The sequence below is a fragment of the Streptomyces sp. P9-2 genome, assembly GCF_051903975.1.
Lineage (GTDB): Bacteria > Actinomycetota > Actinomycetes > Streptomycetales > Streptomycetaceae > Streptomyces > Streptomyces cellulosae.
In genome coordinates this window covers 450020-506159 of the sequence record NZ_CP192634.1, presented here as the reverse complement: position 1 = coordinate 506159, position 56140 = coordinate 450020, and the positions used below count along the sequence as shown (strand labels likewise).

Here is a 56140-nt window from a genome sequence, read left to right as displayed (position 1 = left end):
GCCGCGGCCGCGATACGGCGCCCGACCGGCGTACTGCCGGTGTAGTTGATCACGGCGACCTTGTCCGAGGAGACCAGGAACGGGGCCCCGGTGTTGCCGGACTCGGTGAACACGCTGACCACGCCCGCAGGGATCTCCGGGACCGAGGCCAGGACCTGCGCGAAAAGCTCATTGGTCAGCGCCGTCTGAGCCGGAAGCTTGACCACGACGGTGCAGCCGGCGGCCAGCGCCGGGCCCAGCGCCCGCACGGTCAGCATGACGGGGGAGTTCCAGGGAGAAATGATCCCGGCGACACCGAGCGGCTCGGGCACCGAGTGGGTGTACTGGCCGGGTGCCGTCTCGGCGGCGCGCCCGGCGTTCTGGGTACGTGCGGACGCCGCCGCGTACCGCAGCCACCCGACCGCGCCGCTGACCTCCCACGTGGTCTCGCCCAGCAGCTTGCCGTTCTCCCGGGACAGCATGGCCGCGACCTCGGGTGTCCGGGCCTTGAGGGCGTCGGCCAGCCGGCTGAGCGCGGTCGACCGAAGGGAGGGAGTGCGGGCCCACTCGGTGGTCTCGAACGCGGTGGCGGCGGCGTCCACGGCGGCCGAGGCCTCCGCCTCGCCACCGTCGTAGAACGAGCCGACGACGGTGCCGTCGGCCGGGTTGATCGACTGCAGAACCGAGCCGGAGCCGGTCCACCGTCCGTTGATCCAGTGCCGCGCGATGGTGGTCATGGTCCGCTCCTCGTGGTCTCGCCCGGGTACCGGGCGGTTTCGATGTCTCCACGAGAATGGCTCGGCCCCCGTACCGACAGCCTCCGTCACCTGACTGACATCCGCCCGCCGGCCTCCCAGCGTCAGTACTGACCCTGGGAGGGTGCCGGACGCGCTCAGCCCGAGCGCCCCGAAGAGGCGTGGGGAACTGCGCGCGCAACCCCCACGCACCCGCACGGACCGCGCCCCGGAGGCGCCCCATAGGGGCCCGGGGAACTGCGCGCGCACTCCCCACGCACCCGCACGGACGGACCGCGCCCACCTACGCCTGCGTATGCCGCACGCACTCCGTCACGACGTCCCGCAAACTCTCCGTCCGCTCCAGCAGCGCCCGCTGCACCATCGCCCCGTTCCCGTCCCGCAGCAGCCGCTCGCACCCCTCGCGGGCGCGATCCACGTCGCCATGGTCGGCAAGGGCATCGGCGACGTGGTCCAGCAGCGAACGGACGACCGCCTCGGCGGGCATCCTCCGCATCGTCTCCGGATGCAGCAGCTCCCCGGTCAGACCGGACCGCGCCGCCTGCCAGGCGGACAGCCGCAGCAGGGAGACGCCCGGGTCGACCGGCTCCCGGCCCTCCCGCCACTCCCGCGCCGCCGTCTCCACCAGCGCCCGCGTCAGCGTGGCGATCAGCCCCGCCGTCTCCGCGTGCAGCGCGACGTCCGAAACCCGTACCTCCACCGTCGGGTACCGCTCGGAAAGACGGGCGTCGAAGTAGATCATCCCCTCGTCGAGGATCGCCCCGGTCGACACCATGTCCGCGACCCGACGGTGGTACCGCTCCGGCGACTCGAACAGCTCGGTCGGCCCCGCCGAAGGCCACCGCTGCCACACCCGGCTGCGGTAGCTGGCGTACCCCGAGTCCTTGCCCTGCCAGAACGGCGAGTTCGCGCTCAGCGCGGTCAGCACCGCCAGCCACGGCCGCAGCCGGTCGAGGACGGCCACGCCCTCCTCGTCGGACTCCACCGACACGTGCACGTGACAGCCCATGACGAGCTGCTCACGCGTCGCGATCCCGTACTGCTTCTCCATCCACCGGTACCGCTCGTTGACGCCGACCGCCGGGCTGACCGGCAGCGGAGACGTGGCCAGCGCGGCGACCGTGCAGCCGATCTCCTCGGCGTGTCCCGCCGCCTCCTTGCGGCAGCGGGCTATCTCCGCGAGCAGGCGCTCCATCGACGACTCCGGATGAGTCGCGAACTCCACCATCTGCTCGTGCAGTTCCTTCTCGAAGACGTCCTGACCCGCGTCCTCCCGCTCGGCACGGGCGAGCACCGCCGCGGACATCGCCCGCGGTTCGCCTGTCTCCGGATCGACCAGGAGGAGTTCCTCCTCCACTCCCACGGTGCGCACCTGATGCTCGCCCTTCTGCCTGCCGCGTAGACGCCGAGCAGCCCTCGGCCGTACGACCCGCATGCCCCGCGCGGGACGCGGAACACCTGGTGTCGCCGGCTGAGGGCTGCCGAGCGCCGGAGCGCGGACGCTACAGCGGCGTGGGCGCCAGCCAGACCGTCGCGAGCGGGGGCAGGGTGAGCCGGACGTGCCCGTCCTCGGGCTTGACCGGGTCCGGGTTCACCACGTCGCCGCCGCCGTAGCGGGCGGCGTCGGTGTTGAGGATCTCCTCCCAGGCGACCACGTCGTCACCGACCGCGAGCCGGTAGTCGTGCCGGACCACGGGGGAGAAGTTCGACACCGCGAGCAGCGGCCGCCCCTCCGCGTCGTACCGCACGAACGCGAAGACGTTGTCGTCGGCCGCGTCCACCGCGACCCAGCGGAAGCCGGACGGGTCGGTGTCGCGCTGCCACAGCGACGGAAGCCGCCGGTAGTGCGCGTTGAGGTCGCGCACCAGGTCCTGCACCCCGCGGTGGTCGCCCGCCGAGTGGTAGTCCTCGTCCAGCAGCCACCACTCGGGGCCCGCCTCCTCGGACCACTCCGCGCCCTGCGCGAACTCCTGCCCCATGAAGAGCAGTTGTTTGCCGGGGTGGGCCCACATGAAGCCCAGGTACGCGCGGACGTCGGCCCGCCGCTGCCACCAGTCGCCCGGCATCTTCGACACCAGCGCCTGCTTGCCGTGGACCACCTCGTCGTGGGAGATCGGCAGCACGTAGTTCTCGCTGTAGGCGTACACCATCGCGAAGGTCATCTCGTGGTGGTGGTACTTGCGGTGCACCGGCTCGTGGGAGACGTACTCCAGCGAGTCGTGCATCCAGCCCATGTTCCACTTCAGCCCGAACCCGAGCCCGCCGGTGTCGGTGGGCCGGGTCACCCCGCCCCACGCCGTGGACTCCTCGGCGATGGTCACCACGCCGGGGCAGCGCCGGTACACGGTGGCGTTCATCTCCTGGAGGAACGCCATCGCGGCCAGGTCCTCCCGGCCGCCGTACATGTTCGGCTCCCAGCCGCCGTCCTCACGCGAGTAGTCGAGGTAGAGCATGGAGGCGACCGCGTCGACCCGCAGCCCGTCGATGTGGAACTCCTGGCACCAGTACACGGCGTTCGCGACCAGGAAGTTGCGCACCTCGGTGCGGGCGTAGTCGAAGGTGAACGTCCCCCAGTCCGGGTGGTCGGCGCGCCGCGAGTCGCCGGGCTCGTACAGCGGCTCCCCGTCGAACCGGGCCAGCGCCCAGTCGTCGCGCGGGAAGTGGGCCGGCACCCAGTCCATGATCACGCCGATGCCGGCCCGGTGCAGGGCGTCGACCAGGTACTTGAAGTCGTCCGGCGTGCCGAGCCGCGCGGTCGGCGCGTAGAAGCCGGTGACCTGGTAGCCCCAGGACGGCCCGTACGGGTGCTCGGCGACCGGCATCAGCTCGACATGGGTGAACCCCATGTCCGTGACGTACGCGGGCAGCACCTCCGCCAGCTCGCGGTAGCCGAGCCCCGGACGCCAGGACGGCAGGTGCACCTCGTACACCGAGAACGGCGCCTCGTGCACCGGCGTGTCCCCGCGCCGCGCCATCCACTCCGCGTCGCCCCACTCGTGGTGCGAGGCGGTGACCACCGACGCCGTGTTCGGCGGCGCCTCGGTGCGGCGGGCCATCGGGTCCGCCTTCAGGAACCGGTGGCCGTGGCGCGAGTGGATCTCGAACTTGTAGCGGGTGCCCTCGCCGACGCCCGGCAGGAACAGCTCCCACACCCCGGACGAACCGAGCGACCGCATCGGGAACGCCGTCCCGTCCCAGTACGTGAAGTCCGCGGCCAGCCGCACCCCGAGCGCGTTGGGCGCCCACACGGTGAAGCGGGTGCCGGCCACGCCCTGATGGGTCATGGGGTGCGCGCCGAGCGCCGTCCACAGCTCCTCGTGCCGGCCCTCGCGGATCAGGTGCAGGTCGAAGTCGCCGAGCGCGGGCAGGAACCGGTACGGGTCGTGCGTCTCCACCGGCGCGTCGTCCCCGTACGCCACCGCGAGGGTGTACTCGGGGATCCCGTCCAGCGGCAGGACGGAGGAGAACAGACCGTCGCCCTCGGACACCAGCGGGGTGCGGGCGCCGTCGACGACCACGCTCACCTCGCGGGCGAAGGGGCGCAGCGCCCGGAAGGCGACGCCCCCGGGCACCGGGTGGGCGCCGAGGAGGGCGTGCGGGTCGTGGTGGGCGCCCGCGAGCAGGCGTCCCCGGTCGTGCGGGTCGAGGGCGGGTGCGGCCGCCCCTTCGGCGGCGGCGGACGGGGCGGACCCGGCCGATCCGGGCAGCGGCGTTTCGTGCAGGGCCACGGCTTCAGTCTCCTCTCACGGCGAGGCGCTCGATCGCCGCCATCGGTACGGGCAGCCAGTCGGGTCGGTGCCGGGCCTCGTACAGCACCTCGTACACGGCCCGGTCCGTCTCATAGGCGCGGAGCAGGCCGTGCTTCTTGCGCGGGTCCCAGCCGGCACGGGCCGCGTAGCCCGCGCAGTAGGCCTCGCGGCAGCGCCGCGCCCACTCCGGGCGCCAGGGACGGCGCTGCCGGGCGGCATAGTCGAAGGAGCGCAGCATCCCGGCGATGTCCCGCACGGGGGAGTGGGCGCTGCGCCGTTCGGAGAGCGGCCGGGACGGCTCGCCTTCGAAGTCGATCACGAACCACTCGCGTCCCGCCCGCAGCACCTGGCCGAGGTGCAGGTCGCCGTGGATGCGCTGGGCGGGCGGTCCGGCGTCGCAGGTGGCGAGCGCGGCGAAGGCGCTCCGCAGCCCCGGCACGTACGGCTGGAGCGCGGGCACGGCGTGCGCGGCGGCGGTCAGCCGCTCGGTCATCGCCGCCGCCGTCCGCCCGTTCTCGCCGGGCTCGCCGACGGGGAACGCGGAGGACAGCGCCAGGTGCACGTCGGCCGTGGCGCGGCCCAGGGCGTGCGCCTGCGCGGTGAAGTCGTCCCCCGAGGCGAGCGCGTCGAGGGCCAGCGTCCAGCCGTCGGCGGCGTTGCGCAGATACGGCTGGAGCACGCCGAGCGTCGCCTTGAACGGGTGCGTGGTGCGCAGCCAGGCGACCGGCGCGGGCACCCGGTGGCAGCCCTGCCGGGCCAGCGCCCCGGGGACCTCCAGGTCGGGGTTGACGCCGGGCTGGATGCGCCGGAAGACCTTCAGGATGTACTCGTCGCCGTACACCAGCGAGGAGTTGGACTGCTCGGCGTTGAGCACGCGCGGCACCAGTCCCGCGGGGACCTCCTGGGCGGGGTCGCCCTCGAAGTGCAGCGGGCCGGCGGTGCCCGGCCGGCGCAGCCGTTCGAGCAGCAGCTGGGCGGCGCGCGGGTCCTGGAGGGCGTCGTAGACCGTCAGTCCGGCGAGCAGGCCGTCCCGTACGGTGCCGATGAGCGCCTTGCCCAGGCGGGGCGAGGGCCGCTCGCGTACCCCGAGCAGCAGCTGGTAGCAGTCGCCGGCGGGGGTGGTGCCCCCGGGCGCGGGCACCCCGCCGTGCGCGGCGTGCACCAGCACGTGCAGACAGCCCGGGAACAGCTCGGTCGTGGACAGCACACCGAGATCGGTGACGGGACGGTCCTTGCCCGCGAACCAGCGCTGCAACGGCAGCCACTCGCGCAGCAGCCCGGCGAGCGACTCCAGGGACTCGGCGGGCGCGCTCCGCGGGCGCAGGAATGCGGTCTTCGTCATCGTGACGCCTCCTCTCGCCGGCACACGCTCACAGTCGTCGGCCGATGCGGGATGCGACTCTGGTGAGCCGGAACCAGTAGAAGCCGTGGCCCCCGAGGGTCAGCAGGTACGGCAGTTCGCCGATGGCCGGGAAGCGCACCCCGCCGAACAGCTCCACCGGGTGCCGGCCGTCGAACTCGCGCAGGTCGAGCTCGGTGGGCTGGGAGAAGCGGGAGAAGTTGTTGACGCACAGGACCAGGTCGTCCTCGTACTCGCGGAGGAAGGCGAGGACTGCGGGGTTGGAGGAGGGAAGCTCGGTGTAGGAGCCGAGGCCGAACGCCGGGTTCTGCTTGCGGATCTCGATCATGCGCCGGGTCCAGTGGAGCAGCGACGACGGCGAGGCCATGGACGCTTCGACGTTGGTGACCTGGTAGCCGTAGACGGGGTCCATGATCGTGGGCAGGTAGAGGCGGCCGGGGTCGGCGGAGGAGAAGCCGGCGTTGCGGTCCGGGGTCCACTGCATGGGGGTGCGGACGGCGTCGCGGTCGCCGAGCCAGATGTTGTCGCCCATGCCGATCTCGTCGCCGTAGTAGATGATCGGCGACCCGGGGAGCGAGAGCAGCAGGGCGGTGAAGAGTTCGATCTGGTCGCGGTCGTTGTCGAGGAGGGGGGCGAGACGCCGCCGGATGCCGATGTTGGCGCGCATGCGGGGGTCCTTCGCGTACTCGGCCCACATGTAGTCGCGTTCCTCGTCGGTGACCATCTCCAGGGTCAGCTCGTCGTGGTTGCGCAGGAAGATGCCCCACTGACAGCCCGACGGGATGGCGGGGGTCTTGGCGAGGATCTCGGAGACCGGGTAGCGCGACTCGCGGCGCACCGCCATGAAGATGCGGGGCATGACCGGGAAGTGGAACGCCATGTGGCATTCGTCGCCGCCGGCGGCGTAGTCGCCGAAGTAGTCGACGACGTCCTCGGGCCACTGGTTGGCCTCGGCGAGGAGCACGGTGTCCGGGTACTGGGTGTCGATCTCCTTGCGGACCCGCTTCAGGAACGCGTGGGTCGCCGGGAGGTTCTCGCAGTTCGTCCCCTCGGCCGCGTACAGATAGGGGACGGCGTCCAGGCGGAAGCCGTCGATGCCCAGGTCGAGCCAGAAGCGCAGGGCCGCGAGGATCTCCTCCTGCACGCGCGGGTTCTCGTAGTTGAGGTCCGGCTGGTGCGAGAAGAACCGGTGGAAGTAGTACTGCTTCCGCACCGGGTCGTACGTCCAGTTGGACGCCTCGGTGTCGACGAAGATGATGCGCGCGTCCGGGTAGCCGGTGTCGTCGTCGGCCCACACGTAGAAGTCGCCGTAGGGGCCCTCCGGGTCCTTGCGGGACTCCTCGAACCACGGGTGCTGGTCGCTGGTGTGGTTCATGACGAAGTCGATGATCACGCGCATGCCGCGCTGATGGGCGGCGTCCACGAACTCCACGAAGTCGGCGAGGTCGCCGAACTCGGGAAGCACGGCGGTGTAGTCGGCGACGTCGTAACCGCCGTCCCTGAGCGGCGACTTGAAGAACGGGGGCAGCCACAGGCAGTCCACGCCGAGCCACTGCAGATAGTCCAGCTTGGAGGTCAGGCCCTTGAGATCGCCGATGCCGTCCCCGTTGCTGTCCTGGAAGGAGCGGACGAGCACCTCGTAGAACACGGCGCGTTTGAACCAGTCGGGGTCCCGGTCCCTGACCGGTGTGTCCTCGAACGTGTCCGGCACTGGCTCGTTCACGGTCATGGCGTTCCTGGCCCTCCGTTTCGCTGTGCGGCGGGCGGTCGCTGGACGTGCAGGACATGCGCTGGAGCCCGCCCCGGCTCCAGCCGCACGTAGTTGGTGCTGCCCCAGTGGTAGGTCTCGCCGGTGAGCTCGTCGCGCACCGGCACCGTCTCGTGCCGGTCCAGGCCGAGGTGCGGCATGTCCAGCGAGACCGTCGCCTCCTGGGTGTGCCGGGGATCGAGGTTGACGACCACGAGCACGACGTCGGAGCCCTGGCGCTTGCTGTACGCCAGGACGGAGTCGTTGTCGGTGCGGTGGAAGCGGAGATTGCGCAGCCGGTGCAGCGCGGGGTGGTCCCGCCGGATGGTGTTGAGGCGGGTGACGAGGGGGGCGATGGTGCGGCCCTCGCGTTCGGCGGTTTCCCAGTCGCGGGGTTTGAGCTGGTACTTCTCGCTGTCGAGGTATTCCTCGCCGCCCTCGCGCAGCGGGGTGTTCTCGCACAGTTCGTAGCCGCTGTAGATGCCCCACGTGGGGGAGAGGGTGGCGGCGAGGACGGCGCGGACCTCGAAGGCGGGCCGGCCGCCGTGCTGGAGGTAGGCGTGCAGGATGTCGGGGGTGTTGGCGAAGAAGTTGGGCCGCATGTAGGAGGCGGCCTCCCCCGTCAGTTCGGTGAGGTACTCCGTCAGCTCCTGCTTGGTGTTGCGCCAGGTGAAGTACGTGTAGGACTGCTGGAAGCCGATCTGGGCGAGGGTGTGCATCATCGCCGGGCGGGTGAAGGCCTCCGCCAGGAAGATGACGTCCGGGTCGGTGCCGTTGATGTCGGCGATGACGCGTTCCCAGAACACGACGGGCTTGGTGTGCGGGTTGTCGACGCGGAAGATCCGCACGCCGGTGTCCATCCAGTGCCGCAGGATCCGGCAGGTCTCGGCGACCAGGCCGTCCATGTCGGCGTCGAAGGCGATGGGGTAGATGTCCTGGTACTTCTTCGGCGGGTTCTCCGCATACGCGATGGAGCCGTCGGGGCGGTGGTGGAACCACTCCGGGTGCTTGTGCACCCAGGGGTGGTCCGGCGAGCACTGGAGGGCGAAGTCGAGGGCGACCTCCATGCCCAGGTCACGGGCGCGGGCCACGAACCGCCTGAAGTCCTCCAGCGTGCCCAGCCGCGGGTGCACGGCGTCGTGGCCGCCCTCGGGGGAGCCGATCGCCCACGGCACGCCCACGTCGTCCGGACCCGCGTCCAGGGAGTTGTTCGGGCCCTTGCGGAAGGTCGTGCCGATCGGGTGGATGGGCGGCAGGTAGACCACGTCGAAGCCCATCGCCGCGATCGCCGGGAGCCGGCGCGCGGCGGTGTCGAAGGTGCCGTGCGGCTGCTCGGGCGTGCCCTCCGAGCGGGGGAAGAACTCGTACCAGGAGCCGTACAGGGCGCGTTCGCGCTCGACGAGCAGGGGGAGCGGTTCGCTGCTGGTGACCAGCTCCCGCAGCGGATGCTTCGCCAGCACCGCGTCGACCTCCGGCGTCAGCGCCGCCGCCAGCCGGGTGGCGCAGGGGAGGGTGTCGTCGCGCAGGGTCGCGGCCGCCTCGAGGATCACCTTCTGTCCGGCGTCGCGCGGCACCCCGGCCGCGGCGCGCGCGAAGAGGTCGGCGCCCTCCTCCAGGACCAGCCCGGTGTCGATGCCCGCCGGGACCTTCACGCCGGCGACGTGCCGCCAGGTGGCCACCGGGTCGCCCCAGGCCTCGACGCGGTACGTCCAGTGGCCGGGCGCGTCCGCGACGACCTCCGCGCCCCACCGGTCGGAGCCCGGCGCCAGCTCCCGCATCGGGGTGAACGGACCCGGACGCCCCTCCGGGTCCTTCAGCACCACGTTGGCCGCCACCGCGTCGTGCCCCTCCCGGAACACCGTCGCCGTCACCTCGAACGCCTCGCCGACGACGGCTTTCGCCGGCCGCCTGCCGCCGTCGACGCACGGCCGGACGTCCCGTACCGGGACACGACCGATGGCCGGGGTCGTCTTCATGGGCCTGTGCACCTCCGCCGCTCGCGATGCCCGGGCCGGACGCCCGGGCGGGGGACCACATGGAGGCGGGAAGGTCATTGCCTTCCCGCCGGGGACCGCCGCTCGACGGCGGGCGGGCCGCGCCGGACCGTGGCGGCCGGACGGGGCCGGTCGTTCTGCTCCTGCAGATAGGTGACGAGCGTGGTGCGCAGGTACCGTTCCGCGGCGTCGGCCGCCTCCCGCGCGCAGCGCTTGCCCATCAGCACGCAGAGGGTGTAGCCGGAGTCCTCGAAGGTCGCCCGCACCGTGTGGTCGGCGGGGGCGGCCAGCATCACGCGTTCCCAGGCCCGGTAGCGACGCAACTGCCGGGCAACTTCGGCTTTTGCGGGTAGCAGCATGCGCCGTTCACCTTTCCGGGGCTCGATGGGTGCGCGTTGTCCCGACGGTCGGGGCGGAGCCGTGCGCACCGATGCACGGACCCGTAACGGCGATCGAGGTCTTCACTCATGGTGCACGGACAGTGACCCAACGTCTTGTTGGAATTTCAACCACCGGTCGGCGGCGGCTGCGCTGGTCAGAGGGTTCCGTCGCGCTCAGATGCGATCCCTTCCGTCTCACCCGTGCGCTCGTGTTGCACGAATGGACCAACCCCCTCAGTCTGAAGGTGACTCAGAAGCGACACCCGCTCACGTTCCGTGTTCGGGGGCCCGTCCGCCGGACGGGAGGAGCGCGAGCTTCGCGGTGAGGAGCCACAAGATGAAGACCGCAGTGCCCTGCTACTACCACCTCGACGTGGAAGTCAGCCCGGAGAGGGTGGGACAGGTCAGCCGGATACTGGCCGCTCACCTCCGGTTCTGGGACCTGGAGAACCTCATGGAGCCCGTCTGCGGCGGCACCGAGATGCTGCTCCGCGCCATCGACGAGCACGCCACCGACAAGAACACCTCCATCGAGATGTGGTGGAACGGGCAGCACCTCATCACGGCCATCGCGGACAACGACCGCGCCCTGCGCCCCGACCAGGAGCTGCGCGGCTGCCTCGAACACCTCGCCGCCAGCAGCGACGGATGGGGCTGCTGCGCCACCGAGACCGGCAGCAAGGTCATCTGGTTCTCGCAGCGCGCCCGCGCCGGCGAACGCGTGCCCCTCGTCCCCACCACGCCCGACCCGCGCGAGAGCGAAGGCCTGGACCTGCCCCGCGAGGTGACCGTCTCCACGGCCACCGCGCTGATCCGAACGCCCGGCGGCCTCCTGGAGGAGGTCCGGTGACCCGGCGACACAACCGGAAAGGGGCGCCCGCCTGGAGCGGGCGCCCCTACCCGCTGGGTGCCTCCTACGACGGGGAGGGCACCAACTTCGCGCTGTTCAGCGAGGTCGCCGAACGCGTCGACCTGGTCCTCGTGGACGACGGCGGCCGGCACCGCACGGTGCGGCTCACCGAGGTCGACGGCTTCGTCTGGCACGGCTACCTCCCCGGCGTAGGACCCGGCCAGCGCTACGGCTACCGCGTCCACGGCCCCTGGGCGCCCACCGCCGGCCACCGCTGCAACCCGGCGAAACTCCTCCTCGACCCCTACGCCACCGCGGTCGACGGCCAGATCGACAACCACCCCTCGCTGTACGAGCGGAACCCGCACGGGCCCGACCCCGCGGACAGCGCGGGCCACACCATGCTCGGCGTGGTGACCGACCCCGCCTTCGACTGGGGCGACGACACCCGCCCCTGCCGCCCGTACTCCGACACCGTGATCTACGAGACCCACGTCAAGGGGCTGACCCGCACCCACCCCGACGTCCCGCCCGAACTGCGCGGCACCTACGCCGGACTGGCCCACCCCTCGGTCGTCGGGCACCTCACCTCGCTCGGCGTCACCGCCGTGGAGCTCATGCCGGTGCACCAGTTCGTCCAGGACGGCGTGCTCCAGGGCCGGGGCCTCGCCAACTACTGGGGCTACAACACCATCGGCTTCTTCGCCCCGCACAACGCCTACTCCGCCCACGGCACCCGCGGCCAGCAGGTCACGGAATTCAAGGAGATGGTGAAGGCGCTGCACGCGGCCGGCCTCGAGGTGATCCTCGACGTCGTCTACAACCACACCGCCGAGGGCAACGAGAAGGGCCCCACCCTCTCCTTCCGGGGCATCGACAACTCCTCGTACTACCGCCTGGTGGACGGCGACTGGCGGCACTACTACGACACCACCGGCACCGGCAACAGCCTGCTGATGCGCCACCCCTACGTGCTGCAGCTCATCATGGACTCGCTGCGGTACTGGGTCACCGAGATGCACGTCGACGGGTTCCGCTTCGACCTCGCGGCCACGCTGGCGCGGCAGTTCCACGAGGTGGACCGGCTGTCGGCGTTCTTCGACCTGATCCAGCAGGACCCGGTGATCAGCCGCGTCAAACTCATCGCCGAACCCTGGGACGTCGGCGAAGGCGGCTACCAGGTCGGCAACTTCCCGCCCCTGTGGTCCGAGTGGAACGGCAAGTACCGTGACGCCGTACGGGACTTCTGGCGGGGCGAGGACCACACCCTCGGCGAGTTCGCCTCCCGGCTGACCGGCTCCTCCGACCTGTACGCCCACCACCGGCGCCGGCCGCGCGCGAGCGTCAACTTCGTCACCGCGCACGACGGTTTCACCCTGCGCGACCTGGTCTCGTACAACGACAAGCACAACGAGGCCAACGGCGAGGACAACCAGGACGGCGAGAACGACAACCGGTCCTGGAACTGCGGCGCGGAGGGCCCGACCCGCGACCCGGCCGTGCGGGAGCTGCGCGCCCGCCAGCAGCGCAACTTCCTGGCCACGCTGCTGCTGTCGCAGGGCATCCCGATGCTCTCCCACGGCGACGAGCTGGGCCGCACCCAGCGCGGCAACAACAACGCCTACTGCCAGGACAACGAGATCAGCTGGATCGACTGGGCGCTCGGCGACGAGCAGGAGGCGCTGCTCGGCTTCACCCGCCGGCTGATCGCCCTGCGCCGGGAACACCCCGTGCTGCGCCGGCGCCGTTTCTTCCGCGGCGACACCGCACGCCACCCCGGCCAGCCCCTGCCGGACCTGGTGTGGCTGGCGCCCGACGCGCGGGAGATGAGCGACGACGACTGGCTGCGCTCCGACGCGCACTCGGTGGGCGTGTTCCTCAACGGCGACGCCATCGCCGAACCGGACCCGCGCGGCCGGCCCGTCATCGACGACTCGTTCCTGCTGCTGCTCAACAGCCACTGGGAACCGGTCGGCTTCCGGCTGCCGGACGCCTCCTACGGCGAACGGTGGACGGCGCTGATCGACACCGCCGACCCGGACGGCACCCCCGACGAGGCGGAACGCAAGGCGGGCACCCGCCTCACCGTGGACGCCCGCAGCCTGGTGCTGCTGTCCCGCCCGGCCCGCACCGCGCGGTGACCGGACGGCCCCGGGGAGGGGTCAGTGCTCGCGGCGCGAGGTGACCGTGAACCGGGCGCCCTCGTTGTCGCTCAGCACCGCCTCCTCGGGGCCCAGGGACAGCACGCTGCCCCCGTGCGCCTCGGCGGCGCGGGCGCACGCCTCCACGTCCGTCACGGTGAAGTGGACCTGCCAGTGCGGCCGGATCCGCGGGTCGGGCGCCGAGCCCAGTGCCCCCGAGGTGATGCGCGCGACCACGTCCCCGTCGCTGCGCAGGACCACTTCCTCCCCCTCGTAGTGCACCTCGCAGCCGCCGGGACCGCCGGACGCCCAGTCGAAGACCTCGCCGTAGAAGATCGCCGCGTCGAAGGCGTCACGGGTGTGCAGCCGGATGAACGCCAGCTGCGCCCGGCGCCAGGTCGGCCAGTCGGAGAACAGCTCGCCCTCCCACACGCCGAACGTCGCCCCGTCCCGGTCCGCGAGCAGCGCCGCGCGCCCGGGCGGCAGCGAGATCGGGCCCACCGCGGCGGTCCCGCCGCGCTCCTGCACCCGCCCCGCCGCCTCGTCGGCGCTGCGCACCGCGAAGTACGGCGTCCAGGCCACCGCCATCTGCCACATGCCGGCCACGGCGGCGATCCCCGCCACCGGCCGGCCGGCCGCCAGGGCGACGCGGAAACGGTCGCCCAGCCGCATCGGCCGCCACTCCCAGCCCAGGACGGCGCTGTAGAACTCCTCGGTGGTCTGCAGGTCCCGGCTGGTCAGACTCACCCAGCAGGGCGCTCCGTACACGGCGTGCGTCGAGACGACGCCCGTCGAGCCGGCGGAGGAGGTCATGTCGTGATTCATAGCGCTCGTGTCCTGATCTTCGTCGGCCCGGCAGCCACCCGGATGACACCAGTGTCCGCGGGGCACCGCTCCGGGCGCCTGCCGAGTACCCCGGCCGCGGCCCCGAAACGGTGACCCCGGCCACCCGTGGTCCACCCCGGTGGCACAGGGCGGTCCGTGTGGCGACCATGGAGGGATCGGACACCGGGTGAAGGCACTCAAGCACTTGGCGAAGGCGCCGCGGCAGCGGCACACCGGAACCGGAGGTGACCATGCCCACGGACGGGGGCGCGGACCGCATCCTCCAGCTGGAGGAGGAAGTCCAGCAGCTGAAGGACGCGGTCGTCTCGCACGCGGTGGTGGACCAGGCGATAGGCATGATCGTCGCACTCGGGCGGGTCTCGCCCGACCAGGGGTGGACGGTGCTGAAGGAGGTGTCCCAGCGGACCAACATCAAGCTCCGCAGCATCGCCGACATGATCCTCGTCTGGGGCCGCACGGGCGCGCTGCCCGCCGAGGTCCGCACGGTCCTCGAGGAGACCCTCGACCGGCTCGGCCCCACCCGCCTCCCGGACGTCCCCGCGGACGGGCACCCGAAGCCCTGAGCGCTCAGCAGGCGTCGGCCGACGCCAGCTCCTCGCGCACCTGCGCGAAGCAGCTGCTCAGCAGGCGGGAGACATGCATCTGGGAGATGCCCAGCTGGTCGGCGATGCCGCTCTGCGTCATCCCCTTGAAGAAGCGCAGATAGAGGATGAGCCGCTCGCGCTCCGGCAGCGCCTCCAGACACGGCCGCACCGCCACCCGGTCCACGACCGCGTCGTACGCCGGGTCCGGGCCGCCGATCGAGTCGCCCAGGGCGTACCCGTCGGTGCCCGGCATCTCCGCCTCGAGGGAGAGCGCGGAGAAGCACTCCAGGGCCTCCATCCCGGTGCGCACCTCGTCCTCCGTCAGCCGGGCGTGCGCGGCGATCTCGGCGACCGTGGGCCGCCGCCCCGGCGTGGTCTGCGACAGTTCCTTCGCCGCGGTGCGCACCCGGTTGCGCAGGTCCTGCACCCGGCGCGGCACGTGCAGCGTCCACATGTGGTCGCGGAAGTGGCGTTTGATCTCACCGGTGACGGTCGGGACCGCGTACGCCTCGAAGGCGTTGCCGCGCGCCGGGTCGTAGTGGTCGACGGCCTTCACCAGACCCAGGGCCGCCACCTGGTACAGGTCCTCCAGTGCCTCTCCGCGGCCCCGGAACCGGACGGCGATGCGCTCGGCCATCGGCAGCCACGCCGTGACCAGCTCGTCGCGCAGCCTCCGGCGCTCCGGCCCGTCGGGCAGACCGGCCAGACGCTCGAAGTCACGCGTCGTCTCGGGGGCGTCGTCATGGGAGTGGGGCTTCCTGGGACTGACGGTACGCATCACGCGCGCACCTCCCTGAGCGGGTGCCGGATGGACAGAAACGGACGTGCCTCCTGTCCGAAGCACTGAGAATTCCTTTCCCTGTGCGCCGCGATTTCAAAACGGCTGCGGGAAATCCTTCACGGATCGCGTTCCGTTGAATTCCGGAAATACGCACGCTGTGGAATCGAAGGAATTCAGGGCGTGAAAAGCGGCAGGCCGGGGCGGGGGTGCGCGGCCGTGCCGGCGGCGGAGGGGCGCCGGGCGCCCCCGGTGCGCGGGCGGTCACCGTGCCGGACGTGATGTACGGCACGCCCCGGGGCGCGTCCCGTGGTCCGGTCGGGCGATTCCTCCTGCGCAGCGCTTGATCGGCGATCAGATCGGGCGAACTGGCTGACCACAGCGCATTCCGCTCATTTGACAGTGCGCTGAGCCCACAGATAGGAAGCAGCGGACAGAAGTCGAGAGGTGCACTGTGTACGAGCCGAACGTGGTCGGGGACTGGCAGGAGTACGACGAGCATGCCGGTCTGCGGGTCCGCGTCCACCGTCTGGAAGCGGGCGACCCGCCGCGCGGGCGGGACGACGCCGCCGAAGGGCTGACGTACTTCCGGTTCCGGGTGACCGTGGAAAACCGGGGCGAGCGCCCTGTGTGCATTCATCTCGAGGACGGTCAGATCGACGTGCGCACCGGCCCCGACGGCGAGAGCGCATTCATCGACTGGCGCAACTCGCAATTCATCGAGGGATTCGACGTCCATCCGCTGCGCCGCGCCACCGCCGTGCTCTACGCGGCCGCGCCCGAGGCGTCCCTGGCGCAGGTCGACGTCCAGGTGCAGCTGCGCGCCGACGAGGAGTGGGCGGGACGCCGGCTGTGGACGGGCGGCGTCGGCATCCTCGAACCCTCGCCGGGCGCGGGCGCCGGGGCGGCCCGGGAGAGCCTGGCCCAGCAGGTGATCCTGTTCCTCCAGGAGCAGGCGGAGGAGGGCACCGCCTGACCCGCCCGCCCCGCCGGTCTCAGTGCGGGATGCCGTCGATGACCTCGCGGGCGCCCTGACGCAGCAGCGCCACGGCGACCGACGTGCCGAGCGTCGCCGGGTCCAGCCGCCCCGCCCACTCGTGGGCGTTCAGCCGGGTCTTGCCGTCCGGGGTGAACACGCAGGCACGCAGGGACAGTTCACCGCTGCGGTCCACGCGGGCGAGTCCGGCGATCGGGCTGTTGCAGTGCCCCTGGAGGACGTGCAGCAGCATCCGCTCGGCGGTCGTCTCGCGGTGCGTGTCCGGGTGGTTGAGGACGGAGACCGCCTCGATCAGACCCGTGTCGCCCTCCCGGCACTGCAGGGCCAGGACGCCCGCGCCGACCGGCGGAAGCATCACATCGGGGGACAGCACCTCGCTGATCACGTCGGCCCGGCCGATCCGCTCCAGACCCGCGGCCGCGAGCAGCAGCGCGTCCACCTCGCCCTCCGCCAGCTTCGCCAGCCGCCGGTTGGCGTTCCCGCGCAGCGGCACGCACCGCAGCCGCGGATGGGTGGCGGCGAGCTGCGCGACCCGGCGCACCGACGACGTGCCGATCCGGGTGCCGGGCGGCAGCTCGTCCAGGGTGAGACCGTCCGGGTGGACCAGCGCGTCGCGGACGTCGTCCCGCTCCAGGAACGCCGCGAACACCGTGCCCGCCGGGAGCGGCCGGTCGGCGGGCACGTCCTTCACGCAGTGCACCGCGAGGTCCGCCCCGCCGGCCAGCAGCGCGGCGTCCACCTCCTTGGTGAACGCGCCCTTGCCCTCCACCTGCGACAGGTCGCCCAGCCACTTGTCCCCGGTGGTGCGCACCGGGACGACCTCGGTGCGCACCCCGGGACGGGCGGCGGTCAACTCGGCGCGGACGCGCTCCACCTGGGCGAGCGCCATGGGCGAGTCGCGGGAGACGATGCGGATCAGTTCCGGGACGGCCATGGCGTCACGATAGACCCCCGCCGCCCCCCGGCGCCGGGGACACGGCGTCGCCTCCCCGGGCGTCAACTCGCCCATGCGATTCATCCGTTCGGGTCGAAGGGGACGCCGGACGGCTTGGCGTTCGCGAGGTGCGAGGCGAAACTGCCGTCCTTCAGGCCGAAGTGGGCGCTGCCGAAGTCGTGCGCGACGAGCTTCTCGCGCAGCCCCGGCGGATAGCCGTTCCAGCCGACCAGCGGCGGGTACTGCCAGGTGCCCTTGTGGTTCTCCGGCGGTTCGTCGCCCGAGCCGGCCAGACGGAAGCAGTGGGTGCTGATCCCGTCCTTGTGGTAGACGACCTTCGGGTGCGTGCCCTCGAAGCGGACGGACGAGCGGGGGTGGATCGTGAACGAGCCGTGGTTGGACGTCGCCACGTACTGCACCGTGTCGTTCTGCACCCACACCACGACGTGCTCCCAGTCGTGGCGGTGCCCGCCGAGGCTGACGCCGGGGATGGCCTGGTCCTTCTCGAAGTAGAGCGCGTAGACGATGGCGCACCAGCCGTTGTCGCACTTGGCGCGCGCGTAGCTGTTGGTGTTGTCCAGGTCGGACGCGTCACGGCAGTTGCCGTTGAGGGCGCCGGTGGGGTTGAGCCCGGGGTTGACGGTGCCGTCGGGGCCGATCGCCGCGGAGGAGTAGCAGCCGTCGGTGTCGTAGTCGAAGGCCGGCTGATAGGTGCTTTCCAGCGCGTCGGCGTTGGCCGGGAGCGCGGGCGGGGGAGCGGCGAAGGCCGTGGCGGGGACGGCGACGACCAGGGCGGCCGCGCCGGCCAGTCCGGTCAGCCATCTCCTGGCGTGTGTACGGGGCTTGCTCGGCGACACTGCGTCCTCCTCGGGACAGGCGCAGCCCAACGGGTGTGGGGGGCTGGGGAGTTCACAGCATCCCGTCCGGGCGTGCCCATGCCAAGAGGGTGTCGGGGGAAAGATGCGGACCGGTCGGTACGGGACCGCCGTCAGGTCACGCGAGGTCGTCGGGGAGGTCGGCCGCCGCCTCCTCGGGGGTGAGGTCCGGCCTGAGGCGCAGCCAGGACGGCTGGCGCAGCATGCCCTCCCGGGTGCGGGTGCTGTAGCGCACCTCGCCCACCAGCCGGGGCACCACCCAGTGGGCGCCCGGCACGGAGGGCGGCGGGTCGAAGGGGCAGACGTCGGTCTCCGCCGCCTTCAGCAGCGCGGCCAGCTCGGCGCGCTCGGCCTCGCTCCAGCCGGTGCCCACACCGCCCACGTAGCGCAGCCGGCCCCCCGCCCGCTGCCCCACCAGCACGGCGCCCGGCAGTCCGGTCAGCCGGCCCTTGCCCGGCAGCCAGCCCCCGACCAGCACGTCCTCGGTACGCATGTTGCGGATCTTGATCCAGGCGCGGGAGCGGACCCCCGGCTCGTACACCGAGTCCAGCCGCTTGCACACCAGCCCCTCCAGGCCGTGCTCGGCCGTGGCCCGCAGCGCCTCCCGGCCGTGGCCCACGATCGCGGCCGGGACGGACCGGAACGGCCCGTCGAGCCCGAGGGCCAGCAGCTCCTCGCGGCGGCGGACGTACGGCTCGCGGAGCAGCGAGCGGCCGTCCAGGTGCATCACGTCGAACAGGATCAGATGCACCGGCACCGTCTCCGCCCGGCGGGCCGCGCGGGCGGGGGAGTGGGCCAGGCCCATCCGTGACTGGAGCAGCTGGAAGCTGGCCCGGCCCTCGGCGTCGAGCGCGAGGATCTCCCCGTCCAGCACGGCGGGCCGGGACCCGAGCGCGGTCGCCAGCGGACGCAGCTCGGGATACGCGCCGGTGATCTCCTGGCCGGACCGGGCGCGCAGCACGATGCTCCCGTCGCCCGGGAGGTAGACCACCGCCCGCTGCCCGTCCTGCTTGGTCTCGTACGCCCAGCGCGCGTCCGCCGAGGGGGGCGGGAGCCGGCCGGGCGTGGCGAGCATGGGCGGGATCAGCGGGAGGGTCACGGGTGAGGTGTGTACGCCGCCGCCCGGCCCCACGCGTCCGGCCTCGGTGTTTCGCCCGAACGGAGCGCGAACGGGGCGTGGGGCCTGAGTGGAGGGCTCCGTTCCGCGGCACCCCAATTGATTGAGTTACGCAATGAGATGGTAAAGTGCCGCCCATGTCCACACCCCCGCCTTCAGGCCCCTCCGTCTCCCCGGAGGTGGTCGAGATCGAGCGCGCGCTCTACCGCATCACGTATCTCAACTCGCGCGCCCGGCAGCACGAACGGCTGATGGCCGCGGCGGGCGTGCCGCTGGACCGGGCCGGGGCGGCGGTGCTGCGGAAGATGGCCGACGCGGAGCCCATGCGGCCGGGGGAGCTGGCGGCGCGGCTCGGTGTGGAGGCCTCGCACGTCACGCGCACCGTGCAGCACCTGGAGAAGTCGGGCCACGTCGTCCGCGTGCCCGACCCGGACGACCGCCGCGCCCAGCGCATCGAGCTCACCGACACCGGCCGCGAGGCGATCGCCCGCATCCGCGAGACCGGGGTGCGCGGCATGCAGGCCGCCCTGGCCCACTGGTCCGAGGAGGACCTGCGCACCCTGGCCACGCTGTTCCACCGTATGGTCGACGACTTCCTCGCCCACGCGGCCGCGACGGACACCGAGTCCCCGGCGGACTGAGCCCCGACCCTCCCGCGCCGCCGCTGCCTTACCGTCCGGTAACGTGCGCGGCAGTCACCGGAGGAGGAACCGTGTCACGGTCCGCACGCTCACCCCTGCTGCTCGCCGGCCTGCTGGCCGCCGCCGGCACCGCGCACTTCGCCGCGCCCCGCCAGTTCGACCACATCGTCCCGCGTTCCCTGCCCGGCTCGTCCCGCACCTGGACGTACGCCAGCGGCGTCGCCGAGCTGGCGCTGGCCGCCGGCGTGGCCCTGCCCCGCACCCGCAAGACCGCCGCCCTGGCCGCGGCCGCGTTCTTCGTCGGGGTGTTCCCCGCCAACGTGAAGATGGCCGTCGACTGGCGCCACCGCCCCGCCCCCCAGCGCGCCGCCGCCTTCGGCCGGCTGCCGCTGCAGGTGCCGCTCGTGCTGTGGGCGCGCGGCGTGGCCAAGAACGCGGAGAGGGCGGCATGAGCGCGCGCCTGGAGAAGGGCGACACGGTCGAGGACTTCGCCGCGCCCGACGGGACCGGCACCGTCCGCCGGCTGTCGGAGCTGCTCGCCGACGGCCCGGTGGTGCTGTTCTTCTACCCCGCCGCCCTGAGTCCCGGCTGCACCGCGCAGGCCTGCCGCTTCCGCGACCTCGCCGCCGAGTTCGCCGAGGTGGGCGCCCGCCCGGTCGGCGTCAGCGCGGACCCCGTGGAGCGCCAGGCCGAGTTCGCCGGCCGGCACACCCTCGGCATGCCGCTGCTGTCCGACGCCGACGGCGCGATCCGCGAGATGTTCGGCGTGAAGCGGGGCATCTCCGTGGCCCCGACCAAGCGGGCCACCTTCGTCATCGGCCAGGACCGGACCGTGCTGGAGGTCGTGCGCAGCGAGCTGCGCATGAACACGCACGCGGACAAGGCGCTCGCCGCGCTGCGCACCCACCGCGGCTGAGCCGGTCGCCGGCGGCCTCCGCCCGGAGCCGTCCCGCCCGCGATCGCGCTCGGCGGGGCCGGGCGCCCCGCCCCGCGCGCCCGTCGGGGGTGCGGCGGTCGGCCGCCGGGCGGCCTCCGGCCGACACCGTGCCCGCCCGCGAATCCGGCAGGGGGCCGGGTCCTCGCCCGCGAGGGTGAGGCCCGCGCTGCGTGTCCACCGGGGCTGAGGCGGCCGGTCGCCGGGCGGGGTGTCTCCGCTGTCCGGCTCTTCGGGAGGGCCGGGTCTTCGCCCGGGTGGGTGAGGCCCGCGCTGCGTGTCCACCGGGGCTGAGGCGGCCGGTCGCCGGGCGGGGTGTCTCCGCTGTCCGGCTCTTCGGGAGGGCCGGGTCTTCGCCCGGGTGGGTGAGGCCCGCGCTGCGTGTCCACCGGGGCTGAGGCGGCCGGTCGCCGGGCGGGGTGTCTCCGCTGTCCGGCTCTTCGGGAGGGCCGGGTCTTCGCCCGGGTGGGTGAGGGCCGCCGCGGTGACCGGGATGCGCGCGGCCCGCGCCGTCGGCAATCCGCGGCCGCCCCGGACGCAGCCGCCGCGGTTGAGAGGTGACGTCCGCGGGTCGATCCTGGACGAATGGACGACGCCTCCGCCGCGCTTGTTGTCGATGCCCGCGGTGTCGTGACGGGGTGGAGCGAGGGGGCCCGGCGGCTGACCGGGTTCTCCGCCGACGAGGCCGTGGGCCGTCCCGTGCGGGACCTGCTCGTCGAGGAGCCGGACGGCGGGGAGACCTCGCCGGGCGGTCCGCCCCTGCCCGTGGGAGCCGTCACGGCGCGTCACCGTGACGGCCACCCGCTCACGCTCCGGATCGGGCTGTCCCCGCTCGACGGGCCCGGGGACGAGACCGCCGGCTACGTGATCACCGCCGCGCCCGTCGACACGCAGGAGACGTCGTTGGGCGGCCGGGTCTTCGAGCAGTCGTCCCTGCCCATCTCCGTCTTCGACACCGAACACCGTTTCGTCCGGCTCAACGCCGCCGCCTGCGAGGCCATGGACGGCACCGAGGAGACCCTGCTCGGCCGGACCTTCCTCGATGTCGCGGGCCTGAGCGAGGGCACCCGCTCCATCGACCGGAACTTGCGCACGGTCGTCGAGACCGGCCGCCCGATGCGCGACGAGACCTACAGCCAGGCCGGCGCCGACCCGGACCAGCAGGCCTGGGACGTGGAGATGTGGCCGCTGCGCGACACCACCGGCCGGGTGATCGGCGCCGCGCTGGCCGGCCTGGACTCCACCGAACAGCACCGCTTCAGGCGCCGGCTGGCCCTGATCGACGAGGCCACCACCGCCCTGGGCACCACCCTCGACGTCGTCCGCACCGCCGAGGAGCTGGTGGCGCTGCTGGTGCCGGACTTCGCCGACTTCGCCGCCGTCGACCTGCTCGACTGGGTGCTCGACGCGGAGGCGCCCCCGCTGCGGGACGAGCCCGCCGTCGTGATGCGCCGCGTGGCGCACACCTCCGCGGGCCCGGACGCGCCCGCCACGGTCGTCCCCCTCGGCCGCACCGACGTCTACCCGGCCTACTCCCCGCCGGCGCGGGCCCTGCGCGAGGGCAGAGCCGTGCTCGCGCACGCGGGCGAGCCGGACTTCGACCGCTGGATGGCCGAGCGCGAGCCGCAGTCCCTGCGGACGGAGGCGGCACGCGCCCACCGCATCCACGCGGAACTGGCCGTGCCGCTGCTCGCCCGGGGCATCACCCTCGGCGTCGCGATCGCCCTGCGCAGCCTCCGCCCCGAGCGGTTCGCCGAGGACGACGCCGTCCTGGCCGAGGAGATCGCCGGCCGGGCCGCCGTGTGCGTGGACAACGCCCGCCGCTTCGCCCGCGAACGCGCCACCGCCATGACCCTCCAGAACAGCCTGCTGCCCAAGGTGCGGCCCGGGCAGGCGGCCGTCGAGATCGCCCACCGCTATCTGCCCACCGCGTCCGCCGCGGGCATCGGCGGCGACTGGTTCGACGTCATCCCGCTGTCCGGCACCCGGGTCGCCCTGGTCGTGGGCGACGTCGTCGGACACGGCATCCCCTCCACGGCCACCATGGGCCGGCTCTGCACGGCCGTGCGCACCCTCGCCGACGTCGACCTGCCGCCCGAGGAACTGCTCACCCACCTCGACGACCTGGTCACCCACCTCACCGCCGACGACCGCGTCGACGTCCCGGAGCTCGGCGCCACCTGCCTGTACGCCGTCTACGACCCCGTCGCCCGGCTGCTGACGGTGGCCGCCGCCGGACACCCGCCGCCCGCCCTGCTGCTGCCCGACGGCACCTGCCGGCTCGTCCCGCTGAACGCGGGACCGCCCCTGGGCGTCGGCGGCATGCCGTTCGAGGCGACCGAGCTGAAGCTGCCCGAGGGCTGCGTCGTCGCCTTCTACACCGACGGCCTCGTCGACGGACGCGGCCGCGACGTCGACCACGCCACCGAGGAGCTGTGCCGCGCCCTGACCGTGCCCACGGAGTCGCTGGACGCCCTGTGCGACGTCGTGCTGAAGCACGTGCTGCCCGAGGAGCCCGGCGACGACGTCGCCCTGCTGCTCGCCCGCACCCGAGCCCTGGGCGCCGGGCAGGTCGCCGCGCGGGACGTGGCCCAGGACCCCGAGGAGGTCGCCGCCGTCCGGAAGTGGGCGCTCGACCTGCTGTCCGCCTGGGGCCTGGAGGACATCGCCTTCGTCACCGAACTGGTGGTCAGCGAGCTGATCACCAACGCCATCCGTTACGGGGAGCCCCCGATCCGGGTGCGGCTGATCCGCGACCGCACCCTCATCTGCGAGGTGACCGACTCCAGCTCCACCTCGCCCCATCTGCGCCGGGCGCACGCCTTCGACGAGGGCGGCCGGGGTCTGCTGCTGGTCGCCCAGCTCACCCAGCGCTGGGGGAGTCGGCAGGCGGACGGCGGCAAGACCATCTGGGCGGAACAGGCCCTCCCACGCCGCTGATCTCCCGCGCCCGGGTGGTTCTGCCGTCCTCCCGGCTGATCTCCCGCGTCCGCTTCAGCCCAGCTCCCCGCTGATTCCGCGCGTCCGCGGTTCAACCCGCTCCCGGCTGATCTCCCGCGCCCGGGTGGTTCAGCCACTGCCGGCTGGCCTCCAGCGTCTGGTGGTTCAGCCGTCCTCCCGGCTGGCCTCCCGCCCCCGGCGGGTTCAGCCGCCCTCCCGCGCCACCTGCGTGAGCGTGCGGCCCGTACGGGCGGAGCGGGCCCGGCGCGGGTCGGGTGCGCCCCGGCCGCCGGAGCCGCCCTTCGCCGCCCGCACCAGCAGCCACGCCTCCTCGCCGTCGTCCCCGCCGCGGAAGCGGGTGAGGGCGTACTCGCCGCGCAGCTTCCGGCCGTGCAGCCGGAACGTGGCGTGCCCGCGCTCCAGCGACTCCGCGAAGTCCACGGGCCGGCCCCGGCGGTCGTGGCTCAGCGGCTCGTACGTGCCGTGGTCCCACACGATGACCGTGCCCCCGCCGTACTCACCGGGCGGGATGACGCCCTCGAACTCCTCGTACTCCAGCGGGTGGTCCTCCGTCGGCACGGCAAGCCGCTTGTCCCGCGGGTCGTCGGACGGGCCCTTCGGCACCGACCACGACTTCAGCACGTCGCCCACCTGGAGCCGGAAGTCGAAGTGCATCCGCCGGGCGTCGTGGATCTGCACCACGAACCGGGGCAGGGCGTCCCGCCCTTCCCGCGCCTCCCGGCCGTCGCCGCGCGGCTCCGCCGTCCGGTCGAAGTGCCGTTTGCCGTGATAGTCCCGCAGCCGGTCCGCTCCGCCCACCGCGCCGCTCCCTCCGCCGGGTCCGTCCGCCGGGTCCGTCCGCCTTCCGTACGGGCGTGCCCCGGGTACCCGGTCAGAACTCCTCGTGCACCTCCGGGTCCCCGCCGATCCGCCGGTGCGCCCGGTCCGACAGGGTTCGCATCTGGGCGTCGTCCAGCGCGAAGCCGAACACGTCCAGGTTGGCGCGCTGCCGCGCGGGGTCGGACGACTTCGGCACCGGCACCGCGCCCAGCTGGACGTGCCAGCGCAGCACCGCCTGCGCCGGGGTGACGCCGTGCGCGTCGGCGACGGCGGCCACCGCGAGGTCGTCCAGCAGCTGCGAACCGCGGCCCAGCGGGCTCCAGCTCTCGACGAGCACGCCCTTGTCCGCGTGGTGGGCGCGCAGCTCCTCCTGCGGGAAGAAGGGGTGCAGCTCGACCTGGTTGACCGAGGGCAGCACGCCGGTCTCCTTCTCCAGGCGTTCGATGTGCGCGGGCGTGAAGTTGGAGACGCCGATCGAGCGGACCAGGCCGTCCTCCCTGAGCTTGACCATGGCCTTCCAGGAGTCGACGTACTTGCCGACGCGGGGGAGCGGCCAGTGGATGAGGTACAGGTCGACGTACTCCAGGCCCAGCCGGGCGCGGGACTCCTCGAAGGAGGCGAGGGTCTCCTCGTAGCCGTGGTGGCGGCCGGGGAGCTTCGTCGTCACGACGATCTCCTCGCGCGGGACGCCGGCGCCGGCCACGGCCCGGCCCACGCCGGTCTCGTTGCGGTAGTTGGCGGCCGTGTCGATCAGGCGGTACCCGGCGTGCAGGGCCGTCGTCACCGCCCGTTCCGCCTCGGCGTCGTCCATTGGCCAGGTGCCCAGGCCGATGGCGGGGATCGTGGTGCCGTCGTTGAGGGTGTGCTGCGGGATGCTCGTCACGGGAGGGCCCTCCGGTCGCGGTGTCGTCCTCCCAGCGTCGGCCACGACGGGGGAGGTGATCAACCGCACGGGCCCGGCGCCCTGTCGCCAGGTCCCGCTTCCCCTGCCACGATCTTCCCGGGAGCCGGTCCGTCCGGGGCCGGCGGGGACGAGCGACGGAGTGGGACGCATGACGACGGACAGCCGCGTCGGGAAGGACCGGGAGCACACGGGGAAGGCCGAGGTGCGCCCCGCGGCCGGGCACATCGGGGCCGACATCACGGGCGTGGACCTCGCCGCGGACCTCGACGAGGGGACGGTCGCCGCGATCAGGGCGGCGGTGCTGCGCTGGAAGGTGGTCTTCTTCCGCGGCCAGCGCCTGGACCACGCCGGGCATGTCGCGCTGGCCCGCCGGTTCGGCGAGCCGGTCGTCCTGCCCCGCCGGGGCTCCGCCTCCCCGGCGGACCACCCCGAGATCGAGACCACCGCCGACCGCCTGGAACTGGGCGGACGCTACGGCATGGACCACGACGAGTGGCTGCGGCGGCGCCGCCACACCCTGCTGCGCGGCTGGCACTGCGACCACGGCGCCCGCGTCGACCCGCCCGCCGCGACCATCCTGCGCGCCGAGACCGTGCCCCCGTACGGCGGCGACACGACCTGGGCCAACCTGGCCGCCGCCTACGCCGGACTGTCCGCCCCGGTGCGGGAGTTCGCCGACCGGCTGCGCGCCGAGCACCGCCTCGACGTGGGCTACCAGCCCCGGCCGGGCGACGACGCCTACCTGCGCCGTCTCCTGGACCACCAGACCGCCAGCGAGCACCCACTGGTGCGCGTCCACCCCGAGACCGGGGAGCGCATCCTGTTCGTCAACGGCTACTACGTCGAACAGATCACCGGCCTGTCCCGCCCCGAGAGCCGGGCGGTCCTGGACATGCTGCTGGAGCAGGCCACCCGGCCCGAGTACACCGTGCGGCTGCGCTGGGAGCCGGGCACCGTGGCGTTCTGGGACAACCGCGCCACCATCCACCTCGCGCCCGCCGACACCGCCCACCTCGACCACCCGCGGATCATGCACCGCGTGATGCTCGCCGGGGACGTCCCCGTGGGCGTGGACGGCACGCCCTCCCGGCCCCTCACCGGCACCGCGCCGGGCCGCTGGTAGCCGCGCTCACGTCAGCGGGACGGTCACCTCGTCCTCCACGGGCGGGGCGACCTCCTGCGCCCGCTGCCCGGTCGCCGCGAAGCAGCGCAGCCGCAGTGCATCGGGCGTCACGTCGATCCGCAGGAAGGACTTGAAGAACGGCGGGCTGTACGTGGCCGAACCGGGCGAGAACAGCGACTGGTACGCCTTGCGCACCGGCAGCCGGAACCGCTTCCCCCGGTCCGGCCGGCGTCCGGTGCCGAGCAGCCCCGCGACCAGCCGCATCCGGCGGGTCACCCGGGCCGGCGCGCCCGGCGCGCGGGTCGGCCCGATGCCCAGGCGCTCGGCTATCACCGCGGCCGCCTCCGCCTCGGTCAGCGAGAAGAACCGGCGCAGCCGCGTCCGCCGCCCGTAGAGGCCGCTGTAGAAGGCGAGGGAGTCGCCGCGCAGCGGGTAGCAGCGGAAGTCCGCCTCCGTGACCCCGGCGACGTCCACCCGGGGGATGGTGTGGGTGGCGTGCGTGAACGCCCCACCGCCGCCCGCCACCACGTACTGCAGGGTGCGGCCGTCGTCCAGACGCACCGGGTAGCGCTGGTAGTTGTGGATGTCGCCGCCGATCGCGGCCACGTACCGGTGGGCGGGGTCGCGGACGACGTCGTCGACGGTGCCGCCGCCCTCGATCGGGCACGGGTGGTGCTCGCCGTCCACGTACAGCGGCGAGCCGGTCACCAGGATCTTCGGGCGCGGATCGCGCGACACCTCCCGCAGCCACGCGCCCTGTTCGGCGTCGAGCGTGCCGAGCAGCCCGGTGTCGACGCCGACGATCCGCAGCGGCCCGGCGTCGATCGCCCAGTACGGGCCCGGCTGCACCGCCCGCTGGGCGGGGGAGGAGCGCAGCTTCCGTGCCTCGTCGAGGTGTGCGCCGTCACCGGGGCGGGGCCGGTGCCACAGCAGGGACCGCAGCCAGGCGCGGGTGAGGGGGCGCGGCGCGGGTACGGGCGGCAGCGGCTCCGTCTCGTCGCAGAAGACCCGCATGAAGCCGGACAGGTCCTCGTACCAGTCGTGGTTGCCGGGTATCGCGTAGACCGGCGCCTGGTAGTCCTGGTACGGGCGGAAGAACTTGGGTCCGTAGTCGTCGGCGCTGCCCACCGGGTAGATGACGTCGCTGGCGAGCAGCGCGAACGAGGTGTCCCGGCCCTCCTTCAACAGGCCGGGCACCACCGCGTACTGGGGCTCTCCGCCCTCGCCGGTGTCGCCGATCACCAGGAACGAGAAGCGGTCCGGGTCGTCGCGACGGATCACGCGGTCGGCCGGCGCCCCGGACGCCGCCCGCCGGGCCGCCCAGCGCGACCTGACCTCCCCGGTGGGGTCGCCGAACCACGAGGCGAGGACGCCGTTGCGGGCGGCCCACAGATGTCTCGGGTTCAGCCAGGAGATCTTCTCGGCCTGGCGCGGTACCAGCCGCAGATACTCACCGCGTACGGAGGCGCCCCAGCCGGCGCCCTCGGCGGTGTCGCGTGAGGATTCGGACACGCGTGCACCGTAACAACGGTGTCCCGTACGGACGGTGGGCGGGGGCGCGTCAACCTGGGTGTGCCGTACCGGAGTTGCCGCGTCGGCTCAGAAGGTGCGCTCCAGCAGGTCCAGCAGCGGGAGCGGGACCGCGCCGGTGGAAGAGGTTCGGCACCAGCACGGTGTACCCGGCCCCCGCCAGCCGGTCGGCGGCCTCCCGCACCGCCGGGCGCAGCCCGAAGGCGTCGGTGAGGACCAGCACCGCCGGGTGGGGTGCGCCGTCCGCCGGGCACGCCGGATACGCGTCCGCCGTCCCGCCCTCCGTGGGGACACGCACCTCGGTCCCCCGCCCGTCCGTCATGTCGCGCCGTCCTCCGTCACTCGAACCTCCCGTCACTCGAAGCGCGAGACGTCGCCCGCGCCCACCCGTACGATCTCCGGCTCGCCGCCGGAGAAGTCGATCACCGTCGTCGGCTCGGTGCCGCAGTCGCCGGAGTCGAGGACCGCGTCCACCTCGTGGTCGAGCCGGTCCTTGATCTCCCAGCCCTGGGTCATCGGCTCGTCCTCGCCGGGCAGCAGCAGGGTGCTGGACAGCAGCGGCTCGCCCAGCTCCTCCAGCAGCGCCTGGGTGACCACATGGTCGGGGATGCGCACGCCGACGGTCTTCTTCTTGGGGTGCTGCAGCATGCGCGGCACCTCCTTGGTCGCGGGCAGGATGAACGTGTAGCGGCCCGGGGTGGACGCCTTCACCGCCCGGAAGACGTCGTTGTCGATCCGTACGAACTGGCCGAGCTGCGCGAAGTCGCGGCACACCAGGGTGAAGTGGTGCCGGTCGTCCAGCTTGCGGATGGTGCGGATCCGGTCGATGCCGGTGCGGCTGCCCAGACGGCAGCCGAGCGCGTAGCAGGAGTCCGTGGGGTACGCGATCAGCGCGTCGTCGCGGATGGCGGCGGCGATCTGGCCGATGGTGCGCGGCTGGGGGTTGTCGGGGTGCACGTCGAAGTACTTGGCCATTCACCGAGCTTATGCCGCCCGCGCCCCGCGCCGCGGCACACCGCCCCCGCGTCACCCGCAGGGGAGGGGAACGCCCCGTCGCGCCGGGGTGAGACCCGACGGACCGTGGGGTAACGTCCCCGGTCCGGGCCACAGGGCGAGAGACGAGGGGAAGGCCGAGGTGACGGGCGGAAAGGGGACGGCGCGGGGGACGGCGGCGGGGCGTCCGGGCTGGGCGCGTGAACTGCTGGAGCACCTGCGGCCGGCCGGGCGTGACGTCCGCCGGGTCGTGGACTGGCTGGCCGGCGCGGTGGGCGCGGAGGTGGCCCTCCGGGACGGCGCGGGCGACCTGCTCGCCGGGACGCCGCTGCCGCTGGACGAGGCGCTCGTCGCCGACCTGGCCTCCGGACGGATCGCGTCCGCCGCGTGGGACGGGGACGGACGCCATCTGCGGCTGGTGCGCATCGGGCACCCCACGGGCGCCTGCGTGCTGGCCGTCTCCCGCGGGACGCCGTTCGACCGGCACGCCTCGGACGTCGTCACGCACACCGCACAGGTGATCGAACTGCTGCTCACCGCGCACGAGACGCAGGCGGCCGGCGTCCGTCTGCGGCGGGCCACCGCCGACCTGCGGCTGGCGATCCTCCAGTTGCTGATGGTCGAGGACACCGTCTCCGCGCGCCGGGTCGCCGCCGGACTCTGGCCGGGCCTGCTGGACGCCGAGACCGCCTGCGTCTACGTCCTGGAGTCCGACCCCTCCGTCCGCGACCGGCTGGCCGCCGAGTGCATGGAACGCACCCGGGAGGAGGCGCTCGTGGTGCGCTGCCCGGCCGTCGACGGCCATGTGATCGGCCTCAGCCCGCGCGAGGCCACCGCCGCCGACCTGCGCTCCCTGGTGGAGCGTCACCCCGACACCTTCGTCGGCGGCAGCGTGTGGCAGAGCCTGGCGCGCACCGCCACCGCCTACGGACAGGCCGTCAGCGCGCTGGCCGTGGCCCGGTTCCGGCCGGACAAGACGGCGGTGTACGCCGAGCGCACCCACCCCGAGCGGCTGATGGACCCCGCGGCGCTGCGCACCTGGGCGGCGCGCGTGCTGCGCCCGCTCGACGCGCTGCCCCACCACACCCGCGCCGAACTGCTCGCCACCACCCGGCTCGGCCTGGAGTTCACCGCCGTCGCCACCGCCAAGATCCTCGGCGTCAGCCGCAACACCGTGCGCGCCCGCATGGACCGCGTCGAGTCCATGCTCGGCGTCGACTTCACCGACGTGACCGTGCGGGCCGTCGTGCACCTGGCGCTGCACACCCAGATCAACCTGCTGGACGGTCAGGGGCCCGCCGACTCCGCCGGGAGCGCGCGCCGCCTGACCGAGCTGCTGTCGGGACCAGCCGTCGCCCCCTGGGCGCAGCAGCTGCTGGGCCGCCTCGACGCCGACCCGCGCAACGTGCGCCGCACCCTGCGTACCTGGATCGCCGAGGGCGCCAACGCCGAACGGGCGGCGCAGACCCTCGGCGTGCACGCCCAGACCGTGCGCGAGCACGTCCGCAGCGCGGAACCGGTCCTGGAACGTCAACTCCTGGCCGCCGGGACCGATCTCTACGAGGTCGCCCTGGCCCACCTGGCGGTCGGCGAGCTGGAGCAGCCGCTCTTCGCGGGGGAGTGAACCGGGCGATTCGGACTCACCTGTGCACAGGTGAGTGCCGTGGACCCGTGCAGCGGGCATCGGCGCGGTACACAGACCAGCCTCGCCTTGCATAGTTTCGAGCCAGGGCGGGGGCACGACCGGAACGGGGGACCGGTCGCGCTCCCGCCCTCCGTCGTGTTCGGACGCGTTTTCCTCCGCCGCGCGCTGTCGCACGGGCCCGCCCGCCGTTACGCTACTGACCGGTAACGACAGGCTCCTGGAAGGCGAGGCCCTCATGGCGCGGTTCACGGTCGACGGCGCCGAACTGGCCTACGACGACGAAGGCCCCCGCGACGGCGGGGACACGCCGCTCGTCCTCATCCACGGGTGGACCGCCGACCGGCACCGCTGGGACCACCAGATCGCCCACTTCTCCCCGCGCCGCCGGGTGATCCGCCTCGACCTGCGCGGCCACGGCGAGAGCACCGGCGCGGGCGTCCCCGCCATCGACGCCCTCGCCGCGGACGTCGTCGCCCTCCTCGACCACCTCGGCGTCGACCGCTTCGTCCCCGTCGGCCACTCCATGGGCGGCATGACCGCCCAGACCCTCGCCCTCACCCACCCCGGGCGCGTGGAACGCCTGGTGCTGGTCAACTCCATCGGCCGCATGACGTACAGCAGGGCGCGCGGACTGCTGATGGGCGCCTCCACGCTGGTGCCGTTCAAGCTGTTCGTCGCCGCCAACATCCGGCGCGCCTTCGGGCCCGGCCACCCCCGTGAGGAGGTCGAGAAGTACATCCGCGCCTCGGCGTCCACGCCGCGCGAGGTGGTCATGACCCTGTACGCGGCGATGCGCGCCTTCGACGTCCTCGACCGGGCCGGCGAGATCCAGGCGCCGACCCTGATGGTGCACGGCTACCACGACGTCCAGCTGCCCGTACGGCAGATGCTGCGCCTCGCCAAGGGCTACCCGGACGCCGAGATCCGCGTCCTGGACGCCGGACACGAACTGCCCCTCGAGCGGCCCGCCGACCTCACCGCCGTCCTGGACCGCTTCCTCACCCGCCCGTAGCCGCCCTTCACGTTCCGTGTCGCTCCGGTCGCCGCGCGTGGCGATCGGGGGCAGCATGGGCCCCGTACGCACGCCGCCGACGGATGCGACCGCGGCCGGGCGCCCGCATGCCCGGCCTTCGCCGTGAACGGGCCGCGGACGCGTGCATGACGCCGCGGCTCCGGGTACCCGGGCCGCCCGCCAGAAACCGGCCGACGGCCCGGAGCCGCACGCCCCGGCGCCCGTCACCGGCCAGAAGCAGCAGCGCAAGGAGCCCAGCGAATCATGACGGACACCTCGAGTCAGGGCCCCGCTACCGGCGACGACCGCAAGGTACTCACCAACCGGCAGGGCCACCCGGTCTACGACAACCAGAACCAGCGCACCGTCGGCTCCCGCGGCCCGGCCACGCTGGAGAACTACCAGTTCCTGGAGAAGATCAGTCACTTCGACCGGGAGCGCATCCCCGAGCGCGTCGTGCATGCCCGAGGCGTCACCGCGTTCGGCTACTTCGAGGCCTACGGCAAGTGGGGCGACGAGCCGATCTCCCGCTACACGCGCGCCAAGCTGTTCCAGGAGGCCGGCAAGCGCACCGACCTCGCCGTCCGCTTCTCCACGGTCATCGGCGGACGCGACTCCTCCGAGGCCGCCCGCGACCCGCGCGGCTTCGCCGTGAAGTTCTACACCGAGGACGGCAACTGGGACCTCGTCGGCAACAACCTCGGCGTCTTCTTCATCCGCGACGCCATCAAGTTCCCCGACGTCATCCACGCCCTCAAGCCCGACCCGGTCACCTTCGAGCAGCAGCCGCGCCGGATCTTCGACTTCATGTCGCAGACGCCCGAGTCGATGCACATGCTGGTCAACCTGTTCAGCCCGCGCGGCATCCCGGCTGACTACCGCCACATGCAGGGCTTCGGCGTGAACACCTACAAGTGGGTCGACGCCGAGGGCAACACCAAGCTGGTCAAGTACCACTGGATGCCCAAGCAGGGCGTGCGCTCCATGACCGAGGAGGACGCCGCCAACGTCCAGGCGCAGGGTCTCGGCCACGCCACCAAGGACCTCTACGAGGCCGTGGAGCGCGGCGACCACCCCGAGTGGGAGCTGCTCGTCCAGATGATGGACGACCACGAGCACCCGGAGCTGGACTTCGACCCGCTCGACGACACCAAGACCTGGCCCGAGCAGGACTTCCCGCCGAAGCCGGTGGGCAAGATGGTGCTGAACCGGATGCCGGACAACTTCTTCGCGGAGAACGAGCAGATCTCCTTCGGCACCGGCGTCCTCGTCGACGGCCTGGACTTCTCCGACGACAAGATGCTCGTCGGCCGGACCTTCTCCTACAGCGACACCCAGCGCTACCGGGTCGGTCCCAACTACCTCCAGCTGCCGGTCAACCAGCCGAAGCACGCGGTGGTGCGCACCAACCAGCGCGACGGCCAGATGGCCTACCACGTGGACGGCGGGGACAACACCCACATCAACTACGAGCCGTCCGTCATGGGCGGTCTGCGGGAGGCCCACTACCCGACGCACGACGAGCAGGGGCCGGAGATCCGCGGCCGGCTCACCCGCAAGCGGATCGAGCGCACCAACGACTACCTCCAGGCAGGCCAGCGTTACATGCTGCTGGAGGACTGGGAGCGCGACGACCTGGTGAAGAACTTCACCGACCTGCTCTCGCAGTGCGACCGCCCGGTGCAGGAGCGCATGGTGTGGCACTTCCTGCTCGTCGAGAACGATCTCGGCCGCCGGGTCGGCGAGGGCCTCGGCATCATGCCGGAGGACGTCGCCCACCTGGAGCCGCTGGAGGGCCAGACCCTCACCGAGGAGGACCGCAAGCGGCTCGCCAACCTCGGCGACAACCCGCCGCGCGACGTGACGGGGCTCACCATGACCCACTGTGTGCCGGACGAGCGGCATGTGGTGACCCGCTGACGGGTCAGAGGGACAGGGCGGACCGGGCGGCGGCGAGCGCCTGCCCGGCGTAGCCCCGGCCGAACAGCACGGCGTGCACCAGCAGCGGGAACAGCTGGTGCACGCCGACGCGTTCCCCCCACCCCTCCGCGAGCGGCGCCACGTCCTGGTAGCCCCCCAGGACGGTGTCCAGCAGCGGGCAGCCGAACAGGGCCAGCATCGCCAGATCGGTCTCCCGGTGCCCGCCGTGCGCGGCCGGGTCGATCACATGGACCTTGCCGTCCGCGCCCCACAGCACGTTGCCGCTCCACAGGTCGCCGTGCAGCCGCGCGGGCGGCTCGGCGGGCCCCGCCAGCTCCGGCAGCCGCGTGCAGACCCGCTCGAGCACCGCCGCCTCGCCGGCGGTGATCGTGCCCGCGTCGACCGCCAGGCGCAGATACGGCAGCACGCGGTGCTCCGCGTACCAGGCCGGCCAGTCGTCGCCGGTCACGTTGCGCATCGGGGCGAGCCCGATGAACGCCTCCACCGGACCGCCCGGCGGCGGCGCCCCGAACGCGGCCGCCCCGGCCGCGTGCAGGCCGGCCAGCTCGCGCCCGAAACGCAGCGCGGCCTCCCTGTCCGGACGCCCCTCCGCCACCCGGTCGAGGACCAGCCACGCCCCCTCCCGGCCGTGCACCCGCGGCACCGGGGGCGCGCCCGCCTCCGCCAGCCAGCGGAGCCCGGCCTCCTCGGCACGCGCCGCCTCCGCCTCCTCGGCGCGCTTCACCACGACCGTGCGGCCGTCGTCCAATGCGGCCTCGGTGAGCGAGCCCGACAGCGGACGGACGCCGGTCACCGCCCGGCCGGTGAGGCGCGCGGCCACGGCGGCGGGGGTCTCGTCGCCGGACGCGGGGGACGACGGGGGCATCGGCGGCCTCCTCAGCAGGGGTGGGTGGTCGGCGGTTGGCGGTCGGCCCAGCGTACGAGCCCGGCGCGGGCGGGGCGGCGCTCACGCGGGACGGTGAAAAACCCGCTCCGTCCGATGCGGGCGCGTCACACCGTGGGACCACTCTGAACATGACCAGTTCATCGTTCCAGCGCACCCTCACCCTGCCCGCCACCCTCTGCGAACAGGCCGTCCAGTACCTGGAACAGGCCGCCCGGCGGACGGTCGACGGGGCGGGCGTCCCGCTGAAGGCGTTCCGCGCGGCCGCCGAGGGCGACTGCACCCTCCCCGTCTCGGTGGTCGAACAGGCGGCGGGCTGCCTGCTGGTCCTGGCCACCGAGACCGCCCAGAGCGTACGGCCCTCCGTGCTGCGCGCCACCATCGGCGTCGCCCTGTGCCTGCGTGACGCCGTCGAGGCGGTCCGCCAGCCCGCCCTCACCACCCGTTTCTGGTGACGGCCCCGCCGCCCGCCCCCGCCGCATGCTCCCCGCACCGCGGGGAACCCGGCGCACCGCACCCTCCACACTCCAGGAGAAGGACATGAGCCTGTTGCGCGTCCTCGGCCGGCCGATGCTGGCGTCGATCTTCATCGCGGGCGGACTGGACACCCTCCGCAACCCCCAACGTGTCGCGGGGCTGGCCGAGCCCGTGGTGAAGCCGGTCTCCGACCGCGTCCGCGCACTGCCGGACCGCACCGAGGACTCCGTGCGGCTGAACGGCGCCGTCCAGGTCGCCGCGGGACTGCTGCTGGCCACCGGACGGATGTCCCGCCCGGCCGCCCTCGCGATCGCCGCCACCCTCGTGCCCACCACGCTCGCCGCGCACCGCTTCTGGGAGGAGGAGGACTCCGGCGACAAGGCCCAGCACCGGATCCACTTCCTGAAGAACCTCGGCCTGCTCGGCGGGCTGCTGATCGCGGCGGACGACACCGGGGCCCGGCCCTCGGTGCTGTGGCGGAGCCGGCACGCCGCCCACGACCTGCGCCGCGAGGCCCACATCGCCCGGCGCGCCTTCAAGGCCGGCGCGGGGCCCGCCGCGGCGGCGGGGCGCGCCCGCGCCAAGCTGTCCCACTGACCAGTGACTACTGACCAGTGACTACTGACCGCTGACCGCTGACCGCTGACCGCTGACCGCTGACCGCTGACCGGGAGCGGGGCCGGGGGCCTTTCCCTCGGTTCCGTCCCGCAAACCCCCTGTGAGCAACCGCACTCGCGCGGCCAAGTGCCGTGCGGGTACGGGCCTTTGACCCCTGTGTCCGTCCACGGCGCCTGTGCGGTGGAAAGGACTCGGGGGTCCCTTCTGCCACGATGGTGCGCGCCCGATCCGGCGACGGGAAACGCCGCGCAGCGCAGCCGGCGTCCTCCTTCCCGCGCCCACTCAGCCGAGCCCCCCCGGGGCTCCTCCCCGAGTAGCGCACCGTGTCTTCCACACTCCCCTCCGCCCAGGCCGGGTCCCGGTCGCCCTGGCGTTCCCTCCGGCACCGCAGCATGCGCTGGTGGTCCGTCGCGAACTTCGTGTCCAACGCCGGTACGTGGATGCAGCTGACCGTGCAGAACCTGCTGGTCCTGCAGATCACCGGGTCCGCCGCGGCCACCGGCCTGTCCATGTCCGTCCAGGCGGCCCCGGCCCTGCTGATGAGCGTGCTCGGCGGCGCGGCCGTCGACCGCTGGCCGCGCAAGCTGACCGCCGCCGTCAGCCAGGCCCTGCTCGCCGTCATCGCCTTCACCACGGCCACCCTGGTGGCGATGGACCGGCTCGACATGACCACCCTGATGGTGCTGGCCGCCGTCACCGGCATGGTCGCCACCGTCGACAACCCGGCCTGCGCCCTGCTCGGCAACGACCTCGTCCCCGCCGAGGACGTGCCCTCCGCCATCGGCGTGGGCGCGCTCGTCTTCAACGCGGGGCGGCTCGCGGGCGCGGCCCTCGCCGGCGTCACCGTCGGCTTCCTCGGCACGGCGGCGGCCTACTTCGCCAACGGCTTCTCCTTCCTCTTCGTGACGGCGGTCATCCCGTTCCTCCGCCCGGCGGCGGGCGCGGTACGGCAGGTCACCGGGCGGGCGGCCCGGCGCTCCGAGTCCGACATGAGTGTGCGGGAGGGGCTGGCCTTCTTCGCCCGCCGGCCGCGGCTGCTCGCACTCGCGGGGGTGACCGGGATCAGCGCGGTCTTCGGCCGTAATTACGGCCTCACTCTCGCCGTCCTCGTCACCGGCCCGCTCGCGGGCGGCGCGGGCGCCTTCGGCACGGTGTCGACCGTCCTCGCGGCCGGCGGGATCATCGGCGCGGTGCTGGGCGCGCGGCTGCGGCGGCCCTCCGTACGGCTGGTCGGCGCGCTGGCCGCCGGCGGGGCGCTGCTGCAGATCGTGGCAGGGTTTTCGCCCTCGCTGGCGGTGCTGCTGGTCCTCGTCCTGCCCATGGCCGTGGTCGAGTCCGTCTCCGACACGGCGGGCACGGCGGTCCTGCAGACCGATCCGCCCGCGCATCTGCGGGGGCGTGTGCTGGGGGTGTGGGGGTCGATCGGCACGGTCTGGAGTCTGGGCGGTCCGCCGGCCCTCGGGCTCCTGATGGAGCTGGCGGGGCCCCGTGGCGCCCTGATCACAGGCGGCGTGATCATCGCGGCATCCATCGCCTCGGGCCACGTCCTGCACCGTCGCCGGACGGTGACGCCGGTCGCCTTCCCCACGAAGGAGACGGCCCCGCAGCCGGCCCTGCAAACGGCGGCGTAACCCCGTCCCGTACAGGGACACGGCGTAACCCCGTCCCGTACAGGGACACGGTTGGGAAACACCCCCCAGGGGCGCGGGGAACTGCGCAAACGTCAGCGCGGGAGACGGAGCCTCTGAAACACCCCTCAGGGGCGCGGGGAACTGCGCAAACCGCAGTCCAAGAGACGGAGCCTCTAGAACACGCGGACTGGTGTCGCCGCTTCGGGGGCTCCGCCCCCGAACCCCCGTTCGCGCAGTTCCCCGCGCCCCTATGGGGCATCACCACCCCGCGTCCGGAGTGCGCACCACCCGTGCCACTCCGCGTCTGGAGGGCGAACCACCCGCCACCCGCGCCCCCATAGGGCGCCTCCCACCCGCGCCCGTAAAGACGGCGCACGTACCCGAGCCGCCACCCAGGGACTACTCCACCGCCCCCGCAGCCCGCCGCGCCAGCGACGTCGTCGAATGACCGTCCAGGTACGGCAGTACCACCGCCTGCCCACCCCACGTACGCACAACCTCCGCCTCGGGCAGCTCCTGCACGGAGTAATCCCCACCCTTCACCCACACATCCGGCCGCAACCGTTCCAGCACCCTCTCCGGTGTGTCCTCCTCGAACACCACCACCGCGTCCACACTCCCCAGCGCGGCCAGCACCCTCGCCCGGTCCGTGGCCGGGGTCAGGGGGCGGCCCGGGCCCTTGCGGCGGGTGACGGACGCGTCGGAGTTCAGGCAGACGATCAGGCAGTCGCCGATCCGCCGGGCGCTCTCCAGGAGCCCCACGTGACCGGCGTGGACCAGGTCGAAGCAGCCGCCCGTGGCCACCACGGTGCCGCCCCGTGCCCGCACCACCCGCGCCAGTTCGAACGCGTCGGCGGCCGGGTCCTGGGCGGGGACCGGGGCGACCGGGGTGTGCCACAGGTCCGGGTTGCCCGCGCCGCCCGCCGCGACGAACGCGGCGGCCTCGGCGACCGCCCGCTGCAGGGCCTCCTCCGGCAGCAGCCCGTCCGCGAGACCGGCGACCGTCGTCGCGGCGAAGCAGTCGCCCGCGCCGCAGGTGTCGCCGTCCGCGTGGAACGGCGCAGGGATCAGCATCGGCGTGCCGTCGCCCGGCCGGGTCAGCAGGACGCCCCGCTCGCCGAGCGTCACGGCGACGCCCGCCGCCCGCCAGCGTTCGGCGAGTTCCGTGCCGCGTTCGGCGAAGGCGCCCAGCGAGTCGCCCGACACGCCGGGCGTGCCCGCGCACAGCGTGATCGCCTCGCCGGCGTTGGGCGTGACCAGCCGCGCCCCCGGCACCGGCGTCTCGCCGCGCGGGTGCGGGTCCCACACGAGGGGGGTGCGCCGGGCGGCCTCCTCCAGATGGGGGCGGACCGCGCCGGCGGTGTGGCGGCCGTAGTCGGCGACGAGGACGGCGTGCGCGCCGGCCAGCGCCTCCCGTACCGCCTCGTCCGGTTCGCCGGGCGTGCCGCCGCCCCGGTCGATGCGCACCAGCGGCCGCCCGCCGGCGAGGACGCGCGTCTTCACCGGCAGGGTGCCGTGCAGCGGCAGCTCCAGCAGCCGTACCCGCCCGCCGAGCTGCTGCCGTACGGCCTCGCTCGCGGGGTCGTCGCCGAGCGCGGTCACCAGGACCACGTCCCGGCCGCCGCGCGCGGCGAGCGCGGCGGCGAGACCGGCGCCGCCCGGGTGCCTGTGGTCACCGGTGACGTCGACGACCGGGGCGGGCGCGTCGGGGGCCAGCCGGGTGGCGACCCCCTCGATGTCCTCGTCGAGCAGGACGTCGCCCACCACCACCAGCGGTTCGGGACCGGTCATGTCAGCCTCCCGGGAACGGCCGCCACGGTCCGCGCCGGCGGCGCGGCCACGGCGGCGTCGAAGCATTCGCAGAGCAGGTGCACGGCGACCAGATGGACCTCCTGGACGGTCGCGGTGGAGGCCGCCGCCACGCACAGGCTCTCGTCGGCGGCCTCCATCAGCGGGTTGGGGCCGGGTCCGGTCAGCGCCCAGACCTCGAGCCCGGCCCGCCGGGCCGCGACCGAGGCGGCGATGAGGTTGGCGCTGCGTCCCGAGGTGGACAGCAGCATCAGCACGTCGCCGGGGCGTCCGTGTGCGGCGACCTGACGGGCGTAGACGTGGTCGAAGCCGTAGTCGTTGCCGATGGCGGTGACGCTGGAGGTCTCCGCGTGCAGGGCGAGCGCCGAGTAGGCGGGCCGCTCGCTGCGGTAGCGGCCGACGAGTTCGGCGGTGAGGTGCTGGGCCTGGGCTGCGCTGCCGCCGTTGCCGGCGGCCAGGAGCCGGCCGCCGCCGGTGAGGACGGCGGCGAGCCGGCCGCCCCAGTCGGCGATCCGGGGCAGGCCGTGCCGGCCGAGCCCGTCGAGGGCGTCCTGGAGGGACCGGCAGTGCAGACGGGCGGCGTCGAGCGCGGGGTGTTCGGTCATGGTGGGCCGGGCGCGCCGCCCTCCGGGGACGGCGACGGCGCCCGCACCTCCTTCCAACGTCGGACGTCTGCGGCCCGTGTGCGGGCCTGAGGGTCAGCCGGTCCTGGTCACGGCCGGCTCGGTGTCGAGGACCTCGCAGTACGCCGTCTCCGTGGCGGCGGCGATCCGCGCCCATCCGTAGCGGGCGAGCACCCGGCGGCGGCCGGCGACCCCGCAGGCCTCGCGGCCGGCCGGGTCGGCGAGCAGGCTCGCCACGGCGGCGGCCAGCGCCTCGGGGTCGCCGGGCGGCACGAGCCGTCCGGTGGCGGGGTCGGCGACGGTGTCGAGCTGGCCGCCGACCGCGCTGGCCACCACGGGCCGGCCGCAGGCCATGGCCTCCAGCGGGACGATGCCGAAGGGTTCGTAGTCGGCGGGGCAGAGCACCACGTCGGCGGAGCGCAGCAGCGCCGGAACGCGCTCGGCGTCCACCCCGCCCAGGAACCGCACCCGGTCGGCGACCCCCGCGTCCCGCGCGAGGGCGCGCAGCCGCCGCACCTCCGGGTCGTCGTCGAGCCGCTCGGACGGGGGACCGCCGGCCACCAGGAGCTCGGTGCCGGGCAGCAGGGCCAGCGCGGCCACCGACACGGCGGCCCCCTTGCGGGGCACCAGGCGCCCCAGCTGCACCAGCCGGTGGCGGTACGGGCCGCGCGCCCACCGCGGGCCCGCCGGTGTGAAGCGTCCGGTGTCCACGCCGCACGGCACGACGCCGATCCGGTCCGCGGGCACGCCCATCCGGACCAGTTCGGCGACCTCGTCGCGGCAGGTGGCGACGACCCGGTCGCAGCCGAGCCCCACCTCGATCTCGCAGCCGATCCGCTCCGGCGGGCTGGTGTCGGCGGCGCCCTGGTGGCGGCGCTTCACCGTGCCCAGCGCGTGGTAGGTGTGCAGCAGCGGCAGGCCCACCTGGCGGGCCGCGCCCAGCGAGGCCAGCCCGGACATCCAGTAATGGGAGTGCGCCACGTCCGGGGTGCGGGCCCGCCACTCCCGGACGAGCACGCGCGCGAAGGCGTCCATGTACGGCAGCAGCCGGTCCTTGGGCACCGGTTCGGGGGGGCCGGCGGTGACGTGGTGGACCTCCACGCGCTCGCCGATCCGCACCCGGTCCGGCAGATCGGGCGCGTCGCGGCGGGTGTGCACCGTGACGCGGTGTCCGCGGCCGGCGAGCGCCGCGGCCAGGGCGGCGACGTGGACGTTCTGGCCTCCGGAGTCCACCCCGCCGAGCGCGGCGAGGGGACTCGCGTGCTCCGAGACGAGCGCGATCGACAGCACGCCCGGGGGGACAGGGGCGAGGTCCGCGGTCATGGGCTCACCTCCGTGATCGGTCGCGGCCGGGGTGCGGACACCGCCGTCCGGGGATCGGGTACCGGCCGCGGCTGCGGCCGGGAGCGTGCGCGGGGCGCCCGCCGAGGCCCGTCGCGGGCCGGGGGCGGGCAGGTCCGCCGGTTCATGTCGGCATCCGTTCGCCGGCCGGCGCCGCCGCGGTCGGCGACGGGGGCTCGGCCCGGTGGCGGTGGGCGGGCGTGGCGCGGTGCCGCACCTGTCCGCGCAGCCAGTACCAGGCGGCGGCCGGCGGGACGAGCGCGCTGGTGAGGGCCATGGTGACGATCTCGTCCCGGGTACGCGGACCCGGGAGGATCCGGGCCAGGGCGAACTCGGCGGTCCCCGCGAGCCACCCGCAGGCGCAGACCGCCGCGGCTCGCGGGCGTCCGGTGAGCGCGCACACCGCCGCCGCGAGCCCGGCCGACGTCACCGCCAGGTGCAGCGGGAGACGGCCCCGGGGCGCGCCGGCCCGCCGCCACCAGTCCCGCCCGTGCAGCCGGGTCATCAGCACGTCGTCCGCGTTGCCCGCCTGGAGCCGCACGGAGACCCACCGGTCGGCGGGACGCACCGGGTGCGTGGTCGTGCGGCGCCCCTCCGCCAGCGTCCAGCCGGCGTCGAGCACACGCAGCGCCAGGTCCGCGTCCTCCCGGAAGGCCCGGCGGAACCGTTCGTCGAAGCCGCCGACGGCCTCCAGCGCCTTGCGCCGGTACGCCATGTCGGCGGTGATCCAGCGCGCCTCGGCCAGTCCCGCGACGTTGCGCTCCCAGTCGGTGGGCGCCCGGCCGGCGGGCAGCGGCACCTCGACGCGCGCGGTGATCCCGGCGGTCGCGACGCTCGCCCCGGCGAGGTCGAGTGCGAGGTCGTCGGCCCAGGTGGGCCCCGGCACCACGTCGTCGTCGAGGAACACGATCCACGGCGCGTCCCCGGCGGCGCGCCATCCGGCGTTGCGGGCGGCGGCCGGACCGTGCGCCCCGCCGCGCACCACGACGGTCCGGGACCGCAGGGAAGGGGGAACGGACGCGGTGAGCGGCACGGCCGGGTCCCGGCGGTCGTCCACCAGCACGACCCGCGCGGGGCGCGGCCCCTCCGACTCGGCCAGCGCCCGCAGGCACGCGGCGAGCGAGGGGCGGCCCAGGGTCGGCACCACCACGGCGTACTCCCCGGCGGGAGCGGCGGGCCCGGTCATCGCGCCACCTCCTCGCCGCCGTCACCGGTGCGGAACAGCGCGCCGCGCCGCACCGCGTACGGGCCGATGGCCAGCAGGTCCACCGGGGAGGAGCCGAAGCACTCCAGGGCGTCGCGCGGGTCGTCCACCATGGGGCGGCCGGCCGTGTTGAGGCTGGTGTTGACGACGACGGGCAGCCCGGTCAGCCGCTCGAACTCACGCAGCATCCGCGCCAGCAGCGGCTGACGCTCCGGGTCGACCGTCTGGATGCGGGCGGTGCCGTCGACGTGCACGACGGCGGGCACGCGGTCCCGCCAGGCGGGCGCCACGTCGTGCACGAACAGCATGTACGGGCTGGGCAGCGGCCCGTCGAAGATCTCCGCCGCCCGGTCGGCCAGCACCATCGGCGCGACCGGGCGGAACTGCTCGCGGCCCTTCACGTCGTTGAGCCGCTCCAGGTTCCCCGCGTGCCCGGGGTGGGCGAGCAGCGAACGGTGGCCGAGCGCCCGGGGGCCGTACTCGCTGCGTCCCTGGAACCAGGCCACGATGCCGTTGTCGGCGAGCGTCCGGGCCACGGTGACGGCGATGTCCTCGGGCTTCTCGCAGGGCACGGCGGCCGTCTTCAGCCACGCGCCCAGCTCCGCGTCGGACCAGTCCCGGCCCAGGTCGGCGCCGGTCATCGGCTCGGGCGCGTCCCCGGCCCCGGCGGACACCAGCAGCGCGCCGCCGAGCGCGGTCCCCGCGTCGCCGGCCGCGGGCTGCACCCACACCCGGGAGAACGGACCCTCCCGCGCGATACGGGAGTTGGCGACGCAGTTCAGCGCCACGCCCCCGGCGAGGGTGAGCACCGTGTCGTGGGTACGGCCGTGCAGCCAGCGCACCAGGTCCAGCAGCGTCTCCTCCAGCACGGCCTGCGCGCTCGCGGCGACGTCGGCGTGGTCCTGCGTCCACGGCTCGTCCGGGCCGCGCGGCGCGCACAGCTCCGCCCAGGGCACCCCGGCCGCGTGGAAGCCGCCGTCTCCGGTCGGATACACGTACCGGCGCAGCTCGGGCAGCATGCGCGGGGTGCCGTGGGAGGCGAGCGCCATCACCTTGAACTCGTCGGAGGAGCGCAGGAAGCCGAGGTGCTCGGTGAGCTCCTCGTAGACCAGGCCCAGCGAGTGGGGGAGGTCCTGGGCGCGCAGCGGCTCGAGGCGGTCGCCGGTGCGGCGCGCGGCCAGGTGGGAGGCGCGTTCGCCGCGGCCGTCCAGCACCAGCACGGAGCAGCTGTCGGCGTCGGGGGCGGCGTACGCGCCGGACGCGGCGTGCGCCATGTGGTGCGGGACGAACCGCACGGTCTCCGGGTCGAGACCGGGCAGCGCGGTCCTCAGGAAGTTCGGGGCCTCCCGCGCGTAGGTGAGGCGCAGATGGTCCCAGGGGTCGTCGAGGCCCATCGCGTCGGCGGGGCGGGCCAGCGCGGGGTCGAAGGAGTAGGCGACCGCGTCGAGGTCCTCGGGACGCAGCCCGGCCCGTTTCAGGCACCAGGCGGCGGCCTGCTCGGGCAGCTCCCAGGCGGAGAAGGGCAGCGGCCGTTTGCCGTGCTTGCGCCGGGAGAACCGCTCCTCCTCCGCGGCGGCGACGGTACGGCCGTCGATCACCAGGGCGGCCGCGGGGTCGTGGAACAGGGCGTTGATGCCGAGGATGCGCATGGCGGACGGACCTTTCGCGTGGGGGCGGCGGCCGGATCGGCCGCCCGGTCCTTCAGGCCGGCGGGGGCGGGCCGCTCAGCCGCGGGCCGCTTCGGCGCGGAACCAGTCGATCGTGCGGCGCAGGCCCTCCTCGGCGCCCACCCGCGGCTCCCAGCCGAGCTTGTCGCGGGCCAGGGTGATGTCGGGGCAGCGCACGGCCGGGTCGTCCACCGGGCGCTCGATGTAGCGCACCTCGGAGGAGGAGCCGGCGAGGGCCACCACCAGGCGGGCCAGCGCGAGCATGCTGATCTCGGAGGGGTTGCCGATGTTGACGGGGCCGCGCAGACCGTGGGCGGCCGCCGCGAGGATGCCGGCGACGGTGTCGTCGACGTAGCACAGCGAACGGGTCTGGCGGCCGTCGCCGGTCACGGTGAGCGGCTCACCGGCCAGCGCCTGTCGCACGAAGGTGGGCACGGCCCGGCCGTCGTGGCCGCGCATGCCGGGGCCGTACGTGTTGAACAGCCGCACGATGCAGGTGTCCGTGCCGTACGTCTCCGCGTGCGCGGTGGTCAGGGCCTCGCCGAACCGCTTGGCCTCGTCGTACACGCTGCGCGGGCCGACCGGGTTGACGTTGCCCCAGTACCGCTCGTCCTGCGGGTTCTGCTGCGGGTCGCCGTACACCTCGGACGTGGACGCCAGTACGAACCGCGCCTCGGAGTCGTGCGCGAGGGTCAGGGCGTTGCGGGTGCCGGCGCTGCCGGTGTCCATGGTGTGCAGCGGCAGCCGCAGATAGTCCGCGGGGGAGGCGGGGGAGGCGAAGTGCAGCACCAGGTCGGGCCGCCGCCGCACCGGCAGCTCCTCCGCCACGTTCGCCTGGACGAGGGTGAACCCCGGCCGGTCGAGCAGCGGGGCGACGTTCTCGGGCCGCCCGGTGCTGAGATCGTCCACGCAGGTCACGGCCGCGCCCGCGTCGAGCAGGGCCTTGCACAGATGGGAGCCGACGAATCCGGCGCCGCCGGTCACGACGGCGTGCTCCCACTTCCGGGATATGGGGCTACTCATGCCCCACACCCTCACCCGCACGGCGGCGGACGGCACGGTCGCTTGGTGCGGTCGGGTGAATCACGGAGCGTGAACGCGCCGGCACCTGCGATGCGCCGGTCCGCCCCGGCGGCGGAGCCGCCCAGGGCTCGCGGGAGCCGCGGCGGACGCGCGTCCGGTAGGCGGGGCCCGCCACGCCGGCCCGGCGGCGGTTGTGCGGCGGGTTCGCGGGGGTCGAGGCGGTGGTGCGTCCGGGACGTGCGTGGCACGGGCGGTGTTCGGGTGGGGCGTGCCGGAAGACGCCCGGCTCTTCGGCAGTGTGACGGTCCGGTGGGGGCCGGGCGGAGCTGGTGCGGTGGGTTCGCGGGCGCTCTGCCGCGTCACCGCGGCGGCGGTTGTGCGGCGGGTTCGCGGGGGCCGAGGCGGTGGTGCGTCCGGGACATGTGCGGCCCGGGCGGAAGTTGGAATGGGCCCGGGTAGGCGCCGTGCGTGTGTCGGGCGGCCGGCTCGCGGGCCCTCTGCCGCGTCCGCCCTGCGGTGGTCCGCCTAGCGCGTGCGACGGAGACCTTCCGCCACTCGGCGGAACGGCCGGACGACGTTCGGCCGGCGGCAGCCTGACGGGCCGGGAGGCGCCGCGCGCCTGCGGGGCGGTGGGTTCGAGGGCGCCGTACCGCGTCGGCCTGGTGGTGGTCCGCCACGCGCGCAGGCGTCGGAGGCCCTCGGTCTCGCGGGGGTCACCGAGCCCGGGCTCGGGCGATGCGGGGATCGTCCGAGCCGCGCTCAGGCCGCCGGCCTGGACTCGTGTCCCAGCCGCGCCAGCAGCGACTCGCGGTGGAGGTCGGCCACCGGGGTCGTCAGGTCCGGGTGGCGGAGGAGGGCCGCGGCCTTCGTGTCCGTCGGGTCGGGGGAGACGAGGCGGCGGTATTCGCCGTGGCCGGGGCCCAGCGCCTTCACCGCTCGGGCGGCCAGGGCCGCGTCCGACAGCAGGCAGGCCGCCCAGCTCGCCACGACCTCGTCGACCCAGGTGCGCCACGGCTCCGAGCCGAGACCCTCCGCCCCGGTGATCTCGTCGAGCCGGGCCGAACCTCCGGGGCCGGCCAGTCCGACCAGTTCCGCGTCCATGGCCGTGGGGTGGCGGAGCCGGGCCGCGACGGCGACCGCCTGGCGGGCCTGGATCTCGCAGAGCGCGGCGGACAGGGGGCCGCCGGACGCGGGGAAGGAGCGGGTCAGCCACTGAGCGGTGGCCGCTGTCACGGTGGGGAGGTGGCCTGGCACGGGATCTCCGTCCGCATTCGGGGGAGGAGGACGCCAGCACCGTAGACGCCGCCCCGCCGCCCCCGGCGTGACCCGCGTCTCGATCCGCGCGTGGTCTGCGCCACGCCCGTTCCGCCGAGTGTCCGGGGAGACACCGAGGGCACCCGCCCGGCATGGACGTACTCAGCCGCCCTCTCGTCGACCGCACCCTGCCGCTCCTCGCCGAGGGCTACGCCTGGCTGCCCAACCGGATGCGCGACGCGTCCGGCTCCGTGGTCCGCACCCGGATCATGGGCCGCCCCGCCCTCGCCCTGCGCGGACCGGAGGCGGTCCGCTTCTTCTACGACGAACGGAACGTGCACCGGCACCGCGCCATCCCCGAGCCGATTCTCGGCACCCTCTTCGGCCACGGCGCGGTGCACACCCTGGACGGCGCCGCCCACCGCGCCCGCAAGGAGCTGTTCCTGCCGCTGCTGGACCCCACCGCCGTGGCGGGACTCGCCGAGCGCGTCTCGGACGCCTGGGACGAGGCCGTACCGGAGTGGGGCCGCCGCGGCTCGATCGTGCTGTTCGACGAGGCGGCCACCGTGCTCACACGGGGCGTCCACCGCTGGGCGGGCGTGCCGCTGGACGACGCCGAGGCGGGGGCGGCCGCACGGGACATGACGGCGATGGTGGACGGCTTCGCCTCCGCCGGACCGCGCCATCTGCGGGCCCGCCGCGCCCGCGGCCGCCAGGAGGAGCGACTGGCCCGCCTGGTCCGCGACGTGCGCACCGGAACGGTCACCGCGCCCGCCGGCTCGGTGCTGGAGCGGGTGTGCGCGCACACCGACGCGGGCGGCGAGCCGCTGGACGAGAAGACGGCCGCCGTCGAACTGCTCAACGTGCTGCGCCCGACCACCGCCCTCGCCTGGTTCGTCGCCTTCGCCGCGCACGCCCTGCACCGTTGGCCGGAGAACCGGGCCCCGCTGGCGAAGGGCGACGTGGCGTTCCAGACGGCCTTCGCCCACGAGGTGCGCCGCTTCTACCCGTTCGTGCCGTTCCTCGGCGGACTCGCCGCCCGCGACCTGTTCTGGCGGGGCGCGTGGGTCCCCGAAGGCGGCCTGGTGGTGCTCGACGTGTACGGCCAGAACCACGACGAGACGCTGTGGGGCGACCCCTACGCCTTCCGGCCGCGCCGCTTCCTCGAACGGTCCGTCGGACGCGACGAGCTGATCCCGCAGGGCGGCGGCGACCCGGCGACCGGTCACCGCTGCCCCGGAGAGGGCCTCACCGTCGGCGTGTTGGAGACGCTGGCCGCACAACTGGCCCGAATGGAGTACGCGGTTCCGGACCAGAACCTGGCCATCTCCCTGCACCGCGTCCCCACCCTCCCGCACAGCGGTGTCGTCCTTACGGGCGTTGGGCGTTCGACCGTCCCGTAGTTCCTCGCCCTGCGCCCGTGCCTCTGACGCATGTTGAAGAAGTGACGAAAGTAAGTCGGATCAAAGTGGACTGATTTGTCCGATTCGGGTGATTCTGACAGTGGAAGGTACTTCGCTACGCCTCAGGGAGATGGTGTTATGCGTACCGACGAGAAGGTCCTCGAGGAAGTCACCGGAATCGAGGCCGCCGACATCGAGGCGGCACTCGACCCCGCCGAGGCCGACGGTGTCTACCGCGACAGCCGGCAGTGCGCCGCCCTGGCGCTGAACTCCGGTTCCACCTCGCTGCTGCTGTCGCCGCCGACCCCGCGCCCGAAGAAGGGCTGAACGGATCGACGGGAGTAGTCGAATGGAGCAGTCACGCACCTCGACCCGCTTGCAGGCCGCGGTGCAGGACCTGGCTTCCGGTGTGGTCTCCGCCCTTCGGGGCGGGGGCCACGCCCACGTCGTCCCCCCGGTGGGGACCGACGGGGAAGCCGGGGACCTGGCACTCGCCGCCGTACGCGTCCTGGGAGCGGACGCGCTGCTGCCGGGCCTTCTGTCGCGCACCGCGCCCGACCCGGCGGAACTGGCCGTCTTCCGCAAGGCGGTCGAGGCGTACCCGCCCCGCGCGGACGCCGCGCCCACCGTGCGCTGGAGCCACTGGGCGATGGCCCGCACGCTGCGCCGCGCCGACCCCTCCTCCGCGGAACCCCCGGACGAGCCGGACACCGCGTGGCTGGACGGCGCGACCTGGCAGGTCCTCACCCACCAACTCGCCGTCCTGGCGCCCCTCGCGCTGCCGGGGGAGGACTGCGCCGTGAGCCGCCTCGCGGCCGGCCGGCCCGTCGACGTCGCCCGCGGCTTCGTCCGCGCGGTGCGCCGCAGGGACTGGCGGCAGGCCGCCGGAGCGGGCCGCTGGCTGACGCTGCTGCCCGGCGTGCCGGACACCGTCGGCCTGGAATCAGGCCTGGACTTCGTGGAGTTGATGGGCGGACAGGACCCGCTCGTCGCCCTCCAGGTGCAGGCGGCCCGCCGGATGAGGACCGGAGCAGGAATGTGACCGCGCCCGCCGACGCCCACCGCACCGCCGACGCCCACCGCACCGCCGACGCCCACCGCACCGACGGCGCCCACCGCACCGCCGACGCCCTGCGCACCGCCGCCGGGGACGCCCTCGCCTGGGTGGACTCCCGGCGCGCCGACTTCGCCCTGGGCGAGGACGCGCTGGCCGCCGACGGCGAGGTCGACCGCAGCTGGAAACCCCTCGGCGAACTCGCCCAGGTCTGCGCGACCGTCACCCGGCTCACCGAGCCCGCCGACCCGCTGCACGCCCGCGCCCGCGAACTGCTGGACTTCGCCTGGCAGGAGACGCGCGAGGGCGAGCTGTTCCCGCGCCTCCAGCGCCTGGAGCCGTTCGCCACCTACCCGTTGGAGGTGTACGCCGCCTTCGCCGCGGCCGGACTGCGCCACCCCGCCTTCGAGCAGGCGGCGGCCGTCGTCGCCCGCACCCGCGGCTGGCGGCTCACCGAACAGGACCCCACGCGGCGGCTCGGCGTGCTGCGCGCCGAGGAGCGCTGCGGCATCCACCGTTTCGCGCAGGCGCCGCCGGAGCTGCCGCAGACCTGGCTCGGCGGACTGCCCGAGCCGTGGACCTTCGGCCGCGACGCCGGATACGCCCTCACCCACGTCGTGTTCCACCTCGGCGACTGGGGACGCGACGCGTCCGCCCTGCCGCCGGACCTCGTCGCCTACCTCGGCGACTGGCTGCCGCCCTGGCTCGACACCTGCCTGGAGGCCGGGTTGTGGGACCTCGGCGCCGAACTCCTCGCCGTGGCCGCGACCGTGGCCCGCACAACCGGCGAGGACGCCCCCGCCGGCGACTGGCGACGGCTGCTCGCGGCGCGCGGCCCGTCCGGTGAACTCCCGCTGGACGACCGGGACCTGGACGAGATCGCCGCGGGCCCCGGCTCGGACGGCGACCGCTACTTCCTGCACCACTACCACTCCACCCTCATGGCCGCCTTCGCGGCGGTGCTGGACGCGGCCCGCCCGGCCGGGCGGCCCGAGCCGGCCGCGGCGGGACGACGGCCCGGCGGACAAGGAGCGCCGTCATGACCGACACCCGTCTCGTCCACACCGTCGGCGTCGGCGCCATGGAATGGCTGTGGGCGCACCGCGACGGCTTCCGCCTCGAGACCGACGTCGACCCCGAGGTGGGCTTCCTGGAGCGCTTCAAGCCGATCGGCGAACTCGCCCTGGTCTGCAAGGTGCTGTTCCGCGAGGGCGTCGCGGGATCACGGCAGGCCGAGCTGGCCCGCCGCCTCCTCGACCACGTCTGGCGGGAGACCCTGGACGGCGGCGCCATGCTGGTCCGCGGCCAGCGCACCGAACCGGCCTCCCCGATCCCCTTCGAGGTGTACCTGCCGTTCCGCGAACTCGGCCACAGCCGGCCGGAGATCGAGCGCCACGCCGAGCTGAACACCCGCCTCGACAGCTGGTACGCCCTCGAGACCACCCCCACCCGGCGGCTCGGACTGTCCGCGTTCCAGCGCCGCTTCGGCCTCACCCCCCGCCCCCCGGAGGCCGAGGCCCTGCGCTCCACCTGGCTGGCCCGTACCCCCGAACCCTGGACCGTCGAGGGCCACATCGCCTACGACGTCACCCACTGCGTGTTCCATCTGACCGACTGGGGCGAGAACCCCGACGGGCTGCCCCCGGACATCGCCGACTACCTGGCGACCTGGCTGCCCGCCTGGATCGACGACTGGCTGGACCTGCGCCGCTGGGACCTGCTCGGCGAACTCCTCGTCGTGGACGCCTGCCTGCCCCGCCCCACCCTCGACGAGACGGCCTGGCGCGCCTTCGCCGCCGCCCAGCAGCCCGACGGCGCCATGCCGGCCATCCGGGACATGCCCGAGGGCGACGAGGAGACCGTCTTCGACGTCGTCTACCACTCCACCCTGGTCGCCGCGTTCGCCTCGGTCCTCGCCACCTCCCGCGCCCTGACCGAACTGGCGGGCGCCCCCTCATGACGACCGGGTGCGGCACCTCCTGGCCCGGCCCGCCGACCGGCCCGGAGGACGAGCCCTCCCCGAACACCGTGGACGACCAAGGCGGTTGGGCGGAGCGACTGGCCGAGGCCGTCACCGCCGCCGACGCCCCCGACACCGTCTTCGCGCTCTCCCGCCACGGCCGCCGCACCGTGGTCACCGGCGGGACCGGCCCCTCGCCGGGCCGCCCCCGCGACCGGCTGCGCTACGAGATCGGCTCGGCCACCAAGGCGTACACCGGACTGCTCCTCGCCCACCTGGTGGACAGCGGCCGGCTCACCGGGGGCGAACCCGCCGCCGCCCTCCTCGGCGGCCGCCGCCCGCCAGGACCCACGCCCGTCACGCTCGCCCACCTCGTGACCCACACGGCCGGACTGCCCCCGCTCCCCGCCGACTTCTACCCCCGCGCCCTGCCCGCCTGGCGCACCAACCCCTACGGCCGCTACCCGGACGCCCGCGTCGTCGACGCCTTCCTGCGCCATCGCCCCCGCCCCCGCCCCGGCACCCGCTGGCGCTACTCCAACTTCGGCGTCGCCGTCCTCGGCCACGCCCTCCGCGCGGCCACCGGCACCGACTGGCACGACCTGCTCGCCGACCATCTGCTCGATCCCCTCGACCTCCAGGACACCGCCTCGCACCCCGCCGACGCCGACGGGCTCGACGCCGTCGGCCACGGCAAGGACGGCACGGGCACGCTGCCCGCCTTCGACGCGGGCGGTTTCCGGTCGGCCGGCGCGGTCCGCGCCACCCCGCACGACCTGCTCACCTTCCTCGAGGCCCACCTCGACCCCGACCGCTGCCCGCCGCTCACGGGCGCCCTCCGCGCCGTCCGCACCCCCGTGCTGCGCCGCGGGTTCGGGCACCGGCACGTGCACACGGTCGCCTGGTTCCGGCACCCCACGGACGGTGGCCCGCTGTACTTCCACAGCGGGGCCACCCTCGGCCAGCAGGCGTTCCTCGGCTTCCGGCCCGACACGGGCACCGCGCTCGCCGCCGTCTGCACCCGCCGCTTCCGCGCCGGCGACCCGTTCGTCTCCACCGCCTACGCGCTGCTCGCCGAACAGCACTGACACCACGCAACGGCGCCGGCGGCGGTCCGAGGACCGCCGCCGGCACCGTTGTGCGAGGGATGCGTCAGACCTTCCGCCAGAGCGCCGGCGTTCCCGCGGGGGCCCACGCGCCCTGCGCCTGGTGGGTCTGCAGGCACTGGTACGTCACGCCGTCACGGGTGACGGTGGCGCCCGCCTCGTAGACCCGGCCGGCGGTCCACGCCTGGGCGCCGCCCTCCTGGTCCGCGGGCGCGGTCTGCGCGGTCGCCGTGGTCAGGGTCAGCCCGTACTGGGAGAGGATCGGGTTGACCGGCTGGTAGTACGTGGTGCCGCCGCTGGTGCAGTTCCCGGAGCCGCCGGAGGTGACGCCCTGCGCCTGCGCGCCCGCGACGTACGAGCCGCCGGAGTCGCCCGGCTCCGCGCACACCGTCGTCCGGGTCAGCCCGTTGACCGTGCCCTCCGGGTAGCGGACGCTCGCGTTGTGCTGCTCGATCACCCCGCAGTGCCAGCCCGTCGTGGAGCCCGAGCGGCACACGGACGCACCGACGAGCGCCTGCGCCGAGCCGGTGACCTGGACCTCCTGGCCGTCCGCCGCCTTCACGTCGGGCGTCGGCGTCCAGTTGTCCTGGGCGGCCACCCACGCCATGTCCCGGCCGGGGAACTCGGACGCCTGGAAGGTGCCCTGCGCCGTGCGGTCGTAGCCGGTGGTGGTCGCACCCGCCCGGCCGCAGTGGCCGGCCGTCACGAAGCCGCCCTGACTGCCCTGGGTGACGGAGAAGCCGACGGAGCAGCGGGCCGAGTCGTTGATGTAGTACGCGTCGCCGCCGGTGATGTCCTGCAGCAGCCGCGGCCGGTCGGGCGCCAGGCGGATGCCGACGTCCTCGCCCGCCACGCCCGCGGCCTCCACGAAAGCGGTGCCCGCGGCCTGGTCGACGGCCTGCACCACGACCTGGTTCTTCACCACGTCGACGTACCAGACGGGTGTGTCGGCCGTGGAGACGCGTCCGGCCGCCGCGTCCAGCTTCTCCTTCGCCGCCTGGAGCGCCGCCAGGGGCCGCTCGACGACCTGTGCGGTCGCGCCCTCGGCCTCGATGGCCGCCACGTCCTTGGCGTCGGTGGTGGCCACCGTCAGCTCGTCGGCGGTCGTGCCCCGTAGCCAGGCGCCCGCGTACCGCTCGCCCAGGGAGTTGCGCAGCAGGCCGGCGCGGGTGCCCGCCTCGGCCTCGTTGACCAGGCGCTTCGACGCCTGCTCCTCGTTCAGTTTCAGGTCACGCTGGAGGGCGCCGAGCAGGTGCGGGGAGGGACGGTCGGCGCCTAGGGTCTGGGCCGCCCCGGGCGCGGGACCCGCGGCGGGTGAGCCGTCGGCCGCCGCGGTGTACGGGAGTCCGGCCAGGACGAGGGCGCCGAGCGCGGCGAGCGCCGAGCGGCGCGCGGCCCGGGCATGTCTGAGGACCATTCGGTACGTCTCCATTCGTTGGGGCGGCGTAGCTGTCGCGAGACCGTTTCCTTGCCCGGCACACCGGACGGAATGTCAGGACACGCCGGAATTCGCACGTTCGATAGGGAGACGGGCCCCGTGTGCAGTACGCGGAAGGAGCGGACGGGTGACGGGGGAGGGGTGACGTCAGACCGGCGTCAGGCCGGGCGCGCCCGCCTCCGTGACGAAGGAGGCCGCGGTGGACGCGGCCGCGCCCGGTGTGGTCACGGCGGGCACGGTGAGGAAGTCGGCGCGGGCGCTCTCCCGGTTCAGCTCCACGCGCAGACAGCCGCGCCGCCCGTCGTAGAACCGCAGATGCGGGTTGGCCTTCATGTACGTGTCCCAGTTGGCCGGGCGCTGCGTGCCGTCGCGGCCGCTGGTGACGGAGGTGCAGGTCAGTTCCGTGCCGATGGTCGCGGAGGCGGGGTCGTCGAAGTCGTCCTTGATGTCGAAGGCGTACGCCACGTGGACGTCGCCGGTGAGCACCAGCCAGTTGTCGACGCCGGCCTGCTTCGCCCCGGCGACGAGCCGGCCGCGGCCGGCTCGGTAGCCGTCCCAGGCGTCCATGGACAGCTTGGCCTCCGCGTTGAGGTCCAGCCGGCGCTGGGAGAAGCACACCTGCTGGGGCATCACGTTCCACAGCGCGTCGGAGGACGCCCATCCGTCGAGCAGCCAGCGCTCCTGGGCGTCCCCGGTGAGGGTGCGCGCCGGGTCGTCCGACTCCGGCCCCGGCACGTGCGGGACGTCGTCGTAGGCCTGGTCGGAGCGGTACTGGCGGGTGTCGAGGACGTCGAACTGGGCGAGCGTGCCCCAGTGCAGCCTGCGGTACAGGCGGGCGTCCGGCCCGTCGGGGAGCTGCCCCGCGCGCAGCGGCTGGTTCTCCCAGTAGGCGCGGTAGGCGGCGGCCCGCCGGGCCAGGAACAGCGCGGGGTCGCTGCCGTTCTCGTCGTGCTCGGCCGCGTAGTTGTTCTCCGTCTCGTGGTCGTCCCAGGTGACGACGAACGGGTGCGCGGCGTGCGCGGCCCGCAGATCCGGGTCGCTCTTGTAGAGCGCGTACCGCATCCGGTAGTCCGCGAGGGTCATGGTCTCCCGGTTGAACACGGACGGCAGCACCCGGTCCGTGTAGTTCCGCGCGCCCCCGACCGAGTTGACGGCGTACTCGTACAGGTAGTCGCCGAGGTGGAACACCACGTCGACGTCCTCCCGCGCCAGATGCCGGTGCACCGTGTAGTAGCCGTCGTGGTACGCCTGGCAGGCCACCGCGGCCAGCCGCAGCCGCGTCACGTCGTCGCCCGCGGCGGGCGCGGTGCGGGTCCGTCCGGTGGGGCTGATCCAGGCGCCGGTGCGGAAGCGGTAGTGGTACGTCGTCGCCGGGTCGAGGCCCCGTACGTCGGCGCGGACGCTGTGCGCGTACTCGGGGTGGGCGAGAGCGGTGCCGCTGCGCACGACCTGGGTGAAGGACTCGTCGAGCGCGACCTCCCAGGCCACCTCCACCTGCTGCTGCCCCAGACCGCCGTCCGGCGTGAACGGCGCCGGGGCGAGCCGGGTCCAGATCAGCACCGCGTCCGGCAGCGGGTCGCCGGACGCGACACCGAGGGTGAACGGGTCCTCGGTGATCCGGGCCGCGTCGAGCCGGGACGCGGCGAACGCGCCGCGCGCGGGAAGACCGGTGGAGAAGGCGAGGGCGGCGGCCGCGCCGGTGACGCTCAGGAAGCGACGGCGTGACACACGGCGGGCGGCGTCGCGCAGTTCGGCGTCGTACGGGGTGGGGGCGAGCGCGGAGGCAGGTCGTCGGGTGCGGCCCGGCAGCGCCATGCGGTGTCCTCTCGTACGGGGGTGGACGGCAGCCGCAGGCAGACGGGGCCGCGGACACGAAGATCTGCATGCTAAGCAGACAAAATGCTCGTCAGGCGCGTGTCGCGGGCGTGCCGTGCGGGGCGTTCACACCACAGGCGGTACGGGGGAGAGGGCACACGAGAGCGCCGCCGGTACGACCGACGGCGCTTCAGAACTCAGGGCACGGTCAGACGGCGTCGGCGCCCACCCGCTCCCGCAGCGGCAGATGGTAGACGTGGAAGGCCCGTCCGATGACCGGCTGGGCGACGTTGCGCACCTTGACGCCGCCGGTGGTCATGCCGTGCTCGCTGCCCGCGTGTGCGTGCCCGTGCACGGCGAGGTCGGCGCCGGCCGTGTCGACCGCCTCGGCCAGCAGATAGCTCCCCAGGAACGGATAGATCTCCGGCGGCTCCCCTGCGAGCGTCTCCGGCACGGGGGAGTAGTGGGTGAGGGCGATCCGTACGTCGCAGTCCTCCTCCGCCAGCCGCTCCAGCGCGGTGCGCAGACCGTCGGCGCAGCGGCGGGAGACCCGCACGAACTCCTTCATCACGGGCTCGCCGAACTCCCCGGCGCTCGCCCCGACGAACCCGCCGCCGAAGCCCTTGGTGCCGGCCACGCCGACCCGCGCGTCCCCGACGGTCAGGACCGTCGCCTCGCCCTCCAGGACGTGCGCGCCCGCGTCCCGCAGCAGCTCGGACACCTCGTCCTGGCGGTCGTCGTGGTAGTCGTGGTTGCCCAGCACCGCCACCACCGGCACCCCCAGGCCGCGGATCTCGTCGGCGACGACCCGCGCCTCGTCCGTGGTGCCGTGCCGGGTGAGGTCCCCGGCGAGCAGCAGCATGTCGGCGCACTCGGGCAGGGTGTCGAAGGCGGGGCGCAGCACGCCCCGGGTGTCGGGCCCCATGTGGATGTCCCCGACGGCCGCGACCCGGATCATGACAGCTCCTCCGCGTGGTCGGGGGACGAGGACTCGCTCACGACGAGGTCGCAGTGCACGTCGAGCCCGCCGAGTTCCTCGCGCACCACCTCCAGCACGTCGTCCCGGCAGCGGGCCGACGGCACGGTCCCGGTGACCAGGACGGCTCCGCCGCGGATCTCGGCGTGCACACCGAGCTCGCCCAGCTCGCCGGAGGCGAGACGGTCCTGGAAGTGGGCGACGCGGTACTCGGGACCGGCGTCGTGGGTGTTCATGGGGTTTCCCTTCCACGGGCGGGTCGGACGGCC

At 74.0% G+C, this 56140-nt stretch carries 50 protein-coding genes and 1 pseudogene (2 of these 51 cut by a window edge); 21 read left to right on the top strand and 30 right to left on the bottom strand.

The features are described from left to right. The 7 genes from ACQY0Z_RS34905 to ACQY0Z_RS34875 form a co-directional block, all read right to left on the bottom strand. Nucleotides 1-716, bottom strand: the beginning of a protein-coding gene (locus ACQY0Z_RS34905; protein ID WP_439812681.1) for an aldehyde dehydrogenase family protein. Its footprint begins 742 nt before the window's first position; the window shows 716 of its 1458 coding nt (coding positions 1-716); its start codon is at nt 714-716; the stop codon falls past the left edge of the window. A 301-nt stretch (nt 717-1017) separates the two neighbouring features. Then, nucleotides 1018-2106, bottom strand: coding sequence for a glutamate--cysteine ligase 2 (locus ACQY0Z_RS34900; protein ID WP_189901865.1), 1089 nt, complete (start codon nt 2104-2106; stop codon nt 1018-1020). 130 nt (nt 2107-2236) lie between these two features. After that, nucleotides 2237-4462, bottom strand: coding sequence for a 1,4-alpha-glucan branching enzyme (gene glgB, locus ACQY0Z_RS34895; RefSeq protein WP_381726712.1), 2226 nt, complete (start codon nt 4460-4462; stop codon nt 2237-2239). A gap of 4 nt (nt 4463-4466) precedes the next feature. Next, on the bottom strand, nt 4467-5825 hold the full coding sequence (locus ACQY0Z_RS34890) for a maltokinase N-terminal cap-like domain-containing protein (protein ID WP_439812682.1): 1359 nt from the start codon (nt 5823-5825) through the stop codon (nt 4467-4469). Nucleotides 5826-5853: 28 nt separating this feature from the next. After that, nucleotides 5854-7572: a maltose alpha-D-glucosyltransferase gene (gene treS, locus ACQY0Z_RS34885; protein ID WP_189901860.1), complete on the bottom strand. Its 1719-nt coding sequence runs from the start codon at nt 7570-7572 to the stop codon at nt 5854-5856. Further along, on the bottom strand, nt 7569-9566 hold the full coding sequence (locus tag ACQY0Z_RS34880) for an alpha-1,4-glucan--maltose-1-phosphate maltosyltransferase (RefSeq protein WP_439813539.1): 1998 nt from the start codon (nt 9564-9566) through the stop codon (nt 7569-7571). Before ACQY0Z_RS34880 ends, treS begins: the two co-directional genes overlap by 4 nt. Nucleotides 9567-9640: 74 nt before the next feature. Further along, a complete protein-coding gene (locus ACQY0Z_RS34875; RefSeq protein ID WP_033277739.1) occupies nt 9641-9943 on the bottom strand; it encodes a DUF5133 domain-containing protein in 303 nt (100 codons plus the stop codon). A gap of 358 nt (nt 9944-10301) precedes the next feature. Between ACQY0Z_RS34875 and ACQY0Z_RS34870 the strand changes: the two genes are divergently transcribed. Together ACQY0Z_RS34870 and glgX are read left to right on the top strand one after the other, a co-directional pair. Further along, entirely contained in the window at nt 10302-10814 is a 513-nt protein-coding gene (locus ACQY0Z_RS34870) for a pep a2 (RefSeq protein WP_189899734.1), read from the top strand. Beyond that, the gene (gene glgX, locus ACQY0Z_RS34865; RefSeq protein ID WP_347226771.1) at nt 10811-12955 is read left to right on the top strand and encodes a glycogen debranching protein GlgX; all 2145 of its coding nucleotides are present in this window, start codon (nt 10811-10813) and stop codon (nt 12953-12955) included. Before ACQY0Z_RS34870 ends, glgX begins: the two co-directional genes overlap by 4 nt. Nucleotides 12956-12976: 21 nt before the next feature. On the opposite strand, the gene ACQY0Z_RS34860 is transcribed toward glgX, so the two are convergent. Next, entirely contained in the window at nt 12977-13780 is an 804-nt protein-coding gene (locus ACQY0Z_RS34860) for a VOC family protein (RefSeq protein ID WP_189899739.1), read from the bottom strand. Between the two features lie 245 nt (nt 13781-14025). On the opposite strand from ACQY0Z_RS34860, the gene ACQY0Z_RS34855 reads away from it, so the two are divergent. Further along, the gene (locus tag ACQY0Z_RS34855; protein ID WP_189899740.1) at nt 14026-14364 is read left to right on the top strand and encodes an ANTAR domain-containing protein; all 339 of its coding nucleotides are present in this window, start codon (nt 14026-14028) and stop codon (nt 14362-14364) included. Between the two features lie 4 nt (nt 14365-14368). Here ACQY0Z_RS34855 and ACQY0Z_RS34850 read toward each other — a convergent pair whose 3' ends face one another. After that, nucleotides 14369-15163 (bottom strand): RNA polymerase sigma factor SigF, encoded by a 795-nt coding sequence (locus tag ACQY0Z_RS34850; protein ID WP_189899742.1) that lies wholly within the window; start codon nt 15161-15163, stop codon nt 14369-14371. A 454-nt stretch (nt 15164-15617) separates the two neighbouring features. Between ACQY0Z_RS34850 and ACQY0Z_RS34845 the strand changes: the two genes are divergently transcribed. Next, nucleotides 15618-16139 (top strand): hypothetical protein, encoded by a 522-nt coding sequence (locus ACQY0Z_RS34845; protein WP_189899744.1) that lies wholly within the window; start codon nt 15618-15620, stop codon nt 16137-16139. A gap of 19 nt (nt 16140-16158) precedes the next feature. Here the strand turns inward: ACQY0Z_RS34845 and hemC are convergent, their stop codons facing one another. From hemC to ligD, 3 genes are all read right to left on the bottom strand, one after another. Continuing rightward, a complete protein-coding gene (gene hemC / locus ACQY0Z_RS34840) occupies nt 16159-17094 on the bottom strand; it encodes a hydroxymethylbilane synthase (protein ID WP_254587310.1) in 936 nt (311 codons plus the stop codon). Nucleotides 17095-17174: 80 nt separating this feature from the next. Then, nucleotides 17175-17951 (bottom strand): NPP1 family protein, encoded by a 777-nt coding sequence (locus ACQY0Z_RS34835; protein WP_189899748.1) that lies wholly within the window; start codon nt 17949-17951, stop codon nt 17175-17177. Between the two features lie 136 nt (nt 17952-18087). After that, nucleotides 18088-19068, bottom strand: a complete 981-nt coding sequence (gene ligD / locus ACQY0Z_RS34830) for a non-homologous end-joining DNA ligase (protein WP_189899750.1) — start codon at nt 19066-19068, stop codon at nt 18088-18090. Nucleotides 19069-19223: 155 nt separating this feature from the next. Here ligD and ACQY0Z_RS34825 point away from each other — a divergent pair, with 155 nt between their 5' ends. The 4 genes from ACQY0Z_RS34825 (at nt 19224) to ACQY0Z_RS34810 (ending at nt 23601) form a co-directional block, all read left to right on the top strand. Next, complete coding sequence (locus tag ACQY0Z_RS34825) at nt 19224-19727, top strand: MarR family transcriptional regulator (RefSeq protein ID WP_189899751.1); 504 nt, start codon at nt 19224-19226, stop codon at nt 19725-19727. A gap of 71 nt (nt 19728-19798) precedes the next feature. Continuing rightward, a complete protein-coding gene (locus tag ACQY0Z_RS34820; RefSeq protein ID WP_439813538.1) occupies nt 19799-20179 on the top strand; it encodes a DoxX family protein in 381 nt (126 codons plus the stop codon). Beyond that, nucleotides 20176-20643: a peroxiredoxin gene (locus ACQY0Z_RS34815; RefSeq protein WP_439813537.1), complete on the top strand. Its 468-nt coding sequence runs from the start codon at nt 20176-20178 to the stop codon at nt 20641-20643. Before ACQY0Z_RS34820 ends, ACQY0Z_RS34815 begins: the two co-directional genes overlap by 4 nt. Before the next feature lie 603 nt (nt 20644-21246). Then, on the top strand, nt 21247-23601 hold the full coding sequence (locus tag ACQY0Z_RS34810; RefSeq protein WP_439813536.1) for a SpoIIE family protein phosphatase: 2355 nt from the start codon (nt 21247-21249) through the stop codon (nt 23599-23601). 204 nt (nt 23602-23805) lie between these two features. Here ACQY0Z_RS34810 and ACQY0Z_RS34805 read toward each other — a convergent pair whose 3' ends face one another. Further along, on the bottom strand, nt 23806-24420 hold the full coding sequence (locus ACQY0Z_RS34805; RefSeq protein ID WP_189899757.1) for a DNA polymerase ligase N-terminal domain-containing protein: 615 nt from the start codon (nt 24418-24420) through the stop codon (nt 23806-23808). A gap of 73 nt (nt 24421-24493) precedes the next feature. Then, nucleotides 24494-25324 (bottom strand): aldo/keto reductase, encoded by an 831-nt coding sequence (locus tag ACQY0Z_RS34800; protein WP_189899759.1) that lies wholly within the window; start codon nt 25322-25324, stop codon nt 24494-24496. 169 nt (nt 25325-25493) lie between these two features. Here ACQY0Z_RS34800 and ACQY0Z_RS34795 point away from each other — a divergent pair, with 169 nt between their 5' ends. Further along, nucleotides 25494-26468 (top strand): TauD/TfdA dioxygenase family protein, encoded by a 975-nt coding sequence (locus ACQY0Z_RS34795; RefSeq protein WP_439813535.1) that lies wholly within the window; start codon nt 25494-25496, stop codon nt 26466-26468. A gap of 6 nt (nt 26469-26474) precedes the next feature. On the opposite strand, the gene ACQY0Z_RS34790 is transcribed toward ACQY0Z_RS34795, so the two are convergent. The 3 genes and pseudogenes from ACQY0Z_RS34790 to ACQY0Z_RS34780 all read right to left on the bottom strand — a co-directional run bounded on the left by ACQY0Z_RS34790 (nt 26475) and on the right by ACQY0Z_RS34780 (nt 28973). Continuing rightward, a complete protein-coding gene (locus ACQY0Z_RS34790) occupies nt 26475-27980 on the bottom strand; it encodes a metallophosphoesterase family protein (protein ID WP_189899762.1) in 1506 nt (501 codons plus the stop codon). A gap of 118 nt (nt 27981-28098) precedes the next feature. Further along, nucleotides 28099-28320 (bottom strand): annotated as a pseudogene (locus ACQY0Z_RS34785) (dienelactone hydrolase family protein); the annotation flags it as partial. A gap of 32 nt (nt 28321-28352) precedes the next feature. Next, nucleotides 28353-28973, bottom strand: coding sequence for an L-threonylcarbamoyladenylate synthase (locus ACQY0Z_RS34780; RefSeq protein WP_189899764.1), 621 nt, complete (start codon nt 28971-28973; stop codon nt 28353-28355). A 160-nt stretch (nt 28974-29133) separates the two neighbouring features. On the opposite strand from ACQY0Z_RS34780, the gene ACQY0Z_RS34775 reads away from it, so the two are divergent. The 3 genes from ACQY0Z_RS34775 (at nt 29134) to ACQY0Z_RS34765 (ending at nt 33568) form a co-directional block, all read left to right on the top strand. Then, nucleotides 29134-30615 carry a helix-turn-helix domain-containing protein gene (locus ACQY0Z_RS34775; RefSeq protein WP_439813534.1) on the top strand — a complete coding sequence of 494 codons (1482 nt, stop codon included), beginning with the start codon at nt 29134-29136 and terminating at the stop codon, nt 30613-30615. 256 nt (nt 30616-30871) lie between these two features. Continuing rightward, nucleotides 30872-31648: an alpha/beta fold hydrolase gene (locus tag ACQY0Z_RS34770; RefSeq protein ID WP_439813533.1), complete on the top strand. Its 777-nt coding sequence runs from the start codon at nt 30872-30874 to the stop codon at nt 31646-31648. Between the two features lie 264 nt (nt 31649-31912). Beyond that, nucleotides 31913-33568, top strand: a complete 1656-nt coding sequence (locus ACQY0Z_RS34765; RefSeq protein WP_189899770.1) for a catalase — start codon at nt 31913-31915, stop codon at nt 33566-33568. 4 nt (nt 33569-33572) lie between these two features. Here the strand turns inward: ACQY0Z_RS34765 and ACQY0Z_RS34760 are convergent, their stop codons facing one another. Then, entirely contained in the window at nt 33573-34454 is an 882-nt protein-coding gene (locus tag ACQY0Z_RS34760; RefSeq protein WP_439813532.1) for a fructosamine kinase family protein, read from the bottom strand. Between the two features lie 149 nt (nt 34455-34603). Here ACQY0Z_RS34760 and ACQY0Z_RS34755 point away from each other — a divergent pair, with 149 nt between their 5' ends. The 3 genes from ACQY0Z_RS34755 to ACQY0Z_RS34745 all read left to right on the top strand — a co-directional run bounded on the left by ACQY0Z_RS34755 (nt 34604) and on the right by ACQY0Z_RS34745 (nt 37198). Continuing rightward, nucleotides 34604-34927 (top strand): hypothetical protein, encoded by a 324-nt coding sequence (locus ACQY0Z_RS34755; protein WP_189899774.1) that lies wholly within the window; start codon nt 34604-34606, stop codon nt 34925-34927. A gap of 85 nt (nt 34928-35012) precedes the next feature. Then, nucleotides 35013-35546 (top strand): DoxX family protein, encoded by a 534-nt coding sequence (locus ACQY0Z_RS34750; protein WP_189899776.1) that lies wholly within the window; start codon nt 35013-35015, stop codon nt 35544-35546. Between the two features lie 413 nt (nt 35547-35959). Beyond that, complete coding sequence (locus ACQY0Z_RS34745; RefSeq protein WP_254587865.1) at nt 35960-37198, top strand: MFS transporter; 1239 nt, start codon at nt 35960-35962, stop codon at nt 37196-37198. Nucleotides 37199-37597: 399 nt separating this feature from the next. Here the strand turns inward: ACQY0Z_RS34745 and rfaE2 are convergent, their stop codons facing one another. The 7 genes from rfaE2 to ACQY0Z_RS34710 form a co-directional block, all read right to left on the bottom strand. Continuing rightward, nucleotides 37598-38989 (bottom strand): D-glycero-beta-D-manno-heptose 1-phosphate adenylyltransferase, encoded by a 1392-nt coding sequence (gene rfaE2, locus ACQY0Z_RS34740; protein ID WP_254587862.1) that lies wholly within the window; start codon nt 38987-38989, stop codon nt 37598-37600. Then, entirely contained in the window at nt 38986-39612 is a 627-nt protein-coding gene (locus ACQY0Z_RS34735; protein ID WP_189899782.1) for a D-sedoheptulose-7-phosphate isomerase, read from the bottom strand. The genes rfaE2 and ACQY0Z_RS34735 overlap by 4 nt, the downstream gene beginning before the upstream one ends. A 93-nt stretch (nt 39613-39705) precedes the next feature. Next, nucleotides 39706-40953: a glycosyltransferase gene (locus ACQY0Z_RS34730; RefSeq protein WP_439813531.1), complete on the bottom strand. Its 1248-nt coding sequence runs from the start codon at nt 40951-40953 to the stop codon at nt 39706-39708. A gap of 142 nt (nt 40954-41095) precedes the next feature. Then, nucleotides 41096-42157, bottom strand: coding sequence for a glycosyltransferase family 2 protein (locus ACQY0Z_RS34725; RefSeq protein ID WP_439813530.1), 1062 nt, complete (start codon nt 42155-42157; stop codon nt 41096-41098). Beyond that, entirely contained in the window at nt 42154-43824 is a 1671-nt protein-coding gene (locus ACQY0Z_RS34720) for a carbamoyltransferase family protein (RefSeq protein WP_254587859.1), read from the bottom strand. Before ACQY0Z_RS34720 ends, ACQY0Z_RS34725 begins: the two co-directional genes overlap by 4 nt. Before the next feature lie 75 nt (nt 43825-43899). Beyond that, complete coding sequence (locus tag ACQY0Z_RS34715) at nt 43900-44865, bottom strand: NAD-dependent epimerase/dehydratase family protein (RefSeq protein ID WP_189899788.1); 966 nt, start codon at nt 44863-44865, stop codon at nt 43900-43902. Between the two features lie 759 nt (nt 44866-45624). Then, nucleotides 45625-46119 (bottom strand): hypothetical protein, encoded by a 495-nt coding sequence (locus tag ACQY0Z_RS34710; protein ID WP_381731338.1) that lies wholly within the window; start codon nt 46117-46119, stop codon nt 45625-45627. Nucleotides 46120-46271: 152 nt separating this feature from the next. Between ACQY0Z_RS34710 and ACQY0Z_RS34705 the strand changes: the two genes are divergently transcribed. From ACQY0Z_RS34705 to ACQY0Z_RS34680, 6 genes are all read left to right on the top strand, one after another. Continuing rightward, nucleotides 46272-47522 (top strand): cytochrome P450, encoded by a 1251-nt coding sequence (locus tag ACQY0Z_RS34705; protein WP_439813529.1) that lies wholly within the window; start codon nt 46272-46274, stop codon nt 47520-47522. A gap of 138 nt (nt 47523-47660) precedes the next feature. Continuing rightward, nucleotides 47661-47849: a hypothetical protein gene (locus ACQY0Z_RS34700; protein ID WP_189899791.1), complete on the top strand. Its 189-nt coding sequence runs from the start codon at nt 47661-47663 to the stop codon at nt 47847-47849. A 22-nt stretch (nt 47850-47871) separates the two neighbouring features. Next, nucleotides 47872-48564: a hypothetical protein gene (locus ACQY0Z_RS34695; protein WP_439813528.1), complete on the top strand. Its 693-nt coding sequence runs from the start codon at nt 47872-47874 to the stop codon at nt 48562-48564. An 89-nt stretch (nt 48565-48653) separates the two neighbouring features. Beyond that, nucleotides 48654-49619, top strand: coding sequence for a DUF6895 family protein (locus ACQY0Z_RS34690; RefSeq protein WP_439813557.1), 966 nt, complete (start codon nt 48654-48656; stop codon nt 49617-49619). After that, the gene (locus ACQY0Z_RS34685; RefSeq protein WP_254587857.1) at nt 49616-50536 is read left to right on the top strand and encodes a DUF6895 family protein; all 921 of its coding nucleotides are present in this window, start codon (nt 49616-49618) and stop codon (nt 50534-50536) included. Before ACQY0Z_RS34690 ends, ACQY0Z_RS34685 begins: the two co-directional genes overlap by 4 nt. Further along, entirely contained in the window at nt 50533-51624 is a 1092-nt protein-coding gene (locus ACQY0Z_RS34680; protein WP_439813527.1) for a serine hydrolase domain-containing protein, read from the top strand. Before ACQY0Z_RS34685 ends, ACQY0Z_RS34680 begins: the two co-directional genes overlap by 4 nt. A gap of 64 nt (nt 51625-51688) precedes the next feature. Here ACQY0Z_RS34680 and ACQY0Z_RS34675 read toward each other — a convergent pair whose 3' ends face one another. From ACQY0Z_RS34675 to ACQY0Z_RS34655, 5 genes are all read right to left on the bottom strand, one after another. Then, the gene (locus ACQY0Z_RS34675; protein ID WP_347226502.1) at nt 51689-53059 is read right to left on the bottom strand and encodes an alpha-lytic protease prodomain-containing protein; all 1371 of its coding nucleotides are present in this window, start codon (nt 53057-53059) and stop codon (nt 51689-51691) included. A 168-nt stretch (nt 53060-53227) separates the two neighbouring features. Next, entirely contained in the window at nt 53228-54895 is a 1668-nt protein-coding gene (locus tag ACQY0Z_RS34670; RefSeq protein WP_439813526.1) for an alkaline phosphatase D family protein, read from the bottom strand. Nucleotides 54896-55103: 208 nt separating this feature from the next. After that, nucleotides 55104-55853, bottom strand: coding sequence for a metallophosphoesterase family protein (locus ACQY0Z_RS34665; protein ID WP_189899801.1), 750 nt, complete (start codon nt 55851-55853; stop codon nt 55104-55106). After that, nucleotides 55850-56107, bottom strand: coding sequence for a BON domain-containing protein (locus ACQY0Z_RS34660; protein ID WP_189899803.1), 258 nt, complete (start codon nt 56105-56107; stop codon nt 55850-55852). Before ACQY0Z_RS34660 ends, ACQY0Z_RS34665 begins: the two co-directional genes overlap by 4 nt. Beyond that, nucleotides 56104-56140, bottom strand: the end of a protein-coding gene (locus ACQY0Z_RS34655) for a nucleotidyltransferase family protein (RefSeq protein ID WP_189899804.1). Its footprint extends 656 nt past the window's final position; the window shows 37 of its 693 coding nt (coding positions 657-693); its start codon lies beyond the right edge, outside the window; it ends in the stop codon at nt 56104-56106. The genes ACQY0Z_RS34660 and ACQY0Z_RS34655 overlap by 4 nt, the downstream gene beginning before the upstream one ends.

Excerpts from the sequence above, each read along its gene's own strand:
- ACQY0Z_RS34725 (WP_439813530.1), bottom strand. The coding sequence starts at position 42,157 with ATGACCGGGCCCGCCGCTCCCGCCGGGGAGTACGCCGTGGTGGTGCCG.
- ACQY0Z_RS34880 (WP_439813539.1), bottom strand. The coding sequence starts at position 9,566 with ATGAAGACGACCCCGGCCATCGGTCGTGTCCCGGTACGGGACGTCCGG.
- ACQY0Z_RS34875 (WP_033277739.1), bottom strand. The coding sequence starts at position 9,943 with ATGCTGCTACCCGCAAAAGCCGAAGTTGCCCGGCAGTTGCGTCGCTAC.
- ACQY0Z_RS34705 (WP_439813529.1), top strand. The coding sequence starts at position 46,272 with ATGGACGTACTCAGCCGCCCTCTCGTCGACCGCACCCTGCCGCTCCTC.
- ACQY0Z_RS34720 (WP_254587859.1), bottom strand. The coding sequence starts at position 43,824 with ATGCGCATCCTCGGCATCAACGCCCTGTTCCACGACCCCGCGGCCGCC.
- ACQY0Z_RS34850 (WP_189899742.1), bottom strand. The coding sequence starts at position 15,163 with ATGCGTACCGTCAGTCCCAGGAAGCCCCACTCCCATGACGACGCCCCC.
- ACQY0Z_RS34770 (WP_439813533.1), top strand. The coding sequence starts at position 30,872 with ATGGCGCGGTTCACGGTCGACGGCGCCGAACTGGCCTACGACGACGAA.
- ACQY0Z_RS34765 (WP_189899770.1), top strand. The coding sequence starts at position 31,913 with ATGACGGACACCTCGAGTCAGGGCCCCGCTACCGGCGACGACCGCAAG.
- rfaE2 (WP_254587862.1), bottom strand. The coding sequence starts at position 38,989 with ATGACCGGTCCCGAACCGCTGGTGGTGGTGGGCGACGTCCTGCTCGAC.
- ACQY0Z_RS34700 (WP_189899791.1), top strand. The coding sequence starts at position 47,661 with ATGCGTACCGACGAGAAGGTCCTCGAGGAAGTCACCGGAATCGAGGCC.
- ACQY0Z_RS34665 (WP_189899801.1), bottom strand. The coding sequence starts at position 55,853 with ATGATCCGGGTCGCGGCCGTCGGGGACATCCACATGGGGCCCGACACC.
- ACQY0Z_RS34825 (WP_189899751.1), top strand. The coding sequence starts at position 19,224 with ATGTCCACACCCCCGCCTTCAGGCCCCTCCGTCTCCCCGGAGGTGGTC.
- treS (WP_189901860.1), bottom strand. The coding sequence starts at position 7,572 with ATGACCGTGAACGAGCCAGTGCCGGACACGTTCGAGGACACACCGGTC.
- ACQY0Z_RS34735 (WP_189899782.1), bottom strand. The coding sequence starts at position 39,612 with ATGACCGAACACCCCGCGCTCGACGCCGCCCGTCTGCACTGCCGGTCC.
- ACQY0Z_RS34730 (WP_439813531.1), bottom strand. The coding sequence starts at position 40,953 with ATGACCGCGGACCTCGCCCCTGTCCCCCCGGGCGTGCTGTCGATCGCG.
- ACQY0Z_RS34680 (WP_439813527.1), top strand. The coding sequence starts at position 50,533 with ATGACGACCGGGTGCGGCACCTCCTGGCCCGGCCCGCCGACCGGCCCG.
- ACQY0Z_RS34670 (WP_439813526.1), bottom strand. The coding sequence starts at position 54,895 with ATGGCGCTGCCGGGCCGCACCCGACGACCTGCCTCCGCGCTCGCCCCC.
- ACQY0Z_RS34860 (WP_189899739.1), bottom strand. The coding sequence starts at position 13,780 with ATGAATCACGACATGACCTCCTCCGCCGGCTCGACGGGCGTCGTCTCG.
- ACQY0Z_RS34745 (WP_254587865.1), top strand. The coding sequence starts at position 35,960 with ATGCGCTGGTGGTCCGTCGCGAACTTCGTGTCCAACGCCGGTACGTGG.
- ACQY0Z_RS34890 (WP_439812682.1), bottom strand. The coding sequence starts at position 5,825 with ATGACGAAGACCGCATTCCTGCGCCCGCGGAGCGCGCCCGCCGAGTCC.
- ACQY0Z_RS34755 (WP_189899774.1), top strand. The coding sequence starts at position 34,604 with ATGACCAGTTCATCGTTCCAGCGCACCCTCACCCTGCCCGCCACCCTC.
- ACQY0Z_RS34870 (WP_189899734.1), top strand. The coding sequence starts at position 10,302 with ATGAAGACCGCAGTGCCCTGCTACTACCACCTCGACGTGGAAGTCAGC.
- ACQY0Z_RS34675 (WP_347226502.1), bottom strand. The coding sequence starts at position 53,059 with ATGGTCCTCAGACATGCCCGGGCCGCGCGCCGCTCGGCGCTCGCCGCG.
- ACQY0Z_RS34795 (WP_439813535.1), top strand. The coding sequence starts at position 25,494 with ATGACGACGGACAGCCGCGTCGGGAAGGACCGGGAGCACACGGGGAAG.
- ACQY0Z_RS34660 (WP_189899803.1), bottom strand. The coding sequence starts at position 56,107 with ATGAACACCCACGACGCCGGTCCCGAGTACCGCGTCGCCCACTTCCAG.
- ACQY0Z_RS34815 (WP_439813537.1), top strand. The coding sequence starts at position 20,176 with ATGAGCGCGCGCCTGGAGAAGGGCGACACGGTCGAGGACTTCGCCGCG.
- ACQY0Z_RS34780 (WP_189899764.1), bottom strand. The coding sequence starts at position 28,973 with ATGGCCAAGTACTTCGACGTGCACCCCGACAACCCCCAGCCGCGCACC.
- ACQY0Z_RS34750 (WP_189899776.1), top strand. The coding sequence starts at position 35,013 with ATGAGCCTGTTGCGCGTCCTCGGCCGGCCGATGCTGGCGTCGATCTTC.
- ACQY0Z_RS34715 (WP_189899788.1), bottom strand. The coding sequence starts at position 44,865 with ATGAGTAGCCCCATATCCCGGAAGTGGGAGCACGCCGTCGTGACCGGC.
- ACQY0Z_RS34760 (WP_439813532.1), bottom strand. The coding sequence starts at position 34,454 with ATGCCCCCGTCGTCCCCCGCGTCCGGCGACGAGACCCCCGCCGCCGTG.
- ACQY0Z_RS34695 (WP_439813528.1), top strand. The coding sequence starts at position 47,872 with ATGGAGCAGTCACGCACCTCGACCCGCTTGCAGGCCGCGGTGCAGGAC.
- ACQY0Z_RS34685 (WP_254587857.1), top strand. The coding sequence starts at position 49,616 with ATGACCGACACCCGTCTCGTCCACACCGTCGGCGTCGGCGCCATGGAA.
- ACQY0Z_RS34810 (WP_439813536.1), top strand. The coding sequence starts at position 21,247 with ATGGACGACGCCTCCGCCGCGCTTGTTGTCGATGCCCGCGGTGTCGTG.
- hemC (WP_254587310.1), bottom strand. The coding sequence starts at position 17,094 with ATGGCCGTCCCGGAACTGATCCGCATCGTCTCCCGCGACTCGCCCATG.